General features: G+C 72.1%; 21 protein-coding genes (1 of these 21 cut by a window edge). 14 read left to right on the forward strand and 7 right to left on the reverse strand.

Annotated features, from left to right (window positions below; genetic code table 11):
• On the forward strand, positions 1-25,557 hold the 3' portion of the coding sequence (locus OG2516_RS20645; protein ID WP_040614957.1) for a tandem-95 repeat protein. The gene continues 6,906 nt to the left of window position 1, outside the view; only the last 25,557 of its 32,463 coding nucleotides appear in the window; its start codon lies off the left edge, out of view; it ends in the stop codon at positions 25,555-25,557.
• A gap of 19 nt (positions 25,558-25,576) precedes the next feature.
• Positions 25,577-27,064 carry a tryptophan halogenase family protein gene (locus OG2516_RS03785; protein WP_007254293.1) on the forward strand — a complete coding sequence of 496 codons (1,488 nt, stop codon included), beginning with the start codon at positions 25,577-25,579 and terminating at the stop codon, positions 27,062-27,064.
• Here OG2516_RS03785 and OG2516_RS03790 read toward each other — a convergent pair.
• Together OG2516_RS03790 and mepK are read right to left on the reverse strand one after the other, a co-directional pair.
• Positions 27,061-27,624, reverse strand: coding sequence for a toxin-activating lysine-acyltransferase (locus OG2516_RS03790; protein WP_007254294.1), 564 nt, complete (start codon positions 27,622-27,624; stop codon positions 27,061-27,063). The two genes, OG2516_RS03785 and OG2516_RS03790, sit on opposite strands and share 4 nt — an antisense overlap.
• Positions 27,625-27,978: 354 nt before the next feature.
• A complete protein-coding gene (mepK, locus tag OG2516_RS03795) occupies positions 27,979-28,545 on the reverse strand; it encodes a peptidoglycan L,D-endopeptidase MepK (protein WP_040614958.1) in 567 nt (188 codons plus the stop codon).
• A 332-nt stretch (positions 28,546-28,877) separates the two neighbouring features.
• On the opposite strand from mepK, the gene OG2516_RS03800 reads away from it, so the two are divergent.
• Genes OG2516_RS03800 through OG2516_RS03815 form a run of 4 tightly spaced genes read left to right on the forward strand, consistent with a single transcriptional unit; the run spans position 28,878 to position 33,168 of the window.
• Entirely contained in the window at positions 28,878-30,530 is a 1,653-nt protein-coding gene (locus tag OG2516_RS03800) for a L,D-transpeptidase family protein (RefSeq protein WP_007254296.1), read from the forward strand.
• Positions 30,531-30,555: 25 nt separating this feature from the next.
• Entirely contained in the window at positions 30,556-31,662 is a 1,107-nt protein-coding gene (locus OG2516_RS03805) for a UDP-3-O-(3-hydroxymyristoyl)glucosamine N-acyltransferase (protein ID WP_007254297.1), read from the forward strand.
• A 28-nt stretch (positions 31,663-31,690) separates the two neighbouring features.
• Positions 31,691-31,954, forward strand: coding sequence for an acyl carrier protein (locus OG2516_RS03810; protein WP_007254298.1), 264 nt, complete (start codon positions 31,691-31,693; stop codon positions 31,952-31,954).
• 5 nt (positions 31,955-31,959) lie between these two features.
• Positions 31,960-33,168 (forward strand): beta-ketoacyl-[acyl-carrier-protein] synthase family protein, encoded by a 1,209-nt coding sequence (locus OG2516_RS03815; RefSeq protein WP_040615444.1) that lies wholly within the window; start codon positions 31,960-31,962, stop codon positions 33,166-33,168.
• 93 nt (positions 33,169-33,261) lie between these two features.
• On the opposite strand, the gene OG2516_RS03820 is transcribed toward OG2516_RS03815, so the two are convergent.
• Positions 33,262-33,900 carry an invasion associated locus B family protein gene (locus tag OG2516_RS03820; RefSeq protein ID WP_007254300.1) on the reverse strand — a complete coding sequence of 213 codons (639 nt, stop codon included), beginning with the start codon at positions 33,898-33,900 and terminating at the stop codon, positions 33,262-33,264.
• Positions 33,901-34,403: 503 nt separating this feature from the next.
• Between OG2516_RS03820 and OG2516_RS03825 the strand changes: the two genes are divergently transcribed.
• Positions 34,404-35,939, forward strand: coding sequence for a helicase HerA-like domain-containing protein (locus OG2516_RS03825; RefSeq protein ID WP_007254301.1), 1,536 nt, complete (start codon positions 34,404-34,406; stop codon positions 35,937-35,939).
• A gap of 31 nt (positions 35,940-35,970) precedes the next feature.
• Here the strand turns inward: OG2516_RS03825 and OG2516_RS03830 are convergent, their stop codons facing one another.
• Genes OG2516_RS03830 through cobA form a run of 3 tightly spaced genes read right to left on the reverse strand, consistent with a single transcriptional unit; the run spans position 35,971 to position 39,324 of the window.
• Entirely contained in the window at positions 35,971-37,200 is a 1,230-nt protein-coding gene (locus OG2516_RS03830; RefSeq protein ID WP_007254302.1) for an MFS transporter, read from the reverse strand.
• A gap of 10 nt (positions 37,201-37,210) precedes the next feature.
• On the reverse strand, positions 37,211-38,476 hold the full coding sequence (locus OG2516_RS03835) for a cobyrinic acid a,c-diamide synthase CobB (RefSeq protein WP_007254303.1): 1,266 nt from the start codon (positions 38,474-38,476) through the stop codon (positions 37,211-37,213).
• Positions 38,473-39,324, reverse strand: a complete 852-nt coding sequence (gene cobA, locus OG2516_RS03840; RefSeq protein ID WP_007254304.1) for a uroporphyrinogen-III C-methyltransferase — start codon at positions 39,322-39,324, stop codon at positions 38,473-38,475. Before cobA ends, OG2516_RS03835 begins: the two co-directional genes overlap by 4 nt.
• 111 nt (positions 39,325-39,435) lie before the next feature.
• On the opposite strand from cobA, the gene OG2516_RS03845 reads away from it, so the two are divergent.
• Genes OG2516_RS03845 through OG2516_RS03860 form a run of 4 tightly spaced genes read left to right on the forward strand, consistent with a single transcriptional unit; the run spans position 39,436 to position 42,504 of the window.
• Entirely contained in the window at positions 39,436-40,482 is a 1,047-nt protein-coding gene (locus OG2516_RS03845) for a cobalt-precorrin-5B (C(1))-methyltransferase (RefSeq protein WP_007254305.1), read from the forward strand.
• Positions 40,479-41,210, forward strand: a complete 732-nt coding sequence (locus OG2516_RS03850) for a cobalt-precorrin-6A reductase (RefSeq protein WP_007254306.1) — start codon at positions 40,479-40,481, stop codon at positions 41,208-41,210. Before OG2516_RS03845 ends, OG2516_RS03850 begins: the two co-directional genes overlap by 4 nt.
• Positions 41,207-41,839 carry a DNA-3-methyladenine glycosylase family protein gene (locus tag OG2516_RS03855; protein ID WP_007254307.1) on the forward strand — a complete coding sequence of 211 codons (633 nt, stop codon included), beginning with the start codon at positions 41,207-41,209 and terminating at the stop codon, positions 41,837-41,839. Before OG2516_RS03850 ends, OG2516_RS03855 begins: the two co-directional genes overlap by 4 nt.
• Complete coding sequence (locus OG2516_RS03860; protein WP_040614959.1) at positions 41,833-42,504, forward strand: alpha/beta hydrolase; 672 nt, start codon at positions 41,833-41,835, stop codon at positions 42,502-42,504. The genes OG2516_RS03855 and OG2516_RS03860 overlap by 7 nt, the downstream gene beginning before the upstream one ends.
• Positions 42,505-42,571: 67 nt before the next feature.
• Here the strand turns inward: OG2516_RS03860 and OG2516_RS03865 are convergent, their stop codons facing one another.
• On the reverse strand, positions 42,572-43,948 hold the full coding sequence (locus OG2516_RS03865; RefSeq protein WP_007254309.1) for a M20/M25/M40 family metallo-hydrolase: 1,377 nt from the start codon (positions 43,946-43,948) through the stop codon (positions 42,572-42,574).
• A 209-nt stretch (positions 43,949-44,157) separates the two neighbouring features.
• Between OG2516_RS03865 and hemA the strand changes: the two genes are divergently transcribed.
• From hemA to ispG, 3 genes are all read left to right on the forward strand, one after another.
• Positions 44,158-45,384: a 5-aminolevulinate synthase gene (hemA, locus tag OG2516_RS03870; RefSeq protein WP_040615446.1), complete on the forward strand. Its 1,227-nt coding sequence runs from the start codon at positions 44,158-44,160 to the stop codon at positions 45,382-45,384.
• 113 nt (positions 45,385-45,497) lie between these two features.
• Complete coding sequence (locus OG2516_RS03875; RefSeq protein WP_040614960.1) at positions 45,498-46,853, forward strand: helix-turn-helix domain-containing protein; 1,356 nt, start codon at positions 45,498-45,500, stop codon at positions 46,851-46,853.
• A gap of 85 nt (positions 46,854-46,938) precedes the next feature.
• Positions 46,939-48,066: flavodoxin-dependent (E)-4-hydroxy-3-methylbut-2-enyl-diphosphate synthase (gene ispG, locus OG2516_RS03880; RefSeq protein ID WP_007254312.1), on the forward strand; the 1,128-nt coding region annotated here is incomplete at its 3' end.

Consider the following 48,066-nt stretch of genomic DNA (forward strand, 5'->3'; position numbering starts at 1 on the left):
AACCCCGAAGATCTCGACCTCGTCGGCACCGCGGCGGGGGAGACGATCACCGGCTCGAACTTCGGCGAACTGCTCGACGGGCAGGCGGGCGACGACACGCTGATCGGGGGCGACGGCGGCGACATCTACCGCTTCGACATCGGCTACGGGCAGGACGTGATCGTCGACACCCGCGTGCGCGCCGCCTGGAACGACCGCAAGGGCATCGTCGTGCGCGAGGACGACGTGGTCGAGCTGGGGGCCAGCATCACCCGCGACAACGTCGTCTTCACCAAGGACGGCAACGACCTCGTCGTCTCCGTCGCCGAACACGCCGACACCCTGCGCATCCGCAACCAGTTCCTCGACCTCGACAACGGCGTCGAGCGGTTCGACTTCGCCAGCGACGGCAGCTTCATGCTGATCTCCGACGTCGAGGAGCTGCTGCAGATCGAGGGCGGCAACCGGGGCGACAACGTCATCGTCGGCAACCCGACCGCGCCGAACGTGCTCGACGGACGGCAGGGCGACGACCGGCTCGTCGGCGGCAGCGCGGCCGACACCTACGCCTTCGGCGCAGACTACGACTTCGACCGGATCGAGGAGGCGGTGGACGCCGACGGCGTGATCGACCGCGTGCAGTTCGGGGCCTCCGTCACCCGCGACGCGCTGCGCATCACGCGCGCCGGCGACGACCTGGTGATCGACCTCGGCAACGGCACCGACGTGCTGACCATCGCCGGCGGGCTCGCCGACACCCGCGTCGAGGAGTTCCGCTTCGCCGACGGCACCGTGCTGACCCTCGACGAGATCATCGACCGGATGCTCACCGGCACCGAGCGCGACGAGGAGCTGCTCGGGCTAGACAACCGCGATGACACCCTCTCCTCGGGCGCGGGCTCCGACGCGATGGAAGGCGGCGACGGCGACGACAGCTACCTCTGGGGCTACGGCGACGGGCTCGACAGCATCCGCGACACCGCCGGCATCGACCGGCTGGTCTTCGGGGCCGGCGTCAGCCCCGCCACCGTCACTTTCGACGCCATCGGCGACGACCTCGTGATCCGGCTCGCGGCGACGGACGAACGCCTCGCCGTGCTCGGGGGGCTCGGCGACAGGCCCGTCGAGCTGTTCGTCTTCGATGACGGCACCGAGCTGACGCTGGCCGAGGTCGAGCGCATCATCCGCGACGGCCGCGACACCGGCGGGCAGGATACCGTCGAGACCGCCGCGTTGCCCGACGGCCTCGCCGTCAATCCCGGCGGCGGGCACGATCTCGTCGTGCTGGGCGAGGGCGGCTTCGTCGTCGTCACCGGGGAATCGGGGATCGACCGCGTGCAGATGGCGCCCGGCGCCGGGGACGCGCTGGTCAGCCTGCCGCAATGGGATCCGACGCGCGTCAGCGTGCGCCGCGCGAGCGCCGAGGGCGACGACCTGGTCCTCGGCTTTCAGAGCGGCGGCGCGCAGCTGATCGTCGTCGGCGCGCTCGGCGGTGGCGCGGTGCCGCGCCTGCGCTTCGCCAGCGGCGAGGAATGGGGCGCGGCCGAGCTGGTGCAAGCCTACGTCGACAGTCAGATCGGGCCGGGCGACGACATCGTGCGCGGCAGCGACCGCGACGACGTCATCGAGGGGCGCGGCGGAGACGACCAGCTGCGCGGCGACCGGGGCGACGACGTCTACCGCTTCACCATCGGCGACGGGCAGGACGTCATCGAGGACATCGCCGGCACCGACCGGCTCGAGCTCGTCGGCTACCGGCCCGAGGACGTGCGCGTCGAGCGGCTGGCGGCGGACCGCGACGATCTGATCCTGACCTTCGCCGGCAGCGACGACGCCGTCATCATCCGGGGCGCGGCGCTCGAGAGCGTGGTCTTCTCCTACGGCACCAGCTGGAGCCGCGACGCGCTGCTAGACCTCGTGAACGCCACCGGCTCGGACGGCGACGATCTGCTCACCGGCACGCCGGGCAGCGAGGTCTACCGCCCCGGCTTCGGCAACGACCACGTCGTCGACGGCCTCGGCGACGACGTCTACACCTTCGCGCGCGGCGACGGGCAGGACCGGATCGAGAGCGCGGGCGGCGCGGACGGCTTCGGCGCGGTGCTCTTCGGCGCGGGGATCGCGCTCGAGGACGTCACCGCCAAGCGCGATGCCGAGGGCAACCTGATCCTGCTGATCGCCGGCGGCGACGACCGGCTGACGCTGGTCGACCCGGCGGCCGATCCCGACGCCATCGTCGGCACCCTGCGCTTCGCCGACGGGCGTACGCTCGAGGTCGCGGACCTTGCGCGCGCGCTGCCGGCGACGGACGGCGACGACCACGTCATCGTCCCCTCCGGCGCGCCGAGCGATCCCGAGCCGGCGACCAACCTCTTCGGCCGCGCGGGCAACGACACGCTGGAGACGGGCCGCGGCGCGGACGTCCTCGACGGCGGGCTCGGCAACGACCTGCTGCAGGGCCACAGCGGCGGCGACACCTACGTCTTCGGCCACGGCGACGGGCAGGATGTCATCGCCGACGTCGAGGAGCTGTCGGCCAGCGCCGTCGACACCCTGCGCTTCGAGGCCGGCATCCTGCCCGGGCACGTGGTCGTGCTCTCGACCGGCCCGTCCGACCTCGTCATCGGCCTCGCAGGCCGCGAGGAGCGGCTGACCCTGCGCGGCTTCTTCGACGGCGGCGGCAAGGACAAGCTGATCGAGCGGTTCGTCTTCGCCACCGGCGAGACGTGGACGCTCGACGACATCCTCGCGCGCGCCGTGACCGGCAGCGCGGCGGACGAGGTGATCGACGTCGGCACCGCGCACGGCTTCGAGCTGACCCTCACGGGCGGGCGCGGCGACGACACCCTCGCGGGCGGCGTGGGCGACAGCACCTACCTCTTCGCGCCCGGCGACGGGGCGGACGTGGTGGTCGAGAGCGGCAGCTTCACCTTCTCGACCAACGTCGTCGAGTTCGGCGCGGGTTTCGACGCCGCCGACCTCGTCGCGGTGCGCGCGGGCGACGACCTGCTGCTGCGCTTCGTCGGCCACGAGGACCAGCTGACGATCCGCGACCACTTCGCCACCACGGCGCGGCCGATCGACCTGTTCCAGTTCGCCTCCGGCCCCGGCCTCACCGCCGCGACGGTCGAGGCGGCGCTCGTCAGCGAGGCGGCGGCGCAGCGCGCCCTCCATCCGAGCACGCCCGACCACGACCCCTTCACCGACCCGCTCTTCGCCATGGGGCAGGGCGGCAGCGGCATCGGCGGCGGCTCCGGCGGCGGCAGCGCGCCGGCCGACCTGCCGCGCACGCTGACCGCGTCGGACGGCGTGGTGGATGTCTTCGAGCTCTTCGTTCCGCTCGAGGATCCCGGCACCGCGCTCACAACCGTCACCGGCTTCGAGACCGGCGACCTCGGCGACGTCCTCGACATCCGGCTGGCGGCTGGCCTCGCGGGCGAGGTGGTCGTGCGGCAGGAGGGCGCGGACAGCTACGTCTACTTCGTCGACGAGGGCACCACCTCGCTCGACGCCGCCCGGATGCTGGTGCGGCTGGTCGACACCGACATGACGGCGCTGACCTCCGCCAACTTCAACGGCGCGCCCTTCGGCACCACCGCCTCGCAGACCATCACCGGCACCAACGACCCGGGCACGCTCACCGGCGGCTGGGGCGACGACACCCTCGACGGCGGCCACGCCGCCGACACGCTCACCGGCGGGCCGGGCGACGACTCGCTCGAGGGCGGCCGCGGCAGCGATCTCTACCTGTTCGAGGCGGGCTTCGGACAGGACCGGATCCGCGATCTCGGGCTCACCTCCTTCTATTCCCCGCTCGACGTGGTCGAGTTCGGCGAGGGCCTGGCGCTGGCCGACCTGCGGGTCGAGTCGACGGGGACCTCGCTGATCCTCACCTTCGCGGGCCGCACCGACCGGCTGGTGGTGGAGGAGACCCTCAGCCACGACCGCAGCCGGATCGAGACCTACCGCTTCGCCGACGGGCAGGAGCTGAGCCACGCCGAGATGCTCGCCCGCGCCACGGCGCCCGACGAGAGCGACCAGACCCTCCACGGCGGCTTCGACGGCGAGACGCTCGACGGGGGCGGCGGCAACGACAGCCTGTTCGCCGGCAGCGGCGACGACGTCATCACGGGCGGCCCCGGCAACGACTGGCTGCGCGGCGGCTTCGGCAACGACACCTACAGCTTCGCGTCCGGCTTCGGGCAGGACACGATCTCCGACGACGGCCGGACAAACAACTCCCCCACCGACGCAGTGATCTTCGGGGCCGGCCTATCCGCGGCCGATCTGCGGGTGCGCACCGACGGCAGCGACCTCGTCCTCACCTTCGCCGGCACCGAAGACCGGCTCGTCGTCGAGAACACGTTCAACAGCGGAAACTACCGCCTCGAAAGCTACGTCTTCTTCGACGGCACCACGCTCACACACGCGCAGGTGGCGGCACTGGCTTGGCTGGCGGACGACACCGACCAGCAGCTCATCGGCGACTACGACGGCAACCTGCTCGAGGGCGGCGGCGGCAACGACAGCCTGTTCGGCGGCAATGGCGACGACACGCTCGAAGGCGGCGTCGGCAACGACTACCTGCAGGGCGGCTTCGGAAACGACGTCTACGGCTTCGAGGCCGGGTTCGGGCGCGACCTCATCTGGGACGACGGCCGGACGGCCAATTCGCCGGCGGACGTGGTCGAGTTCGGCGCGGGGCTGTCGCTGGCCGACCTCGAAGTGACGGCGACGCCGCAGGACCTGATCCTGACCTTCGCCGGCCGCGACGACCGGCTCACGCTGTCGCGCACCGTCGACCGGCTCAGCGACCGCATCGAGCTGGTGCGCTTCGCCGACGGTTACGAGCTCACCCACGACGACCTGCTCGCCCTCGCCTGGGTGCCGAGCGATGCCGACCAGACCTTCACCGGCGGTTCGTCCTCCGAGACCCTGTCGGGCGGTGGCGGCAACGACAGCCTGTCCGGCCTCGACGGCGAGGACACGCTGACCGGCGGGCCGGGCAACGACGTGCTGAGCGGCGGCGACAGGAACGACGTCTACCGCTTCGAGGTGGGCTTCGGGCAGGACATCGTCTCGGATGACGGCTGGTCGACCCGATCCGGCGCGGACGTGCTCTCCTTCGGCCCCGGCTTCTCGGCGGACGACCTGGAGGCGCGGGCCGACGGGGCGGACCTCGTCGTGTCGTTCAGCGGCCGCGACGAGCGCGTCACTATCGCGCGCGCGCTCGAGCACAGCGATTTCATCGTCGAGACGCTGCTGTTCGACGACGGCACCACCGTCGCCTTCGCCGACCTGCTCGCGCGGGTGCAGGCCGGCACGGCGGGCGACGACCTGCTGCCCGGCACCCAGGCCGGCGACAGCCTCGCCGGTCTCGCGGGAGACGACACGCTCACGGGCAACAACGGCGACGACGACCTCGACGGCGGCGCGGGCGACGACACCCTCACCGGCGGCGCCGGGGCCGACACGCTCACCGGCGGCGCGGGCAACGACAGCCTCACCGGCGATGACGGCGCCGACACGCTCACCGGCGGGGCGGGCGACGACAGCCTGACGGGCGGACGCCACGACGACACCTACCTCTTCGCGCCCGGCTTCGGTCACGACAGCCTGCTCGAGCACGACGGCTCGTCCTCGTGGTCGGGCAACGACACGGTGGTGTTCGACGGCATCCTGTCCACGGAGGTGACGGTCTACATCGACGGCGACGACCTCGTGCTCGCCACCGATGCGGGCGACGAGCTGCGCCTCGTCGACACCGTCGCGGGCGGTGCGGCGCGTGTCGAGACGGTCAGCTTCGCCGATGGCACGAGCTGGAGCCACGCCAACATGATCGCCGCGGCGCGGCCCTATGCCGAGCGCCCGCTCGGGCTGGTCCAGCAGGGCGATCCGGCCAACAACCTGCTCGAGGGCGGGCCGGGCGACGACACGATCAACGGCCTGGCCACCGCGAGCCGGATGCTCGGTGAGGGCGGCAACGACACCCTCACCGGCGGCGGGGGCAACGACACCCTCTCGGGCCAGGGCGGCAGCGACGTCTACAGCTTCGCGGCGGGCTTCGGGCGGGACATCCTCGACGACGGCGGCGCCAACACGGGCGACGGCTCGGGCAATCACGACATCGTCCGCTTCGACGCCACCGTTGCGCCGGCCGACGTGGTGGTCGAGGAGACGGCGGGCGGCGACCTCGTGCTGCGCCTCTCCGCGACCGGCGACCGGCTGACCATCGTCGGCGGCGCGGCCGTCGACCCCGCAACCGGTGGTATCGACGCGGTGCACCTCTCCGACGGGACGATCTGGGACCACGCCGCCCTGCTGGCGCGCGCCGTTCCGCCCGCCGGGGGGCAGGACATCACCGCGCCGACCGGCGTCGTCGACGACAGCCTCACCGGCGCGGGGGGCGACGACGACATCAGGGGCGTGGGCGGGCAGGACACGCTCGCCGGGCTCGGCGGCAACGACGACCTCTACGGCGGCGACGGCGACGACGTGCTCGAGGGCGGGGCGGGCAACGACGGCCTCTACGGCGGCCCGGGCAGCGACACCTACAAGTTCTCCCTCGGCTTCGGGCAGGACCGGCTGAGCGACGGCGATAACGGCGAGGCGGCGCGCGTCGACCGCGTCGAGTTCGACGGCACCCTCAGCTCGTCCGACCTGCGCGTCTACACCGACGGCGGGATGCTCTTCCTGACCTTCGCGGGCACCGACGACGTGCTGTGGGTGTTCCACGGCGGCGAGAGCGGCGAAGAAGGAGCGCCCTCCGACGACCCGTTCACCGAGGTCGTCTTCAGCGCCGAGGCGCGGACCTACACCTTCGCCGAAATCCTCGTTCTCGCCGCGCCGCTGCCCCGGGCCGAGCAATCGGGCGACGTCGCCGACGAGACTCTGGCCGGCGGCGACGGCGCCGACGTCATCTCTGGCCTCGGCGGCGACGACAGCCTGTCGGGCGGGGCCGGCAATGACAGCCTCGACGGCGGGCCGGGGGCCGACATCCTCGCGCCGGGCCTCGGCCGCGACAGGCTGGAGGGCGGGCCGGGAGCCGACACCTTCCTGCTCGAGGACGGCTTCGACTACGTCTTCCTTGAAGCGCCACTCTTCTACGACACGACGATCGACATCCTGTCGCTCACCCACCTCGCGGCGGCCGACGTCGTCGTCGGCGAGAGCCCGGACTACTACCTGCAGATCGCGCGCGCGTCTGGCGAGGGGCGGGTGGTGCTCGACTACGACCTGCAGGTCGAGGTGCGGCTGTCGGACGCGACGTGGTCGATGGACGACCTCTGGGCGATGGCCGACGTCACCGGACGTGACGGGATCTCGGACTTCGCCGGATCGGACGAGCCCGAGATCGGCGGCGGCACCCGCGACGACACGCTTTACGCCTCCTTCTACGGCGCCACGACCCTGTCGGGCCTCGAGGGCGCCGACCAGCTCTACGGGCGCGACAACGACGACGTGCTGATCGGCGGCGCCGGGCACGACCTGCTCGACGGCGGCGAGGGCGACGACACCTACATCTTCGAGGCCGCCTTCGGCCACGACGTGCTCGTCCTGAGCCGGTACGACACCGACCTCGACGTGGTCGTGTTCGGCACCGGCATCGCGCCCGCCGACGTCACCGTCGGCCTCGCGGGCGACAACCTGCTGCTTCTGCTCGACGGCGGCGCGCACAGCATCGAGCTGCGCCCGAGCCACGGCGACGTCGTCACGCCGCTTGCCGAGGTGCGCTTCGCCGACGGCACGATCTGGGACGGCGCGACGCTCGCGGGCATGGCGAGCGCCGCGCCCGCGCCGCTCACCGGCACGGCGAGCGACGACACGCTCACCGGCACCGACGCCTGGGAGCGGCTGTCCGGCGGCGATGGCGACGACGTCCTGTCGGGCGGTTCGGGCAACGACAGCCTGTTCGGCGGCAATGGCGACGACAGCCTCACCGGCGGCGGCGGCGACGACGCGCTGTCGGACGACGGCGGCGGTGCGACCTACCTGTTCTCCGCGGGCTTCGGGCAGGACACGATCACCCACCGGCTCGATCCGGCCGCGCCCGGCGTCATCGTCTTCGACGCCACCGTCTCGCCCGGCGACATCAGCGTCTCGGGCGGCGGCGAGTTCGACGACATCACGCTGCACTTCGCCAACGGCGCGGACCGGCTGACGATCCTGAGCTGGGGCCCCGACGACGCCAGCTACGGCATCGACCGGGTCGACTTCCACGACGGCACCAGCTGGACCGCCGCCGATCTCGCGGCGATGGCCGCCGATGCCGGGGGCGTGAGCCTCGAGGGCGACAACCCGCCCGTTCCCGAGGGCGGGGCGGGCGACGACACGATCACCGGCAGCGACGGCGACAACCGCCTCGCCGGCCACGGCGGCAACGACTCGCTGGTCGGCCTGCGCGGGCGCGACACCCTCGTCGGCGGCGCCGGCGACGACACGCTCGACGGTGGGCGCGACGCCGACATCTACGAGTTCTCCGCCGGCTTCGGGCAGGACCTGATCACCAACACCGGCTGGACCTCCGCGAGCGACGAGGTGGTCTTCGACGCCACCATCGATCCCGCCGACCTGATCGTCGAGGAGGCCGCCGACGGATCGGGCGACATGGTGCTGCGCATCGCCGGCACCAGCGACCGCATCACCATCGAGGGCGCGGCCGACGACGACCATATCGGCGCGGTGCGCTTCGCCGACGGCACCCGCTGGGACTGGGACGCGCTGATCGCGCGCATGGTCCCGGCGGCGGGCGAGACGGTGGAGACCTCGCTCGGCGACGACACCATCCTCGGCACCGCCGACAGCGACCTGCTCGACGGCCTCGCGGGCAACGACGTGCTGCAAGGGGGCGCGGGGCGCGACACGCTCATCGGCGGCGCCGGCAACGACGACCTCGCCGGCGGCACCGGCCGCGACATCCTCACCGACGCGGACGGCGACGACGTCTACCGCTACGCCCTCGGCGACGGCATCGACCGGATCACCGACCTCGCGGGCTTCGACCGGCTCCTGTTCGGCGCGGGCATCGTGCCGTCCGACGTCACCGTCAGCGGGCGCGACGGGGCGGACCTCGTGCTGCGCCTCGCCGACGGCGGCAGGATCGAGCTGATCGGCGCGCTCGGCGACGCGGCGCAGGCGATCGAGGAGGTGGCCTTCGCCGACGGCACCGTCTGGACCCGCGCCGACCTGATCGGCTTCGCCACCGCCGGCACCGATGCCGTCCAGCGCCTGCACGGCTCCGACCTCGGCGACAGCATCGACGCGGGCGGCGGCGACGACAGCGTCTTCGGCGGGCTCGGCGACGACAGCCTGTCGGGCGGCTCCGGCATGGATCGGCTCGAGGGCGGCGCGGGCGACGACACGCTCGCCGCAGGGCCGGGCGGCGGCACCCTGCTGGGCGGCGCCGACGACGACACCTACCGCTTCGCGGCGAGCGACGGGCAGGTGATCGTCGAAGACAGCGCCGGGACCGACCGGATCGAGATGGACGCCGGCCTCGCCCCGGCGGACGTGAGCGTCCATCCGAGCGGCGACGACCTCGTGCTCCGCGTCGACGGCACGGAAGCGCGGCTCGTCCTGCGCGGCGCACGCGCCGACGCGACCGCCGAGATCGAGCAGGTCGTCTTCGCCGACGGCACCGTCTGGACCCCGGCCACCCTGCGCGCGCTCGCGGCGGCCAACGGAGGCGACGCGCAGAGCATCGAGAGCGACGCCACCGGCGAGACCATCGACGCCGGCGCGGGCGACGACACCCTCACCGACCTCGGCGGCGACGACAGCTTCTCCGGCGGCACGGGCGACGACAGCATCGAGGGCGGGGCGGGCGACGACACCCTCGCCGGCGGCCCGGGCGACGACACGCTGAGCGATGCGAGCGGCGACGACGTCTACCACTTCGCGGCAGGCGACGGGCAGGACCGGATCGAGGATCTCGCGGGCCTCGACCGGATCGAGCTCGGCGCGGGCATCGCGGCCGCCGACGTCCGGGTCAGCCAGCAGGGCGGCAGCGACATCGTCCTGCACCTGCCCGGCGAGGAGCGGATCACGCTGGCCGGTGCGCTGTCCGATCCCGACCGGGCGATCGAGGAGGTCCGCTTATTCAGCGGCGTGAGCTGGACCTTCGCCGACATCCTCGCCGCCGCGCTCGCCGGCAGCGAGGCGCGCGACGAGATCACCGGCACCGGCGCGGGCGAGACGCTCGCGGGCCTCGGCGGCGACGACAGCCTCGACGGGCAGGGGGGCGACGACACCCTCTTCGGCGGCGCGGGCTCCGACGAGCTGGTAGGCGGTGACGGCAACGACCTGCTCGAGGGCGGCGCGGGGCTCGACAGCCTCGAGGGCGGCGCGGGCGACGACATCTACCGCTTCGACGCGGGCGACGGGCAGGACATCATCGACGACGCCTCCGGCCTCGACCGCCTCGAGTTCGGCCCCGGCATCGCGCCGGGCGACGTCGACGTCGGCAAGACCGAGACCGACCTGATCCTGCGCCTGCCCGGCGAGGAGCGGGTGACGATCCGCGATGCCTTCGGCAGCGGCGTCATCGAGACCGTCGCCTTCGCCGACGGCACCCTCTGGAGCGCCGCCGACCTGCGCGCGCGCGCCACCGCCGGGACGGCGGGCGACGACAGCTACAGCGGCACCGAGGGCGACGACACGCTGATCGGCCTCGGCGGCGACGACAGCCTCTTCGGCCTCGGCGGCGACGACAGCCTCTCGGGCGGTGCCGACGACGACCTGCTCGAGGGCGGCGACGGGGCCGACGAGCTCAGCGGCGGGCCGGGCTTCGACAGCCTCGCGGGCGGGCTCGGCGACGACCTCTACCTGTTCGCGCGGGGCGACGGCGTCGACGACATCGACGTGCCCGGCGACGGGAGCGCCGACGTCCTGCGGATCGCGGGCTACGGGCTCGACGAGGTGCGCTTCTCGCGCACCGGCATCGACGCCGCCGACCTCACCATCCGCTTCGCCGACAGCACCGACCGTCTCACCCTGCGCGGCGCCTTCGCCGACAGCACCTCGCTCGCCGAGATCGTCATCGCCGACAGCCTCGCGACCCTCACGCTCGCCGAGATCGCCGCCCGCGTCGCCCCCGACCTCGGCATCGACGGCAGCCTCCATTACGGCGACGACACCGCCAACACCCTCACCGGCGGCGCGCTCGCCGACTACTTCGACGGCGGCGACGGGGCCGACACGATGTTCGGCGGCGGCGGCGACGACATCTTCGGCGACCTGCTCACCGACACCGCCAGCGACAGCTACACCGGCGGCGCGGGCCGCGACGTCTACCGCTTCCTGCCGAGCTTCGATCTGCCCGCCGACATCGCCGAGGACGTCATCACCGACTTCGTCGCCGGCGACGACGGCGACATCGTCCGCCTCGCGACGAGCACCCCGAATCCCTTCGAGACGGGCCGGCTGCGGCTGCGCCAGGACGGGGCGGACGCGGTGGTCGACCTGTTCGCCGACGACGGCAGCAGTCGCTCCGTCCTGCGCCTCGCGGGCGTCTCGGCGGGCGACCTCACCCCGGCCAACTTCGGCGGCGTCGCGCTCGAGCGGGCGGTCGGCGGCATCAGCGACGGTGCGGACGGCAGCGAGATCGGCGGCGGGCCGCTCGCCGACCTGATCTTCGGCAACGGCGGCGGCGACATCCTGCGCGGCTTCGGCGGCGACGACAGCCTCGCCGGCGGCGCCGACGACGACAGCCTGTTCGGCGGCTTCGGCGCGGACCTGCTCTCGGGCGACGCCGGGCACGACGACCTGAAGGGCGGCGGCGGCGACGACGTGCTCTCGGGCGGTGCGGGCGACGACACGCTCTTCGGCGGCGACGACGAGGCGGAGTTCGCGGGCAACGACGTCTTCTCCGGTGGCCTCGGCGACGACACGCTGTTCGGCGGGACCGGGAACGACACCTACGTCTTCGGCGCCGACGACGGCACCGACCGCATCACCGACGCCGGCGGCGACGACCGGATCAGCTTCGCCGCCGGCGTCGCGCCGGAGGACGTCTCGGTGCGGCAGGCGGGCCACGACCTCGTGCTGCGCGTCGTCGGCGGCACCACGCGGATCGTGCTGGTCGACGCGCTGGCGGGCGGCACCTCCATCGAGACGGTGGCCTTCGACGACGGCACCGCCTGGACGTGGGACGACCTGCTCGACGCCTCGATGCTCGGCACCGACGGCGACGACAGCCTCGCGCTCGTGGACGGCCTGACGCTCGACGGCGCGGGCGGCAACGACAGCCTCACCGGCGGCGACGGCGGCGAGACGCTCGTCGGCGGGCCGGGCGACGACGTGCTGAAGGGCGGCCTCGGCGACGACGTCTACCGCTTCGCCCTCGGCGACGGGCAGGACCGCATCGAGGACGTCGCGGGCGCCAACGTGCTCCTCTTCGGCCCCGGCATCCTCCCCGACGACGTGCGCGTCGTGCCGGGGCGCGCGACGCTGGTGCTCGAGATCGCCGGCACCGGCGACCGCGTCGACCTCGGCGTCGCGCCGGCGGCGGGGATCGGCTTCGAGGTGCGCTTCGAGGACGACGCGACGATATGGCAGGCGGCGGACCTCGTGGCGTTGGCGCTCGCCTCCACCGACGGCGACGATGTCCGCTTCGGCAGCGCCGACGGCGAGACGCTCGCGGGCGGCGCGGGCGACGACCGGCTGGTCGGGCTCGGCGGCGACGACGACCTCGCGGGCGGCGCGGGGGTCGATCTGCTCGAGGGCGGCGAGGGCGACGACACCTACCGCTTCGGCCCGGGCGACGGACAGGATCGCATCGCCGACGCGGGCGGCGCGGCCGACGTGCTGGCCCTCGGCGCGGGCATCGGCCCCGACGACGTGCGCGTTTCCCAGAGCAGCGACGGCAGCGCGCTGATCCTGCACATCGGCACCACCGGCGAGCGCATCCGCATCGAGGACGCGCTCGGCGCGGGCCGCATCGAGACGGTGCGCTTCGAGGGCGGGCCGGACTGGAGCGTCGCCGACCTGATCGCGCGGGTGCCCTCGAACCTCGACGACAGGATCTTCGGCGACGATATCGGCGAGACCATCGTCGGCGGCCTCGGCGATGACCGCGTCTCGGGGCGCGGCGGCGACGACACCTACCTCTTCGCGCGCGGCGACGGGCGCGACATCCTGCGCGACGACGCCAACTCCCCCGCCGACGTGCTCGAGATCTCGGGCTACGCGGCGAGCGAGGTCCGCTTCGTGCGGCTCGGCAGCCAGGGCGTCGACCTGGCGATCCAGTTCGAGGGCACCGACGACCAGATCATCGTCGCGTCCGGCCTCAGCGAGGGCGCGGGCATCGAGACGATCATCCTCACCGACGACGCGACCACCTACAGCATCGCCGGGATCGCCGCGCTGCTGGTCGACGCGCAGGCCAGCGACGGCGACGACGAGGTCTACGGCACCGACGGCGACGACACCCTCGCCGGCGGCCCCGGCGACGACCTCCTCGCCGGCGGCGACGGCGACGACCTCTACCTCTACGCCCGGGGCGACGGCGACGACCGGATCGACGCGCTCGGGCGCGGCGCGAGCGTGGTGCGACTGGCGGACCATGACGTCGCCGACCTGCGCGGGGCGGTGCGGGCGGGGCCGGGGAGCGACGACCTCGCCGTCACCTTCGCCACCACCGGCGACCGGCTGGTGCTGGTCGACGCGCTCGGCGCGGCCAACGGCGCCCGCGGCAGCCTGACGCTGCAGTTCGCCGACGGCACGCTCTGGGACCGCGCCGCGATGCGGGCGCGCGCGCTCGAGGACATCCAGGGCGACGGCGCGGACAACGTCGAGGGCTTCGACGGCGACGACATCATCACGCTCTCCGCCGGCGACGACAGCGCCAGCGGCGGCGAGGGCAGCGACACCTACCGCTTCGCCGCCGGGGCGGGCGACGACCGCATCCGCGACGGCGGCACCAGCGGCACCGACCGGATCGAGCTGATCGGCCTCTCCGCCGCCGACACCAGCGTCAGCCGCCTGTTCCGGGGCAGCGAGACGGTGCTGCTCGAGTTCGCGGGGATCGACGACAGCCTGATGGTGCTCGACGCGCTCTCCGAGACCGGCGGCGGGGTCGAGCAGATCGTCTTCGGCGACGACGGCACCACCTGGACCCGCGACACGCTCCTGGCCCTGCTCGACAACGCCGCCCCGGTGGCCAACGACGACGGCTTCTTCGCCGTCACCACCGGCGAGGAGCTGGTGATCCAGCTGGGCGACATCCTCGGCAACGACTTCGACGCCGACGACGACCCGCTCCGGCTCGTCGAGGTCGACGCCACCCCCGACGGCACCGCCGCGATCGACGCCGACGGCAACGTCACCTTCACCTCCGCCACCGGCTTCACCGGCGCCACGGTGATCCGCTACCGCGTCACCGACGAGCGCAACGGCTTCGCCGAGGCCGCGATCAACGTCAACGTCCGCCCCGTCGCCGAGGCGCGCGACGACACCGGCTTCACGGTCGAGGAGGACGGCTTCCTGTCGATCCGCGTCGAGCGGCTGCTGTCGAACGACGTGGACGGCGACCGGATGATCGTCGGGCAGGTGTTCGACGCGGTCGGCGGCACGGTGTCGCTCTCGAGCGACGGCGACATCGGCTTCACTCCCGACGCCGACCACAACGGCCCGGCCTCCTTCGCCTACGCCGCCAACACGCTCGAGGGCGGGCGCGCCGAGGCGATGGTCTTCATCGACGTCACGCCGGTGAACGACGCCCCCGAGGCCCGCGACGACGGCGGCTTCAGCACCGACGAGGGCATCGCGCTCAGCCTCTCCCCGGCGCTGCTGACCGGCAACGACACCGACATCGACGGCGACGCGCTCGCGCTGGTCTCGGTGCAATCCTCCGCCGACCTCTTCGTCGAGGTCGACGGCGACGGCCGCGTCGTCGTCACCCCGCGCACCGACTTCTTCGGCACCGCGACCTTCGGCTACACCGTCGCCGACCCGGGCGGCGCGACCGACAGCGGGACTGTCACGGTCACCGTCAACGCCGTCAACAGCGCCCCCGACGCCCGCGACGACCGCTTCGAGCAGACCCAGGCGGGCGAGCCGATCCGCGAGGACAATCCGATCGTCCTCTCCCTCGCGCGGCTGACGGAGAACGACAGCGACGACGACGGCGACACGCTGACGCTGGTGTCGGTCTCCGCCGCGCTCGGCGGCTCGGCGCGGCTGCTCGACAACCAGACCGTCCTCTTCACCCCCACCCGCGACTTCAATGGCGAGGCTCGCTTCACCTACACGGTGGGCGACGGGCAGGGCGGGTTCGACAGCGCGACGGCGACGATCGTCTACGCGCCGGTCAACGACCACCCCGTGGCGCGCGACGACAGCTACACGAGCGAGCAGCTCCCGATCCTGCACGGGCAGCAGGACACGGTGATGGCGATCCCCGTCCTCGAGCTGCTCAAGAACGACTACGACGTCGAGGGCTTCGCCGTCACCTTCGAGACGGCGACCGGCGGGATCAACGGCGACGTCGCCGTCGACAACGGCACGATCTACTTCACCCCCGACCCGGGCTTCTTCGGCATCGCCAGCTTCGGCTACAGCGTCACCGACCCGGAGGGTGCGGTCGACGGGGCCGAGGTCACGATGTACTTCGAGGGCGTCGCCGACACGCCCCCGGTGGCGGTGCGCGACACGATCTACGTCCCCGAGGACATCCCGACCTCGATCTCCCTGGCCACGCTGCTGGCGAACGATCTCGACGCCGACGCGGAGGACGTCCTCCAGATCGACGCCTTCCGCCCGGCCACGGCGCAGGATGTGTTCAAATTCGGCGCCGACGCCGCCTTCAAGGTCAACGGCACCATCGAGAACGGCGCGCCCGGCGAGCTGCTCTTCACGCCCGACATCGACGCGACCGTCTCTTCGGGCTTCGTCTACCGGCTGACGGACAACGCCAACGGCACGTCCGAGGGGTACGTCGACATCGTCATCGTGCCCTCCAACGACGATCCCACCGTGATCGACGATCCGGGCTTCGTGACGCCCTTCGACATCCCGCTCGTGATCCGCGCGGCCGACCTGCTGTTCAACGATTTCGACATCGAGCAGGCCGACGTGGACGGCGACGGCGTCCGCGACCACGACCTCGACGACCCCGACCGGCCGCGCCCGACCTTCGTCGGCGTCGACGCGATCTACGACCCGCTGGAACTGGCGCGGGGCAATCGAGTGGAGGTCGGCAGCTTCGAGGTGGTCAGCTTCCGCGGCGAGGACTTCCTGATCGCGCGCTTCGCGCCGGGCTTCACCGGGCCGGTGACGATCCAGTACCGCATCGCCGACGAGGAAGGGCTCGAGGATGTCGGCTTCGCCTACGCCACCGTCTCCGACTATTACGGCGGCGAGCTGACCGGCAGCCCGCTGATCGACGTCATCGAGGGCAACGCGCTCTCCGAGACGATCCACGGCTACCGCGCCGACGACTGGGTGCGCGCGCTCGGGGGCGACGACACGATCCTCACCGACGCCGGCGACGACCTGATCGAGGCCGGTGCGGGCGACGACATTATCGACGCCGGCGACGGGGCCGACGACATCTTCGGCGGCGACGGCTTCGACACCGTCCGCTTCACCGGCTCCAACACCGGCGTGCGCGCCGACCTCGCCACGGTGATCGGGCAGGGCGGCTACGCCCAGGGCGACTTCTACGAGAGCGTCGAGGCGCTCGAGGGTTCCGCCTTCTCCGACACGCTCGGCGGCGACGCGGGCGACAACTGGCTGAGCGGCGTCGACGGCCACGACGAGCTGACCGGGCGCGCGGGCGACGACACGCTCCTGGGCGGCGCGGGCGACGACACGCTCGACGGCGGGGCCGGGGGCGACGCGCTCTTCGGCGGCGCGGGCGACGACACGGCGCGCTATGAGACAAGCGCGGCGGGCGTCGTCATTTCGCTGCTCGACGGCACCGCCACCGGCGGCGACGCGGCGGGCGACGTGCTGGTCGGCATCGAGAACCTGGTCGGCACCGACCACGCCGACAGCCTGACCGGCGACGACGGCGGCAACGCCCTGTTCGGCGGGCGCGGCGACGACGCGCTGACCGGGGGCGACGGCGACGACCTGCTCGCGGGCGGGCGCGGCGCCGACATCCTGAGCGGCGGCGCGGGGACCGACACCGCCGACTACACGCTCTCCCTCGGCGGCATCTCCATCGACCTCGCCGCCGGGACCGCCTCGGGCGGCGACGCCGAGGGCGACACGCTCTCGGGCATCGAGATCATCCAGGGCTCCTTCCACGACGACAGCCTGACCGGCGACGCCGCCGACAACACCTTCCGCGGCAGCCGTGGCGCCGACACGATGGCCGGCGGCGATGGCATCGACACCGCCGACTACGCCTTCGCCGACGAGGCCGTGGCGGTGAACCTCGCCACCGGGCAGGGCACGGCCGGCGAGGCGGCGGGCGACGTGCTGTCGGGCATCGAGCGGCTCGTCGGCTCGTTCCACGCCGACACCTTCGACGGCAGCGCGGGCGACGACATCTTCGACGGCCGGTTCGGCGACGACCTGCTGCGCGGCGCGGGCGGCTCCGACGACTACGTCTTCGGCCACGACAGCGGCGCCGACACAATTACCGAGATCGGCGCGGCGGACGACCTCGACCGGCTGGTCCTCACGGCCGGGCTCCTTCCCAAGGACGTCTCGGTGCTGCGCGCCGGCGACGACCTCTTGGTCGAGATCGAGCGCGACGACGGCTTCCTGATCGACACCGTCACCGTCACCGACCACTTCCTCGGCACCGGGACGGGGATCGAGCAGATCGTCTTCGCCGACGGCACGATCTGGTCGCGGGCGGACATCGACGACGCGCTGCGCATCGGCCGCTTCAACGCCGCCGACGACATCCAGCGCCTCGGCATCGAGGACGAGCCGCTCCTGATCGACCCCGCCGAACTGATGGCGAACGACGCCGAGGCGGGCGTCGAGGATCTCGATCTGGTCTCGGTGCAGGGCGCGGTGGCGGGCAGCGTCGAGATCACGCCGGCGGGCATGATCCGCTTCCTCGGCGCGCAGGATCACTTCGGCGACGCCTTCTTCGCCTACACCGTGCGCGATCCGCAGGGGCGGGAATCCACTGCTCGCGTCGAGGTCAACCTCGCGCCGGTCAACGACGCGCCCGTCGCCAACGACGATCCGCTCGTCTACGGCGTCGAGGACGAGCCGCTGCGCATCCGCATCGAGAACCTGCTGGCCAACGACTACGACGTCGACGGCGATGCTGAGCAGGAGGGCCTGCGCATCGTCTCGGCCACGCCGCTGCTCCGGACCGACGGCGGCGAGCTGCGCCCCTACAAGGACCCCGATTACGACGGCTCCGCCACCGACGCGACCTGGCGGCTGGACGGTGCCTATATCGAGCTGCTCTCGCGCCCCGACCATTTCGGCTTCGCCGGCTTCCGCTACGTGCTCGCCGACAACGACGGGGCCGAGGACACGGCCGATGTCGAGATCTACTTCGCGCCGGTCAACGACGCGCCGCGCATCCGCGACGGGCGCACCTGGGCGAAGCTCGAGGAGACGACCAACTTCACCGTCGATCAGCTGATGGCCAAGGTCTACGACATCGAGGGCGACGCCTTCTCCTTCGTCGGCCTCCATGTCGGGGCCGACGGCAACGCCTCCCACAACGGCGTCGAGACCTTCGACGCCGCCAGCGGCATCATCTCCTTCACCCCGTTCCAGCTCGGCGCGGCCTCCATCGCCTTCGACGTGATCGACGCGCGCGGGGCCGAGGCGACGCTCGAGTTCGCGATCCAGGTCCGCCCGCAGAACCTCGATCCGAACGCGCGCGACGACCGCGGCCTGCGGATGCTCGAGGACGAGGTGCTGGTCATCGACCCGGCGAGCCTCCTCGCCAACGACACCGACCCCGACGACGACCCGGTGCTCTTCGCCGGGCTCTATCCCTTCGCCGAGAACGGCAAGGTGCGGCTCAACGACGACGGGATGATCGAATTCGCCGTCATCTCCGACTACAACGGCACCGCGAGCTTCGAGTACAACGTCATTGACGGGCGCGGCGGCACCGACAGCGCCACCGCCTACATCACCGTCCTGCCCGACAACCACGCCCCCGAATTGCGCAACGACGTGATCTCGGCCCTGGAGGACGGGCCGCAATACGTCATCCCCGCCGAGGCCTTCGGCAACGACCGCGACTTCGACGGCGACGTGCTGTTCTTCGAGGATGCGCTGCTGCTGGGCGAGATCGTCGGTCGCTTCCTGTCGCCCGATTTCACCGTCGAGGCGAAGGCCGGCAACAACGGCCCGCTGCCCAACTGGCTCTTCTTCGACGCCGCGAGCTGGACTTTCTCGGGGACCATGCCGGCGGACCAGTCGGCCGACGTTGAGGTGGCCGTCTTCGTCACCGACCCGACCGCCGACGCCGTCCACGCCTTCCGCTTCACCTTCACTTCCGAGGATGCCGACGACCTCGCCGCCGGCCTGTCGGTCGAGGACGAGGTGATGGGCGGCTTCGTGCTGCGCGCGCCCTACGAGTGGCAGCTCGACGCCGACGCGGACGGTATCGCGGCCCTCGGGATCGCCGACGGCAGCTTCTCCGCCGCGCGCCTCGGCGGCCGGCCGCTTCCCGAGTGGCTCGACTTCGACGCCACGACCCGCCAGCTCTCGGCCAGCGGCTTCGAGGCCGACGGCGACCCGGTGCGCGTTCAGGTCGTCTTCACCCCCGACGCGCTCCCCGACCTGCCGGGGAACCGGTACCGCAGCACCGAGGGCGGCTTCACCCTCGAGTTCGTCATCGATCCGGCCGACCTCGCCGCCGAGCTCGCCGCGATCAACGCCGTGCTCGCCGGGGCGCCGGGGCAGGGGGCCGATGTCCTCGGCATCGACCTCACCGGCCACGGCGGCCTCAGCGCCGCGCGCGAGAGCCAGGCCCCGCTCGACAGCTGGCTCAGCTTCGACGCCGCCACCCTCGGCTTCTCCGGAATGCCGCCCTCGGCCTATGTCGGCGCTGTGCCGGTGCGCATCGACGTCGCGGCGGGCGGCGGGCTGCCGGCGATGTCGATCATCACCGAGGCCGTGGTGGACGAGACCTTCACCGTAGATCCCGAGGTCGCGGGGGTCAGCGTCTCCCACCAGTCCGAGCGCATCGACCTCGCCACGCCCGCCGACTACACCGGCGCCATCGCGCTGCACTACCTCGCCAACGACGGCAAGGCGGCAATCTCCGAGGCGCCCGCGAGCATCGTCGTCAACGTGCTCCCGACGCGCGAGCTGCCGGAGCCGGGCGAGGACCTGCAGACGCTGTTCGAAGGCGGCGAAGTCGCCTTCGCCATCGCCGACCTGCTCGCCAACGACCGCGACGACGACGGCGACGCCCTGCGCGTGCTCGCGCTCGGCACGCCCGCGAACGGCGCGCTGACGATCACGCTGACGGAGGTGGAGATCGCCCCGCCCGCCACGATCGCCCCGCTGCCCGGCGGCACGTGGTCGGCCACGCTCGCCGACGGCAGCCCGCTGCCCGATTGGATGGTCCTCGATTCCGCCAGCGGCACGATCACCGCCACCGTGCCGCTCGACGTGCTGGGCGACCACGAGATCGCCTTCACCAACAGCACCGACACCGACAGCCGGACCGGCAACGTCACCCAGCGCCTCGACGGCAACGCGGGCGCGACGGCGACCTACCGCCCCGATCCGGCCTTCGCCGGCACCGACACGCTCACCTACACCGTCACCGACGACGCCGAGGGCAGCGTCGAGGGGCAGATCGCGCTCGAGGTCGCCTCGCTGCTCGACCCGCCCGTCGCCGAGACCGACCGCTTCGACGTCGACGAGGATTCCCTCATCGTCCTCACCCCGGCGCAGCTCCTCGCCAACGACTACGACGTCGACGGCGATCCGATCCGCTTCCTCGGCGTGTCCGACCCGGTCAACGGCACCGTCACCTTCGACGGAGCCGAGATCACCTTCACCCCAACGCCCAACTTCGACGGCACCGCGAGCTTCACCTACAGCGTCACCGACGACACCCACGGCGACAGCACCGGCACCGTCCGCCTCGACGTCGTCTCCACCAACGTCGCCCCCGTTGCCGTCGCCGACCGCTTCGACACGGTCGAGGACACGCCGTTCGAGTTCACCGTTGACCAGCTCGTCGCCAACGACACCGACGCCGACGGCGACACGCTCTCGTTCCGCTCGCTGCAGGGCGAGGTCGCGGGGGGGCGCCTGCTCGAGCTGCCCGACGGGCGCTACCAGTTCGTGCCGGACGAGAACGTCAACGGCCCCGTCAGCTTCCGCTACACCGTCACCGACGGCCGCCGCAGCGATGTCGGCACCGTCACCTTCGACATCGCGGCCGTCAACGACGCGCCCATCGCCAACCCCGACGGCCATTTCCTCGGCGGGCAGGACACGCCCTTCGCCATCGACTTCGCCGACCTGCTGTTCAACGACCGCGACATCGAGGGCCACAGCTTCGAGATCGTCGAGGTGTTCGACGGCGACAACGGCACCGTGGTCCGCGACGGCGACACCGCCGTCTTCACCGGCCGCAAGGGCTACTTCGGCGACGGCGGCTTCCACTACCGCGTGACCGACTCCGAGGGCGCGACCGCCACCGGCTACGCCTCGGTGCTGGTGCTGCCGCTGTTCGACGTACCCGTCGCGGTGTCGGACGCGGGCTACGAGGTGCTCGAGGACGGCTTCATCGACATCGACCCCGTCGAGCTGATGGCCAACGACGACATCCCGCTCGGCTCCGAGGTCACCTTCCTCGGCCTCACCGGCCCCGGTGTAACGCTGCTCGACGACGGCCTCTACCGCGTCGCGCCCGAGGCCGACTTCTTCGGCACCCTCACCCTGCGCTACGCGCTCACCAACGAGACCGGCTTCGAGGTGCCCACCACGGTGAGCATCGAGGTCATCGGCACGCCCGACGCGCCCGTCGCCGTCGACGACGCGCTGACGCTGCTCGAGGACACGCCGCTCACCATCTTCACCACAGAGCTGACCTCCAACGACTACGACCCCGACCGCGACGGCATCGCGCTGACCCGCATCGTCGAGACCTCCGGCATCGAGGTCGAGCTTCTCGGCGACGGCCAGCTGCGCATCACGCCCGGCGAGGACGCCACGGGCACCGCCTTCTTCACCTACGAGCTGGAGGACTCCACCGGCCTCGGCGCGACCGCGCGGGTCGATGTCACCGTCGAGGGGCTCAACGACGCGCCGGTGATCGCCGACCTGCCGCCGCTGGCAGGCGTCGAGGACACCGCGATCGCCATCACCCTGCCGCCCGGCGCGATCACCGACCCCGACGGCGACGCCTTGGTCGTCGAGCTGCGCGGACCCGGCGGCACGCCGCTGCCCGGGTGGCTGACCTTCGACGCCGAGAGCCTGTCGCTCACCGGCACCCCGCCGGCCGACTTCCACGGCGCGGTGGCGCTCGAGCTGTCGGTGTCGGACGGCCTGGCCACGGTGCTGCGTCCGCTCACCCTCGACGTCGCCGCCGTCAACGACGCCCCGGTGATCGGCGCGCTCCCGGAGCTCACCTCCGACGAGGACACCGCCATCGCCCACACCATCCCCGCCGACGTCGCCACGGACGTTGACGGCGACAGTCTGACCCTGTCGCTCGAGGGGCTGCCGGAATGGCTCGCCTTCGACGGCACCGCCCTCACCGGCACCCCGCCGCAGCACTTCAACGGCGACCTCGCCCTGACCCTCGTCGTCGACGACGGCACCACCACCACCAGCGCCCCGCTCGCCCTCACGGTCTCCTCCGTCAACGACGCCCCCGTCATCGGCACCCTCCCGCCACTCGCGGGCACCGAAGACACGCCGCTGTCGATCACCTTCCCGGGCGACGCCGTGAGCGACCCCGACGGCGACCCCCTCCAGATCGAGATCACGGGCCTGCCCGGCTGGCTCGCCTTCGACGGCACCACCCTCACCGGCACCCCGCCCGCCGACGTCCATGGCGACATCGAGCTGACACTGGACGTCAGCGACGGCACCGAGACCGTCTCGAGAGACGCCACCCTCACCATCGCCCCGGTCAACGACGCCCCCGTATTCGGCGCCCTGCCGGACTTCTCGGGCACCGAGGACACCGCCCTCTCGATCGACCTTGCCGGCATCGCGACGGACGTGGACGGCGATGCGGTGACGCTGTCGGTCCTCGGCAGGCCTGACTGGCTCGGCTTCGGGAACGACACCCTGTCCGGCACCCCGGACGCCGACTTCAACGGCCCCATCGAGCTCACCCTGCAGGCGACCGACGGCACCGAGACCGTCTCGCGAGACGTCACCCTCACCATCGCCCCGGTCAACGACGCCCCCGTCTTCGGCGCCCTGCCGGACTTCTCGGGCACCGAGGACACCGCCCTCTCGATCGACCTCGCCAGCATCGCGACGGACGTGGACGGCGATGCCGTCGCGTTGGCGGTGCTGGGGCTGCCGGGGTGGCTCAGCTTCGACGGGAGCACCCTGTCGGGCACGCCGCCGCAGGACATGAACGGCGACGTGGCGCTGACGCTGCAGGCGTCGGACGGCACGGTGAGCGTCGAGCAGCCGGTGACGCTGACCATCGCGGCGGTCAACGACGCGCCGGTGGCGGGGGCCATCGCGGTGGGCACCGACGAGGACGCCGGGCCGATTACCGTGGACTTGCTGAGCGGGGCGCTCGACGTGGATAACGACGCGCTGAGCGTGAGCGGCGTTACCGTCAGCGCGCGCGACGCGCGCGACATCTCCGGCAGCGTCAGTGTCGCGGGGGCGGTCGTGACGCTCGATCCGGCGGCCTTCGACGATCTGGGGCAGGGCGAGGCGGTGGTGGTCGACGTCGCCTACACGCTCGGCGATGGCACGGCCTCCGTGCCCGCCAGCGCGACGATCACCGTGGGCGGGCGCAACGACGCCCCCGTCCTCACCGCGCCCGCCACCGCCGAGGTGCCCGAGAACACCGACGCCGTGGCGACGCTCACGGCGCGCGATGCGGACGGCGACGCGGTCGGCTACCGGATCAGCGGCGGCGCCGACGCGGCGCTGTTCGAGGTCGACGCGGCGGGCGCGCTCACCTTCGCCGCGGCGCCCGATTTCGAGGTGCCGCAGGACGCGGACGGCGACAACGTCTACGAGATCGAAGTCGCCGCCGAGGACGGCCGCGACGACGACCGAGCCACCATTCTCGTCACGGTCACCGACGTCGTCGAAGACGGTGGGCCGATCACGCTGACCGGCGGCGCCGGGCGCGACACGCTCGTCGGCGGCGACGAGCCGAACCTGCTCGAGGGCCTCGGCGGGCGCGACGCGCTCATCGGCAACGGCGGCGACGACAGCCTGTTCGGCGGGCGCGGCGACGACGACCTGTTCGGCGGTGCGGGGGACGACCTGCTCGACGGCGGCAGCGGCGGCGACGATCTCGAGGGCGGGGCGGGGGACGACACGTTCCTGATCCGGGGCTTCGAGGCGCTCAACGACGACTTCGACGGCGGCGACGGGCGCGACACGATCCGCGTCGCCGGCAGCGGGCTCGTGATGCTGGGCAAGTTCAGCCCCGACGATGTCGAGGTGCTCGACGGCAACGGGCAGGTGCTGCAGATGTCGTGGCTGAGCAACAAGCTCGACCTCTCGGGCTTCGAGAGCGTCGAGAACGTCGCCCGCATCCAGGGCTGGTTCGGCAACGACCGCATCACCGGCTCGCAGCAGGACGACGTGATCGACGGCGGCTTCGGCAAGGACCGCATCGCGGGCGAGGGCGGCGACGACCGGCTCTTCGGCGGCTGGAGCGACGATCGTCTCGAGGGCGGGGCGGGCGACGACACGCTCGACGGCGGGCGCGGGCGCGACCGGCTCGAGGGCGGGGCGGGCGACGACACGTTCCTGATCCGCGGCACCGAGGCGGCGCGCGAGCGCATCGACGGCGGCAGCGGCTTCGACGCCATCGAGGTGGTCGCGGGCAGCGGGCGCCTCACCCACGACCGGCTCGTGGTGGACGACGTGGAGCTGTTCGACGGCAACGGCGCCGAGGTCCGCGGCACGGCGCGGGGTGACAGGATCGACTTCTCCGGCTTCGACACGGTGCGCGAGGTGGCGGTCATCGACGGCTGGTTCGGCAACGACGACATCATCGGCTCGCGGCAGGGCGACAGCATCGAGGGCGGCTTCGGGCGCGACGAGCTGCGCGGCGAGGGCGGCGACGACCGGATCGACGGCGGCTGGAGCGACGACGAGCTGTTCGGCGGCGCGGGCGACGACGTGCTGATCGGCGGGTCGGGCAACGACGAGCTCTGGGGCGGCGCGGACGACGATACCTTCGTCTTCAACCGCCTCTACGACATCGGCCGCAGCGCCAGGCGCACCGACGAGATCGGCGATTTCGACCGGGCGGGCGACGACGTGCTCGACCTGCGCGGCCTCGGGCTGAGCTACATCGACGAGTTCGTCTTCAGCGGCACCCGCGCCGAGGTCCGCGTCAGCGACGAGAAGGGCGGCACGATGGTCGAGATCGACAGCGACGGCAACGGCCGGGCCGATCGTTACATCTGGCTCGACAAGGTGCGCATCGGGACGATGGATGCCGACGACTTCCTGCTCTGAGCCAGGCGCGCCCGCGCCCATGCGCGTCGTCATCCTCGGCGGCGGCACGGCGGGCTGGATGGCGGCGGCGGCGCTGTCGCGCTACTTCGGCGACCGCCTGAGCGTGACTCTGGTGGAGAGCGACGCGATCGGCACCGTCGGCGTCGGCGAGGCGACGATCCCGCAGCTGCGGCTGTTTCACGAGGGGCTCGGCATCGACGAGGCCGATTTCCTGCGCGCCACCGGCGGCACGATCAAGCTGGGGATCGAGTTCATCGGCTGGCAGCGCGAGGGCACGCGCTATTTCCACGGCTTCGGCGATGTCGGGCGCAAGATCGCGCTGGCGCCGTTTCACCAGTACTGGCTGCGCTACAACGCCGAGGGCGGGGAGCTGCCGCTCGAGGCGTTCAGCGTCAACGCCGAGGCCGCGCGGCGCGGGCTCTACGGCGTGCGGCCGGGCGCGGCGGCGGCACGGCTGCCGGCTTCAGCCTACCATTTCGACGCCACCCGCTACGCCGCCTTCCTGCGCCGCTTCGCCGAGGCCCACGGCGTGGTGCGCCGCGAGGGGCGGGTGCGCGCGCCGGAGCTGACGGCGTCGGGCGACATCGCGGCGCTGGTGCTCGAGAGCGGCGCGCGCCTCTCGGGCGACCTGTTCCTCGATTGCAGCGGCTTTCGCGCCCTCCTGATCGAGGAGGCGCTGGGAGCGGGCTGGGAGGACTGGTCGCACTGGCTGCCCTGCGACCGGGCACTGGCGGTGGCCTCGGCCGGCGACGGCAGGCTCGACCCCTTCACCCGCGCCAGCGCGCGGGCGGCGGGCTGGCAGTGGCGGATCCCGCTCCAGCACCGGACGGGCAACGGCCACGTCTATGCCAGCGCCTTCACCACCGACGACGCCGCTCACGACGCGCTGATGACGACGCTGCCCGGCGAGGCGCAGGGGGAGTCGCGCCCGCTGCGCTTCACCACCGGGCGGCGGCGCGCCTTCTGGCGGCGCAACTGCATCGCGCTGGGGCTGGCGAGCGGCTTCCTGGAGCCGCTCGAATCGACGTCGATCTACCTGGTGCAGTCCGGTATCGCGCGGCTGCTGGCGCTGTTTCCCCCGCCGGGCGGCGACGCCACGGCGCTGCGGGCGCAGTACAACCGGCAGATGGCGTTCGACTTCGCCCTGACCCGCGACTTCCTGATCCTGCACTACCACCTGACCGAGCGGCCCGGCGCGCTCTGGGAGCATTGCCGCACCATGGCGCTGCCCGACAGCCTGGCCGAGAAGATCGCGTTGTTCGCCGAGCGGGGCGAGATCGTGCGGTTCAACGGCGAGCTGTTCGACGTGCCGAGCTGGCTGCAGGTGATGTGGGGGCAGGGGCTGCGCCCGGCGCGGCATCACCCGCTCGTCGACGCCGCGCGCCCCGCCGATCTCGCGCGCTACATCGACGACACCGCGCGCGACGTGGCCGCCCGGCTCGCGCCGCTCGACAGCCACGCAGCCTTCATCGCCCGCCGCGCCGCCGCCCCCGCGCCGGCGCTCTAGCCGCCGGCCGGGGCGGGCGCCGCTTCGTCGGTCCTGCGCGCGCCCATCTTCTGCAGCGTCTCGGTGTCGATCAGCCGGGTCATCAGCGGATGCAGCCGCAGGTCGCCCTCCTTCACCACCTTGCGGAAGTTGGCGACGACCGTGGCGATGGTCGCGCGGTCGGAGGCGATGACGTCGAACAGCCAGTTGATGTCGCCGCTGTTCCACTCGTCGGGCTTGAGCCGCACCGGGAAGACGCCGTTGGCGATCTGCTCGCGGATGCGGCCGTCGACCTCCTCCGAGACGCTCGCCCAGATCGCGAAGCCGCTCATGTCGGCGGCCGGGTCGTCCTGGGGCTGGTCGCGGTAGGCGATGGCGATGCGGTCCTTCAGCATCGGGTCGAGCACCAGGTGCTGCAGGTCGCCGAGCATCTGGCTGCGGTAGCGCGGCACCATCATCATCGCCATGACGATCTTACCGAAATTCTCGCGCAGGGTGGAGCGCAGGGAGGCGATCTTGCCGGCGATCTCTGGGTCCATCTGCGCGGGCGGCTGGGTGCCGTTGGTCTGGGTGTCGCTCATCGGTGCAATGTCTCTCTTGAAATACGTCGTGAGGCCAGTTGCGCATGCGGGCGGCGCACCGGTCAAGGCGCAGAAAATCGGCGCGGTAACGATGATGAGACTGCTGACCCGGCGGAAAGTGTGGTAGGATCGGAGGCAGCGCATGGTTTGCCAGGCGCTGAAGTCAAGGAAGCCGGCCTGACGGCGCGCAGATTATTGCCGGAATATTGGAACCGGCAGCGGCCGCGGGGGTTTCCACGTCACGAACGGCGAACTCTCGGCGGATCAGTCACCGCCAGTCGAGCAGAAGAGAGGGTCGGTCACGCGAAAAAGGCGCCCGATGGGCGCCCAGTTCGAGATGGATCGGCGGGGTCTTTAGCTTCCCCAGCTGCGCACCGCGCCGCAATCCATGTGAACGAAGTTGGAGCCGGAGTAGCGGCCGACGCCACCGGCGCGGCAGGCTGCGGCGGCTTGCGCCATCTGGCTGACCGAGCGCGACGACAGTCGCAGGTCGGCCGCCTGGCCCTGCAGATGGAGGGAGTTCTTCGCGACGCCCGACGAATTGCTGCGCAGCATCGCGTTGGTCTGCGGCGAACGGTAGCCGGAGATCAGGGTGTACGGCTCGGACACATCCATGAGGTTGTGCGCGGCCGTCGCGATATCGATGGTGCGGGTGTCGATCGGGGCGACCTGGCCGTTGCGCCAGTCGCGCATGAAGTGGTTCACCTCCTGCAGCGCGTCGGCGATGTACTGGCCGTCGATCCAGTAGATCATGTCGATCTGCTCGCCGGTGCGGCCGTTGTACATGCGCAGGCGGCGGACGTCGCCGGAGCCGCGCAGGAAGCCAGCGGCTGCCGAGTAGGTGGGTGCTGCGGAGATTGCGGTCGCTGCGAACGCGCGCAGCAGGCCACGCCGAGTTAAGCTCGCGGTTTTGTCAGTCATGTGGTGCGCCTGTCCCGTCGCTTACCTGTTTGCCCACGTTTGCCGCAGGCGTTTCTGCCATCTCATCCCCAGATGCACAGCCTCTATGCCACACCCGACCACGATTCTGAACCCGGTCTTACACCGCGGTTCCTTAAGATCGACTGAATCGGCGGGAATTTGCGCAGCAACAACCAGACCCGCCGATTGTGGCCCCGGAGCAACCCCTCCCGAGAGATCGCGCTTTTTGCGGACCCGCTCAAATGGTGCGGCGTTGGGATCCTCAATATGTTCAACAAAAGCCGGCCCTCGCGGGGGCGGTGTTCCTGCTGCCTATCCCGGAGTTTCCGTAGATGAAGTCGCCGTCCGTAATCCGCACCCTCTCCGCCGCCCTCGCCGCGACGATCCTGACCGCCGCCGCCGTGCCCGAGGCCCGCGCGCAGGCGACGGGGCTGCAGGCCAGCGGCACCCAGATGATCGGCGCCGAGACGATCCGGCTCACGGCGTTCCGCCAGGCCGTCGCCGAGCGCGCCGCGCGCGACGAGACCCTCGCCGCCTTTTACCGCGCGCGCGACTTCGAAGGCATCTGGTCGGGCGAGGAGGCGGCGGAGCGCCGCAGCGCCTTCGTCACCGCGCTGGCGATGGCGCCGGCGCACGGGCTGCCCGCGTCGCGCTACGATCCCGACGTGGTGCGCGCGCTGCTGACCAATGCCCGCACGCCCCGTGAGCAGGGCCAGGCCGAAGTCGAGCTCAGCCGCTACTTCCTCGCCTTCGCGCGCGACCTGCAATCGGGCGTGCTCGACCCCGGCGAAGTGATCCCGCTCATCAAGCGCGAAGTTCTCTACATGGACCCGCTCGAGGTGCTGAAGGGCTTCGCAGACGGCAATCCGATGGGCTACCTGCGCGCCCTCGCGCCGACCTCGCCCGAGTACCAGCGCCTGCTGCGCGCCCGCATGGAGATGCAGCGGCAGCTCAACGCCGGCGGCTACGGCCCCACCGTCTCCGCCAGTCTCGAGCGCGGCGCCACCGGCGAGCAGGTCGTCGCACTGCGTGACAGGCTGACCGCGATGGGCTTCCTCGCGCCGAGCGTGTCGATGGAATTCGACGCCGCCCTCGAGGCCGCCGTGCGCCGCTTCCAGGTCTCGGTCGGCCTCACCGCCGACGGCGTCGTCGGCGGCGCCACGCTCGACGCGATCAACGTGCCCCTCGAAGAGCGGCTCAGGATGGTGCTCGTGGCGATGGAGCGCGAGCGCTGGATGAACAACCTCGAGCGCGGCCAGCGGCACATCTGGGTCAATCTCGTCGACTACACCGCCGCCGTCGTCGACGAGGGCCACGTCACCTTCCGCACCAAGTCCGTCATCGGTGCGGGCGACGCCGACCGCCAGACGCCCGAGTTCTCCGACGTCATGGACCACATGGTCATCAACCCGAGCTGGTACGTGCCGCGCTCGATCACGGTCAACGAGTACCTCCCGTCGCTGCGCCGCAACCGCAACGCCGTCAGCCACCTGCAGGTGATCGACCGCAACGGCCGCGTCGTGAACCGGAATTCGGTGAACTTCTCCCAGTACAACGCGCGCACCTTCCCCTACTCGATGCGCCAGCCGCCGGGCAGCAGCAACGCGCTCGGGCAGGTCAAGTTCATGTTCCCCAACCGCTACAACATCTACCTGCACGACACGCCCTCGCAGCACCTGTTCAGCGAGACCGTGCGCACCTTCAGCCACGGCTGCATCCGCCTCGACGATCCCTACGAGTTCGCCCACGCGCTGCTCGCGGCGCAGGAGGACGATCCGGTCGGCTTCTTCCAGACCCGCCTCGACAGCGGCAACGAGACCCGGGTGAACCTCGAGACGCCGGTGCCGGTGCACCTCGTCTACCGCACCGCCTTCACCACCGCCGACGGCGTGGTGAACTTCCGGCCCGACGCCTATGGACGCGACGGCCGGATCTGGGACGCGCTGGCGGCGGCAGGGGTGGCCGTGGGCGCGGCGGGGTTGTAATGCGGGGCTCGAAAGGGGCCCGCTTATGACGCACACCATCGAAGACATCGCGACGGCGCTCGGAGCGGAGGCTCTGGGCGCCGTCTCCCTGACCGTCACCGGCGCGGCCGAGCCCGCGTCGGCGGGGCCGGACGAACTGGCGCTCGCGATGACGCCCGCCTACGCCGATGCGATCAAGGCGGGCCGCGCCCGCGCCGCGATGGTCTGGCCGGGGGCGGACTGGCAGGCGCTGGGGCTCGAGGCGGCGATCGTCGCGCCCCGGGCGCGGCTGGCGATGGCGCGGCTGACGCAGATGCTCGACCCGGGCTACGCCGGCGACGAGCGCATCCATCCCTCCGCCGTCATTTCGCCCAACGCCGAGATCGGCCCCGGCGCGATGATCGGCCCGCTCTGCGTCGTCGGCGAGGGCGCGATCATCGGCGCGCGCACCCAGCTGCTGGCCCACGTCACCGTCGCCCCCGGCGCGGTGATCGGCGAAGACGGCCTGCTCCACGCGGGCGCCCGCGTCGGGCGGCGGGTGCGCATCGGCGACCGCGTCACCGTGCAGCCCAACGCGGTGATCGGCGGCGACGGCTTCTCCTTTGTCACCCGCGAGACCGCCAACGTCGAGCGCGCCCGCGCCAGCCTGGGCGACAACCGCCTCGAACCGCCCGCCGACCCGGACGACGCCGTCTGGCACCGCATCCACTCGCTGGGCGGCGTCGAGATCGGCGACGACGTGGAGATCGGCTCCAACACCTCCATCGATGCCGGCACCATCCGCCCGACCCGGATCGGCAACCGCAGCAAGGTCGACAACCTCGTGCAGGTGGCTCACAACGATGTGATCGGCGAGGATTGCCTGATCTGCGGTCATGTCGGCATCGCCGGCTCCGTCACCATCGGCGACCGCGTCGTGCTCGGCGGCGCGACGGGGGTTACGGACAACATCACCATCGGCGATGACGTCGTCACGGGCGGCGGCACGGTGCTGCTGTCGTCGGTCCCGGCGGGGCGGGTGATGCTCGGCTACCCGGCCGTCCCGATGGCGCGCCACCTCGAGAGCTACAAGGCCCTGCGCCGCCTGCCGCGCATCCTGCGCGACCTCGCCGCGTCCAAGAAAGCGGTTCCAAATGACCGCCCGAGTGACTAGATCAACGCCCATGACAGAGGCGGAACCGATGCAAGTGCGCGACAAGGTCGTCGAGATCATCGCCGAGCAGGCGCTGATGGAGCCGGGCGACGTGCGGATGGACATGACGCTGGCCGATCTCGGCATCGACAGCCTCGGGCTGGTGGAGAGCATCTTCGCCATCGAGGAAGCCTTCGACATCTCCGTCCCCTTCAACGCCAACGACCCGGCCGACAGCGAATTCGACATCTCGTCGGTGCGCACGATGGTCGCGGCGGTGGAGAAGCTCGTCCGCGAACAGACCGACGCATGAGCGGCTTGAAGCGGGTTGTCATCACCGGCGCGGGGACGATCAATGCGCTCGCCCACGACGTGCCCGGCACGTTCGAGGCGATGCGCGAGGGGCGCTGCGGCATCGGCCCGCTCGACTTCCGCGACGTCGACCGGCTCGCCATCCGCATCGGCGGGCAGGTGCGCGGCTACGACGAGCACGCCCACTTCAACCGCCAGCAGATCGCCCTCTACGACCGCTTCACCCAATACACCCTGCTCGCCGCGCGCGAGGCGATCGGCCAGTCCGGCCTGAGCTTCGCCGGCGAGCTCGCGGCACGCTCGGGCGTGGTGCTCGGCACCGCCGGGGGCGGGGTGACGACGTGGGACGAGAATTACCGCTCGGTCTACGAGGAGGGGAAGAACCGCGTCCACCCGTTCGTCGTGCCCAAGCTGATGAACAACGCCGCCACCAGCCACGTCTCGATGGAGTGGAACCTCAAGGGCCCGTCCTTCACCGTCGCCACCGCCTGTTCGAGCTCCAACCATGCGATGGGCCAGGCGTTCTGGCTGATCCGCTCGGGGGCCTGCACCGCGATGGTCACGGGCGGGTCGGAATCGATGATGTGCTTCGGCGGCGTGAAGGCGTGGGAGGGGCTGCGGGTGATGTCCAAGGACGCCTGCCGGCCCTTCAGCCTGCGCCGCAACGGGATGGTGCAGGGCGAGGGCGCGGGGATCTTCGTCTTTGAGGAATACGAGCACGCCCGCGCGCGCGGCGCCGAGATCCTCGCCGAGGTGATCGGCTTCGCGATGACCTCCGACGCCGCCGACATCGTCATGCCCTCCAAGCAGGGCGCCGCGCGCGCCATCCTCGGCGCGGTGACGGACGCGCGGATCGACAAGGAGACGGTCGGCTACATCAACGCCCACGGCACCGGCACCGCCGCCAACGACAAGACCGAGTGCGCCGCCGTGTCCGACGCCTTCGGGGCCCATGCCGACACGCTGATGATCTCCTCGACCAAGTCGATGCACGGCCACCTGATCGGCGGCACCGGCGCCGTCGAGCTGCTCGCCTGCATCATGGCGGTGCGCGACGGGGTGATCGCGCCGACGATCGGCTACGAGGAGCCCGACCCGGAATGCGCCCTCGACGTGGTGCCCAACGAGGCGCGCGAGGCCAAGGTCGAGGTGGCGCTCTCCAACGCCTTCGCCTTCGGCGGCCTCAACGCCGTCCTCGCCCTGCGCGCCGCCTGAACGACGAGACGCCGCCCCAACCGGAGCGGCGCCTCTTCATCTGGCCCTAAATATGCAAATGCCGACGGCGCCGACCGCGCCGCCGCCCCCGCCTTACTCGGTGGCCTCGTAGCCTGCGGTGAAGCCCGACAGCGACACGTCGAGCGTCACCGTCTGGTCGGGCGCGGCGGCGGGCACCATGGTCAGCGTCGCGGCGGCGCCGCGCTTGAACTGGGTGACCTGCGCGTTGGTCAGGCCGACCTGCGCCACGCAGCCGGCGCGGTTGCAGAAGCGGAACGGGTAGCGGCGGGCCTCGCCGCCGTCGACGCGCAGCACCAGCGCCTCGGTCAGCAGCGTCTCGAGCGGCGCGACGATGGTCGCCCCGGCCACCACCTCGCCGCCGTCGGGCAGCGGCACGACGCTGAACTCGGCGACCGCGTTGCCGTCGCCGTCGAGCAGCAGCTGGTAGAGCTCGCACGGATCGGCCTGCCCCTCGGGCGCGCGGATGCAGCGCATCGCCCAGTCGCCGAATTCCTCGCGGATGTAGGGCTGGCCGACCTCGTCGCCCGCGGCGGCGGTGGTGTCGTCGACCGGCTCGCCGAGATCGAGGTCCGGTACGGGCGCGGTCTCGGGCGCGTCGGGGGCGGGGGCCTCCGTGGCCTCGGCGGGGGCGTCGGGGCTCTCCTGCGCGGCCAGCGGCGCGGCGGCGGCCAGCATCAGGGATAGGGTGAGGGTGGTGAATCTGCTCAGCATGGGTCCGTCCATATTGGTCTGGCCGTGTTGATCTCGGCGGTCTCTAGCATGGGCGTGGTAGGCTGTCAGGCAGAAAACCGGCCTCCTCGCGGCGCTGCGAGGAGGACATGGAAGATGTTGTTCCACCAAAAGAAAAGGGCCCCCTCGGACCCTTCTCCTGTTCTCCCTGCCGGACTTGGCCGACTTATGAGGCGGACGCTACGAAACAGCGGACCATCCGTCAACAGGGAATAAATCGCCCCGCCGACGCCGCGTCACCGGCCGTGCTCGCGGGGGCGGCGGGTCATGGCCGCGGGCTGGGGCGGATCCCGCCGGCCACGCCAGCGACGGCACGGAAAAAAGCCGCGCCCGAAGGCGCGGCAAGTCTGACAGGGAGGAAGTCAGTCCGGCCTTTCGACGAGCCGGACGGCATCCTTATGGCACAGGGGTCTTAATTTAGTATTGTCGCCCGGGCGGGCGCGGTCGCGCCGGATCGGGTGCAGCAACGAGGGCAGGGCAGCGGAATGGACGAGGGCCTCTTCATCGGCGGAGCGGGCGCGGGCTACGGCACGCCGCAGCACCTGCTCTTCGAGTACGCCAACCGCCACGGCCTGATCGCCGGCGCGACGGGCACCGGCAAGACGGTGACGCTGCAGATCCTCGCCGAGGGCTTCTCCGCCGCCGGCGTCCCAGTGTTCCTGTCGGACGTGAAGGGCGACCTGTCCGGCCTCGCCAAGGCCGGCTCGGATCTGCACAAGCTCCACGGCGCCTTCACCGAGCGCGCCTCCACCATCGGGCTCGACCTCGCCTACGCCGCGATGCCCGTCACCTTCTGGGACCTGTTCGGCCGCCAGGGCCACCCGGTCCGCACCACCGTCGCCGAGATGGGGCCGTTGCTGCTGTCGCGCCTGCTCGATCTCAGCGACGCGCAGGAGGGGGTGATGAACGTCGCCTTCCGCGCCGCGGACGACCAGGGCCTGCCGCTTCTCGACCTCGAGGACCTGCAGGCGCTGCTCCTCTGGGTCGGTCAGAACGCCGACGACCTGTCGCTGCGCTACGGCAACGTCGCCGCCGCGTCCGTCGGCGCGATCCAGCGCGCGCTGCTGGTGCTCGAGAACCAGGGCGGCGCGGCGCTGTTCGGCGAGCCGGCGCTCGACCTCGCCGACATGATGACGCGCGCCCCCGACGGGCGCGGGCAGATCAACATCCTCGCCGCCGACGAGCTGATGGCCTCGCCCCGGCTCTACGCGACGTTCCTGGTGTGGCTGCTGTCGGAGCTGTTCGAGGAGCTCCCAGAGGTCGGCAACCCCGACAGGCCGAAGCTCGTGTTCTTCTTCGACGAGGCGCACCTGCTGTTCGACGACGCGCCCAAGGCGCTGGTGGACAAGGTCGAGCAGGTCGCCCGGCTGATCCGCTCCAAGGGGGTGGGCGTCTACTTCGTGACCCAGAATCCCGCCGACGTGCCCGAAGACGTGCTCGGCCAGCTCGGCAACCGCGTCCAGCACGCCCTGCGCGCCTTCACCGCGAAGGACCGCCGCGCGCTGAAGCAGGCGGCCGAGACCTACCGCGACAACCCCGCCTTCGACACCGCGCAGGCGATCTCCGAGGTCGGCACCGGCGAGGCGGTGACGTCGCTGCTCGAGCGCAAGGGCGTGCCCGGCGTGGCGCAGCGCACCCTGATCCGCCCGCCCTCGTCGCAGCTCGGCCCGATCACTCCGGCCGAACGGGCGGCGCTGCTCAAGGCATCGCTGCTCGGCGAGAAGTACGGCCAGCGCCTCGACCGCGAGAGCGCCGCCGAGATGCTCGCCGCCCGCGCCGACGCCGCCGCCCGCGAGGCCGAGGCGGCCGAGACCGCGCCCGAGCCGGTGCCGGAGGAGCGCGAATTCTCCCACGCCCGCCGTTGGGACGGCGGCGGCGGCCGCGGCGGCCGCGCGCGCCGCATCGAGCGCGACGAGTCCATCGGCGGGGCCCTGAGGGGCGCGCTGGTCAAGGAGCTCAGGGGCACCACCGGCCGCCGCATCGTCCGCGGCGTCTTCGGCACTTTGTTCAAGGGCCGCTAGCAGGCCCACCTCTCACCCGTCCAGCCCGGCCTCAGGCCTGCACAGCCCCCCGGCGGCGAGTCATGGCGAGCCACACCAGCGCGCCGAAGGCGACCAGCAGGAACGGGCCCATCGCGAGGTTGACGGCGATCCAGCCCTCGCGCGGGGTGCCGCCCGAGCAGTTGAGCAGCCCGCCCGAGGCGACCGAGGCGAGGGTGACGAGGCCGAAGACGGCGAAGTCGTTCATGCCCTGCACCACGCCCTTCTCGGACGGCCTGTGCGCGGCGGTCAGCATCGTGGTCGCGCCGATGAAGCCGAAGTTCCACCCGAGGCCCAGCAGCACCAGCGTGACGAAGAAATGCCCCAGCGTGATCCCCGACAGGCCCACCGCGCCGGCGGCGGCGAGGATCACGAGGCCGGTCGCGACGATGCGCAGCGCGCCGAAGCGGGCGATCAGGTGGCCGGTGAAGAACGACGGCAGGTACATCGCGACGACGTGCGCCGAGACAATGTCGTTGGCATTGGCGGCGCTGAAGCCGCAGCCGACGACGGCGAGCGGCGTCGAGGTCATCACGAGGTTCATCAGCGCGAAGGCCACCATCGCGCAGATCATCGCCACCGCGATGCGCGGATCGCGCAGCAGCTCGCGGCGCGGGCGCGGCGGCGCGGCGTCGGCGGGCGCGGGCGCGTGGCGGGTGCCGCGGGGCAGGTCGAGGAACAGGAACAGCAGCGCGCCCGCGAGATTGAGCGCGATCACCGCGAGGTAGCTGCCCAGGAACGGCACCACCAGCGTGCCCTGCGTCAGCTTGTTGAGCTGCGGCCCGAGGATCGCCGCGAGCAGCCCGCCCGCCATCACGTAGGAGATCGCCTTGGGCCGGAACGCCTCGGAGGCGGTGTCGGCGGCGGCGAAGCGGAAGAAGCCCTGCGCCGACATGTAGATGCCCGTCAGGTAGCTCCCCGCAAGCAGCAGCGGGAACGAGCCGGCATAGAGCCCGCCCGCCGCCGTCGCCGCCCCCAGCGCGCCGCCGAGCGCGCCGAGCATGAAGCCGGCGCGGCGGCCGTTCTTCTGCATGAACGGCGACAGCCACGGCGCGGTGGTCATCGAGCCGAAGACGATCATCGAGATCGGCAGCGTCGCGAGGCACGGGTTGGGGCTGAGCATCGCGCCCGCGAGGCCGCCGATGACGAAGATCATCGGCATCTGCGCGCCGATGAGCGCCTGCGCGGCAACGAGGATCGCGATGTTGCGGCGGGCTCTGGCGTCGTCGGGCGTGGGATGCATGGCGGCCTCGTTACGCCCCGGCCCGCGCGGGGGCAAGATCGATCAGGTGCGCGAACGAGCCCGCCGCCGCGCCCTCAACGAGGCCCATCGGCGGCAGGCGGGTGCCCTCGGCGTCGGTGGCGTCGAAGAGCGGCGCACCCTCGGCCCTGAGCGTCGTCGCGTAGTGGAATTCGTGCGCCGCCCAGCACCCCGGAAACGGCCCGGCGCGGGCGGCGAGGCGGCGGTATCCCAGATGCAGGCGGCGCGCGGCGAAGGAGGTCTCGAGCCGAAGCAGCCCCGCCATCCGGTGCCGCGCGCCGTCGGCGTCGACCAGCCCCTCGCCCATCACCATGAAGCCGCCGCACTCGCCGTAGACGGCGCGGCCCCGCAGGCTGGCGAGGAAGCGGCCGTTGGCGGCGAGGCGGCCGGCATGGAGCTCGGGGTAGCCGCCGGGCAGCAGCACGAGGTCGGCGGCGGGGGCGGGCTCGTCGGCGAGGGGCGAGAACGGGCGCAGCTCGGCCCCCGCGGCGCGCCAGTCGGCGAGCAGGTGCGGGTAGGCGAAGGCGAAGGCGGCGTCGGCGGCGAGCGCGATGCTCTGGGCGGGCGGCGGCACCCGCGGCGCGGCCGCGGGCGGCAGGGCGGGACCGTCGGCGAGGGCGCGCAGGGCGTCGAGGTCGAGCGCGGCCTCGGCGAGATCGGCGGCGCGCTCGAGAAACGCCTCGAGGTCCGCCCGCTCGCCCGCCTGCACCAGCCCGAGGTGGCGCGAGGGGTGGACGAGGTCCGTCTCGCGCCGCACCGCCCCGAGCACCGGCACCTCGTCCAGCGCGGCGCGCAGCAACCGCTCGTGGCGCGGCGAGCCGGTGCGGTTGAGGATCACCCCCGCGATGCGCACCGCCGGGTCGTGCGCGGCGAAGCCTGCCACCAGCGGCGCGACCGACTGCGCCATCCGCGCGGCGTCCACCACCAGCACCACCGGCAGCCCCAGCGTGCGCGCGAGGTCCGCCGTCGCGCCGCGCCCGTCGGCGGCGGCGTCGAACAGGCCCATCGCGCCCTCGACGATCAGCGGACCCTCCCCGGCGGCCAGCGCGGCGAGGCGGGCCGGGCTCATCGCCCAGGCGTCGAGATTGACGCAGGCCCGCCCGCAGGCCGCCTCGTGGAAGCGCGGATCGATGTAGTCCGGCCCCGATTTCGCCGCCCGCACCGGCACCCCCGCCCGCGCGAGCGCGCGCAGCAGGCCCAGCGTCACCGTGGTCTTGCCGCTCCCCGAGGCGGGGGCGGCGATGATCAGCCCGCTCACGCGCTCTCGGCGGGCCGGCCGCGCTTGAGCGGATCGAGGTCGCGGGCCGGCGCGCCGGTCGCCATCGCCTGCCAGTCGAGCACCTGGCGCATCAGCACCGAGCGGCCGACGCAGATAATCGCCGGCGGCTCGAGCCCGCTGGCGGCGAGGTCGGCCTCGAGCCCGCCCAGCGTCGTCTCGAGCACCTTCTGGCCCGGCGTCGTCGCCTCGGTCACCACCGCGACCGGCTCGCCCGCCGGGCGGCCCGCGTCGAGCAGGGCGCCGGCGATCCGGGCGATGTGCTTGATCCCCATGTAGATCACGATCACCTGGCTCCCGCGCGAGATCGCGGCCCAGTCGAGCGAGGAGGGCGCCTCGCCGGACTGGTCGTGGCCGGTGACGAAGGTGACGGACTGGTTGACGTCGCGGTGGGTGACGGGGATGCCCGCATAGGCCAGCCCGCCGATCCCCGCCGAGATGCCCGGGACGATGCGGATCGGCACGCCGTGCTGCACCAGCGTCTGCCCCTCCTCGCCGCCGCGCCCGAACACGAACGGATCGCCCCCCTTGAGCCGCAGCACCCGCTTGCCGGCGCGGGCCAGCTCGACGAGGCGCAGCGAGATGTCGCGCTGCAGCGCCGAGGGCTTGCCGCCGCGCTTGCCGGCATAGAGGTGCTCCGCCCCCGGCGCCCAGTCGAGGATCGCCTGGTCGACGAGCGCGTCGTAGACCACCACGTCGGCCTGGCGCAGCGCGTTGAGCGCGTGCAGCGTCAGCAGGCCCGGATCGCCCGGCCCGGCACCGCACAGCCACACCCAGCCGGGCTCGAAGACCGGCCAGTCGAGGGCGGGCAGGGGAGTCTCGCTATCCATGGCCTCGTTATGCAGCGCCCGCGCGGCGCGCGAAAGGGGCGGGTGCGACAGGGCGACCGGCCCGAGCGACACAGATTGGCGGCGCGGCGCGGGGCGGCTAAGGTCCGCCCGATGAGCCGCAAGCCCCAGGGAGAGCTGCGCCGTGGCTGGACCACGGGCGCCTGTGCCACGGCCGCCACCCGGGCCGCGCTGACGCGGCTCTGGGGCGGCACGTGGCCCGACGCCGTCACGATCACCCTGCCGCGCGGCGAGACGCCGACCTTCGCCGTGGCGTGGCGCGACGAGGGGCCGGGCTGGGCGGCGGCGGGCATCGTCAAGGACGCGGGCGACGACCCCGACGTCACCCACGGCGCCGAGATCCGCGTTCGGGTCGCCGCCTCGGCGGGAGGCGTGGTGTTCCGCGCCGGCGAGGGCGTCGGCATCGTGACGAAGCCCGGCCTGCCGATCCCGCCGGGCGAGGCCGCGATCAACCCGGTGCCGCGCGCGATGATGGACGAGGTCGTCGCCGCCCTCGCCGCCGAGCGCGGCCGGGCGCCCGATGTCGAGATCACCGTCTCCGTCCCCGGCGGCGCGGCGCTGGCGGAGAAGACATGGAACCCGCGCCTCGGCATCGAGGGCGGGCTGTCGATCCTCGGCACCACGGGAATCGTGCGGCCGTTCTCCTGCGCCGCGTGGATCGCGTCGATCCACCGGGGCATCGACGTCGCGCGCGCCGCCGGGCTGGCCCACGTCGCCGGCTGCACCGGCGCGACGAGCGAACGCACGGTGCAGGCGCTCCACGCGCTGCCGGTCCACGCGATGCTCGACATGGGCGACTTCGCCGGCGGCCTGATCAAGTACCTGCGCCGCCATCCCGTCGCCCGGCTGACCATCGGCGGCGGGCCGGGCAAGCTCGCCAAGCTGGCGCAGGGGGCGACCGACCTCCATTCCGGCCGCAGCCAGGCCGACCTCGCCGCGCTGGCCGAATGGGCGCGCGTGCCCGCGGTGGCCGACGCCAACACCGTCCTGGAGGCGCTGAGCCACGCGCCCCATCTCGCGCACGAGATTGCCAGGCGCGCGCAGGCGGCGGCGCAGGCGCTGGCGGGGCCGCAGATCGCGGTCGACGTGGTGGTCGTCGACCGGCAGGGCGGCATCCTCGAGCAGAGCGGCCCGCAATGACGCTGCTGCTGCTCGCCGGGACCGCCGAGGCCCGCACCTTCGCGCACCTGCTCGCCGGGGCGGGCATCCCGGCCATCGCTTCGCTGGCGGGGGCGACGCGCGCGCCGCTGGACCTCGGCCTGCCGACGCGGATCGGCGGGTTCGGCGGCGAGGCGGCGTTCCGCGACTACCTCGCCAGCCACGGCGTCACCGCACTCGTCGACGCCACCCATCCCTTCGCCGCCGCCATCACCGCCCGCACCGTCCGGGTCTGCGCCGAGCTCGCGCTCCCCTACCTGCGCCTGACCCGTCCGCCCTGGGCGGCGCAGCCGGGCGACGACTGGACCGAGATCGAGCGCGAGGAGGAGGCGCGCCACCACATCCCGCCCGGTGCCACTGTGTTCCTCGCCACCGGCCGCCAGACCCTGTCGCGCTTCGCCGGCCTCGCCGAGGGGCGGCGGCTGATCGTGCGCCGCATCGACGCCGCGCCGGGGCCGTTTCCCTTCGCCGACGGCGAATACCTCGTCGGCCGCCCGCCGTTTCCGGCCGAGGAGGAGGCGGCCCTGTTCGCGCGGCTCGGGGTCGACTGGCTGGTGGTGAAGAACGCCGGCGGCAAGGCGTCGGCGAGCAAGCTCGTCGCCGCGCGCGCGCTGGAGCTGCCGGTTCTGATGATCCGCCGCCCGCCCGAGCCCGCGGCCGCGCGCGTCACCTCCCCGGCACAGGCGCTGAGCTGGGCGCGGGCGCGATGAGCGGCGAGCGGCTGATCGAGGGCGAGGCGTGCCTCGCCGAGGGGCTGGCGTGGCTGTCGGCGCGCGAGCCGCGCTTCGCCGAGGCGGTGCGGCTCGGCGGGCCGATGCCGGTGCGCCGCCGCCCCGACGGGTTCGCCGAGCTGTTCTGCGCGATCGTCGGCCAGCAGGTCTCGCTCGCCTCGGCCCGCGCCATCTGGGCGCGCTGCGAGGCGGCGGGGCTGACGGGCGAGGACGCCGTCGCCGCCGCCAGCGACGAGCTGCTGCGCGACGTCGGCCTGACCCGCCCCAAGCAGCGCTACGCCCGCGCGCTCGCCGCCGCCCGGCTCGACTACCCGGCCCTGCGCACCGCCCCCACCGCCGATGTGCTGCGCACCCTGACGGCGGTGCCGGGGATCGGCCCGTGGACCGCCGAGATCTATGCGATGTTCTCGCTCGGCCGCGCCGACGTCTTCGCCCCCGGTGACATCGCCCTGCGCGAGGCCGCGCGGCTGCTCTTCGACCTCCCCGAGCGCCCGAGCGAGAAGGCGCTGCGGGCGATGTCGGAGGCATGGTCGCCCTGGCGCTCGGTTGCGGCCCGTGCGCTGTGGGTCTACTACCTCCACGTGAAGGGCAGGGAGGGCACATGGTAACCCGCGCACTGAAGGCGGAGCGACGCGAGCCGTTGTCGGGCGAGATGCGCTCGGCGGTGGTGTTCCTGCACGGCTACGGCGCCAACGGGGCCGACCTGATCGGCCTCGCCGACCCGCTCGCCGAGCACATGCCCGACACGCTGTTCCTCGCGCCCGACGCCCCCGAGATGTGCGCCGGCGCGCCGATGGGGCTGCAATGGTTCCCGATCCCGTGGATCGACAATTCCTCCGAGGAGGAGAGCCGCCAGGGCGCCTACCGCGCCGCCGCCGATCTCGACGCGTTCCTCGACGGGGTGATGGTCGACGAGGACCTGCTGCCCGAGCAGGTGATGGTCTTCGGCTTCTCCCAGGGCACGATGATGGCGCTGCACGTGCTGCCGCGCCGCGAGGACCCGGTTGCCGGCGTCTGCGCCTTCTCGGGCCGCCTGCTCGAGCCCGAGCTGCTGGCCGACGAGGTCGTCTCGCGCCCGCCGGTGCTGCTGGTGCACGGCGACCAGGACGACGTGGTGCCGGTCCAGTCCATGCCGCAGGCCGCCGAGGCGCTGCAGGCGGCGGGCTGGAGCGAGGTCTTCGCCCACGTGATGAAGGGCACCGCCCACGGCATCGCGCCCGACGGCCTGTCCGTCGCGCTCGCCTTCATGCGCGAACGGCTCGGCTACAGCTGACACCGGCCGCGATGACCGGCGGGGTGGTCGCGCTCACGCCTCGCGCGCGCGACCACCGCTCGCGTCGTCAGTCCTTCAGCGCGTCGATGATGCGCGCCCAGCTGCGGATGCCGCGGTGGAAGCTCGACAGGTGGTACTTCTCGTTGGGCGAGTGGATCAGGTCGTCGTCGCGGCCGAAGCCGATCAGCATCGAGTCGAGCCCGAGGATGGTCTTGAAATATCCCGCGATCGGGATCGAGCCGCCGGCGCCGGTGAAGGCGGCGGGCCGGGGCCATTCGTCGGAGAGCGCCTGCCGGGCCTTCTCGAAGGCCAGGTCGTCGGTGCTCATCACCGAGGCGGGCGAGGCGCCGTGGTCGTGCCACTCGGCCGAGCAGTCGGGCGGCAGCATCGCCTCGACCATGGCGCGGAAGCTCTTGCGGATCGCGTGCGGGTCCTGCTCGCCGACGAGGCGGAAGGAGATCTTGGCCGTCGCCTTCGAGGGCAGCACCGTCTTGAAGCCGTCGCCGGTGTAGCCGCCGCTGATGCCGTTGACCTCGCAGGTCGGGCGCGCCCAGATCATCTCGAGCGCCGAGCGCCCCTTCTCGCCCGCCGGCTCCGACAGGCCGACCGCGCCGAGGAAGCCGTCGGCGTCGAAGCCGAGCCCCGCCCACTGGGCGCGCAGCTCGTCGGAGATCTCCGGCACGCCGTCGTAGAAGCCGGGAACGGTGATGCGGCCGTCGTCGTCGTGCAGGCTCGCGATGATGCGCGACAGCACCCGGATCGGATTTCGCGCGGCGCCGCCGTAGCTGCCGGAATGCAGGTCCATGGCGGGGCCGGTGATCGTCAGCTCCTCGCCGAGCAGGCCGCGCAGCTGGGTGGTGACGGCCGGGGTCTCGGGGTCGAACAGGCCGGTGTCGCAGATCAGCGCGATGTCGGGGCGCGACAGTTCGTCGGCGTTCTCCTCGAGGAACGGCACCAGCGACGGCGAGCCGCTCTCCTCCTCGCCCTCGAAGAACATCGTCACCTTCACCGGCAGCTCGCCGTGCACCGCGATCCAGGCGCGGCAGGCCTCGACGAAGGTCATCAGCTGGCCCTTGTCGTCGGCCGCCCCGCGGCCGCGGATCACCTTGCCGTCGGCGGTCTCCTCGACGGCCGGATCGAACGGATCGCGGTGCCACAGCTCGAGCGGGTCGACGGGCTGGACGTCGTAGTGCCCGTAGAACAGCAGGTGCCGCGCCCCGTCGCCGCCCTTGCCGACGACCATCGGGTGGCCCGGCGTCGGGCGCGCCTCGGCGGCGAGGCCGAGGCTCTGGAGGTCGTTCACCAGCCAGTCGGCGGCGCGGGCGCAATCGTCGCGGTAGGCCGGATCGGTGGAGATCGACGGCACCCGGAGCAGCTCCTTCAGCCGCTCGAGCGAGGCGTCGAGATCGGCGTCGATTTGGGCGAGAACCTTGTCGAGCGACATGGGCTTCCTTTCTGCGTGGAGGATCGGCGGCGAGCCTAACAGGCGGCCTTGCGGTGTCCAGCGAGGCGCGGGGTAAGCATCCGCCCACGTCCCCCTGCAAGAATCGTCACTTCTCGGAGAGGTGCGACATGAGGACCATGGTCGGGCAATTGCCCGGAAGGGCGGCACGCGGTAAGCACTAGGACACAGCAAGACACGAGGTGATCCGGGTGACGGACTACGACGCACAGCTCGACGGTGCCCTGCAAAGGCTGCACGACGAAGGCCGCTACCGGACCTTCATCGACATCGAGCGGCGGCGCGGCCACTTCCCCCACGCGGTGCGCACCCGGCCCGACGGCAGCGAGCAGCGGATCACCGTCTGGTGCGGCAATGACTACCTCGGCATGGGCCAGCACCCCGACGTGCTCGCGGCGATGCACGAGGCCGTCGACAATGCCGGCGCCGGCTCGGGCGGGACGCGCAACATCTCGGGTACCACGATCTACCACAAGCAGCTCGAGGCCGAGCTCGCCGACCTGCACGGCAAGGAGGCGGCGCTGGTCTTCACCTCCGCCTACATCGCCAACGACGCGTCGCTGTCGACCCTGCCCAAGCTGTTTCCCGGCCTCATCATCTATTCCGACGCGCTCAACCACGCGTCGATGATCGAGGGCATCCGGCGCAACGGCGGCGCCAAGCGGATCTTCCGCCACAACGACGTCGCCCACCTGCGCGAGCTGCTCGAGGCCGACGATCCGGCCGCGCCCAAGCTGATCGCCTTCGAGTCGGTCTACTCGATGGACGGGGATTTCGGCCCGATCGCCGAGATCTGCGACCTCGCCGACGAGTTCGGCGCGCTGACCTACCTCGACGAGGTGCACGCGGTGGGCATGTACGGCCCGCGCGGCGGCGGCGTCGCCGAGCGCGACCGGCTCGGTCACCGAATCGACATCGTCAACGGCACGCTCGGCAAGGCGTTCGGGGTGATGGGCGGCTACATCGCCGCGTCGGCGCGGATGTGCGATGCGATCAGATCTTATGCACCCGGCTTCATTTTCACCACGTCGCTGCCACCGGCCATCGCAGCCGGTGCCGCGGCATCTGTCCGGCATCTCAAGGGCGACCAGGCCCTGCGCGAGGCGCACCAGACCGGCGCGAAGGTGCTGAAGACCCGGCTCAAGGGCCTCGGCCTGCCGATCATCGACCACGGCAGCCACATCGTTCCGCTGATCGTGGGCGACCCGGTCCACACCAAGAACATCTCGGACATGCTGTTGGAACAACACGGCATTTACGTCCAGCCGATCAACTTCCCGACGGTGCCCCGCGGCACCGAGCGGCTGCGTTTCACCCCCTCGCCGGTGCACGGGCCGGGGGAGGTCGACAAGCTGGTGACGGCGCTCGACCAGCTCTGGTCGCACTGCGCGTTAAACCGCCAGCAGCTCGCGGGCTGACTTGATCTGCGGGTGCAACCAATATGCCCCTATGTTAGTTGTCTGAGTAATCCCGGCTGGATCGAATCGTCGGTTGTGGATAAGTAGGGACAAGCAGGGCAGGCGGACATCCCATGATGAATCGCGGTATCAGACGCGATAGGCATGAGTCCCCGGAGAAGCCGAGCGGTTTCGACGGTTTCGAGATGCGTCTCGGGGACATGATGCGCGGCGAGCGGGCGACGCTCGGCAAGAGCCTGCTCGATGTCCAGCGCGAGCTGAAGATCAAGGCCGCCTACATCGCCGCCATCGAGAACGCCGACCCCTCCGCCTTCGAGACGCCGGGCTTCATCGCCGGCTACGTGCGCTCCTACGCGCGTTATCTCGGCATGGACCCGGAATGGGCCTTCGACACGTTCTGCCGCGAGAGCGGGTTCGAGACGATGCACGGCATGTCGTCCGCCGCCTCCACCGCCAAGGCGGTGCGCGAGGAGCGGATGAAGCCGAAGGGCGACGTCGACATGTTCGCCACCCCGCGCACGCCGTTCGTGCCCTCCGGCGAGGCGATGTTCTCGCGCATCGAGCCGGGCGCGGTGGGCTCCGTCGTGGTGCTGCTGGCGCTGATCGGCGGCCTCGGCTACGGCGGCTACAGCGTGCTGAACGAGGTGCAGAAGGTCCAGTTCGCCCCCGTCGAGCAGGCGCCGACGGTTATGGCCGATCTCGATCCGCTCGCCGGAGGCAACGCCCCGCGGAGCGGCGAGGGCGCGACCCTGGCCGCCGGTCTCGCCGCGCCCGCGAGCGGCGGCGCGGCCTATGATCGCCTCTACCGTCCGCAGGCGCTCGACGTGCCGGTTATGGTCGCCCGCGACGCGCCGATCTCGACGCTCAACCCGCACGCTTCCGGCGCGCTGACGGTCGATGTCGACACCAACGATCCCGGGGCACGGCCCTTCTACGCCGGTGCCGGCGCGGCGGGCTCGCCCGTCGAGAACACCGACGCCGTCGAGCAGGCCGTGGCCGAGGCGCTCGGCGCCGGTGCGGAGTCCGCCGGCCCGGGGATGCTCGAGGTGGCGGGCCAGTCGCCCGACGCGCTGATCGACGGCACCGTGCAGGTGACGGAAGACCCGCTTCCCGCCGTGCAGCTCGTCGCCGCGCGCGATGCGTGGGTGCGGGTGACGGGGCCGGACGGGTCGGTGCTCTTCGAGACGATCATGGAGCATGGCGACACCTACACCGTCCCGCAGACCGAGGAGCCGGCGACGCTGCGCATCGGCGAGAGCGGCGCGGTCTACTTCGCCGTCAACGGCAACCACTACGGCCCCGTCGGCCCGAACGGCGCGGTGACGAGCAACGTCGCCCTGTCGTCGGAGGCGCTTCTCGAGCGCTACCAGGTCGCCGACATCAACGCCGATTCCGACCTGTCGGAGATCGTCCGGGTGGCCGACGCGGGCGCCGCCGCCGCGCCGCTGGAGCAGCCGGCGGCCGAGTGACGCGCCCGGTTGCCCGGCCGCCGCGCGGGGCATAGGTTCCGCCCGAAGCCCGCATTCCCGGTCCAACGGCTCCGAAGGGATCCCCATGTCGCTCAATCACGTCCGCCCGTGGCGCAACATCTACCGTCGCAAGAGCCGCCAGATCATGGTCGGCTCCGTGCCTGTCGGGGGCGACGCGCCGATCTCCGTCCAGACGATGACGAACACGCTGACCACCGACGTCGCCGGCACCGTCGCCCAAGTCCAGGCCGCCGCCGAGGCCGGGGCCGACATCGTGCGCGTCTCGGTCCCCGACGAAGCGTCGGCGAAGGCGCTGAAGGAGATCGTGCGCGAAAGCCCGGTACCGATCGTCGCCGACATTCACTTCCACTACCGCCGCGGCATCGAGGCCGCCGAGGCCGGCGCCGCCTGCCTGCGGATCAACCCGGGCAACATCGGCGACGAGATCCGGGTGCGCGAGGTCATCGCCGCCGCCCGCGATCACGGCTGCTCGATGCGCATCGGCGTGAACGCCGGCTCGCTCGAGCGCCACCTGCTCGAGAAATACGGCGAGCCGTGCCCCGAGGCGATGGTGGAGAGCGGGCTCGAACACATCCGGATCCTGCAGGACAACGACTTTCACGAGTTCAAGATCTCCGTGAAGGCGTCCGACGTGTTCCTCGCCGCCGCCGCCTACCAGGGCATCGCCGACGCCACCGACGCGCCGATCCACCTCGGCATCACCGAGGCCGGCGGGCTGATGTCGGGCACGATCAAGAGCGCCATCGGCCTCGGCAACCTGCTCTGGATGGGGATCGGCGACACGATCCGCGTCTCGCTCTCGGCCGATCCGGTCGAGGAGGTGCGGGTGGGCTACGAGATCCTGAAGTCGCTCGGCCTGCGCCACCGCGGCGTCAACATCATCTCGTGCCCGTCCTGCGCGCGGCAGGGCTTCGACGTGATCAAGACGGTCGAGGCGCTCGAGGAGCGGCTGGCGCACATCAAGACGCCGATGAGCCTGAGCATCATCGGCTGCGTCGTGAACGGTCCCGGCGAGGCGCTGATGACGGATGTCGGCTTCACCGGCGGCGGGGCAGGGAACGGCATGGTCTACCTCGCCGGCAAGCAGAGCCACCGGATGAGCAACGACCAGATGGTCGACCACATCGTCGAGCAGGTCGAGAAGAAGGCCGCCGAACTCGAGGCAGTGGCCGCCGCCGAAGCGACCGCGGCG

Origin of the sequence: Oceanicola granulosus HTCC2516, from assembly GCF_000153305.1 — a bacterium.
In the GTDB taxonomy this organism is placed as follows: Bacteria; Pseudomonadota; Alphaproteobacteria; order Rhodobacterales; family Rhodobacteraceae; genus Oceanicola; species Oceanicola granulosus.

Coding starts and splice junctions, on each gene's coding strand:
- OG2516_RS03785 (WP_007254293.1), top strand. CDS start 25,577: ATGCGCGTCGTCATCCTCGGCGGCGGCACGGCGGGCTGGATGGCGGCG.
- OG2516_RS03790 (WP_007254294.1), bottom strand. CDS start 27,624: ATGAGCGACACCCAGACCAACGGCACCCAGCCGCCCGCGCAGATGGAC.
- mepK (WP_040614958.1), bottom strand. CDS start 28,545: ATGACTGACAAAACCGCGAGCTTAACTCGGCGTGGCCTGCTGCGCGCG.
- OG2516_RS03800 (WP_007254296.1), top strand. CDS start 28,878: ATGAAGTCGCCGTCCGTAATCCGCACCCTCTCCGCCGCCCTCGCCGCG.
- OG2516_RS03805 (WP_007254297.1), top strand. CDS start 30,556: ATGACGCACACCATCGAAGACATCGCGACGGCGCTCGGAGCGGAGGCT.
- OG2516_RS03810 (WP_007254298.1), top strand. CDS start 31,691: ATGCAAGTGCGCGACAAGGTCGTCGAGATCATCGCCGAGCAGGCGCTG.
- OG2516_RS03820 (WP_007254300.1), bottom strand. CDS start 33,900: ATGCTGAGCAGATTCACCACCCTCACCCTATCCCTGATGCTGGCCGCC.
- OG2516_RS03825 (WP_007254301.1), top strand. CDS start 34,404: ATGGACGAGGGCCTCTTCATCGGCGGAGCGGGCGCGGGCTACGGCACG.
- OG2516_RS03830 (WP_007254302.1), bottom strand. CDS start 37,200: ATGCATCCCACGCCCGACGACGCCAGAGCCCGCCGCAACATCGCGATC.
- cobA (WP_007254304.1), bottom strand. CDS start 39,324: ATGGATAGCGAGACTCCCCTGCCCGCCCTCGACTGGCCGGTCTTCGAG.
- OG2516_RS03845 (WP_007254305.1), top strand. CDS start 39,436: ATGAGCCGCAAGCCCCAGGGAGAGCTGCGCCGTGGCTGGACCACGGGC.
- OG2516_RS03850 (WP_007254306.1), top strand. CDS start 40,479: ATGACGCTGCTGCTGCTCGCCGGGACCGCCGAGGCCCGCACCTTCGCG.
- OG2516_RS03855 (WP_007254307.1), top strand. CDS start 41,207: ATGAGCGGCGAGCGGCTGATCGAGGGCGAGGCGTGCCTCGCCGAGGGG.
- OG2516_RS03860 (WP_040614959.1), top strand. CDS start 41,833: ATGGTAACCCGCGCACTGAAGGCGGAGCGACGCGAGCCGTTGTCGGGC.
- OG2516_RS03865 (WP_007254309.1), bottom strand. CDS start 43,948: ATGTCGCTCGACAAGGTTCTCGCCCAAATCGACGCCGATCTCGACGCC.
- OG2516_RS03875 (WP_040614960.1), top strand. CDS start 45,498: ATGATGAATCGCGGTATCAGACGCGATAGGCATGAGTCCCCGGAGAAG.